At 34.8% G+C, this 57,671-nt stretch carries 55 protein-coding genes, 1 tRNA gene and 1 pseudogene (1 of these 57 cut by a window edge); 55 read left to right on the forward strand and 2 right to left on the reverse strand.

Annotated features, from left to right (window positions below; genetic code table 11):
- The first annotated feature begins 295 nt into the window (after nucleotides 1-295).
- The 20 genes from AC0L5Q_RS02450 to AC0L5Q_RS02545 all read left to right on the forward strand — a co-directional run bounded on the left by AC0L5Q_RS02450 (nucleotide 296) and on the right by AC0L5Q_RS02545 (nucleotide 16,962).
- Nucleotides 296-712 carry a hypothetical protein gene (locus AC0L5Q_RS02450; RefSeq protein WP_473614132.1) on the forward strand — a complete coding sequence of 139 codons (417 nt, stop codon included), beginning with the start codon at nucleotides 296-298 and terminating at the stop codon, nucleotides 710-712.
- A 448-nt stretch (nucleotides 713-1,160) separates the two neighbouring features.
- Nucleotides 1,161-1,505 (forward strand): hypothetical protein, encoded by a 345-nt coding sequence (locus tag AC0L5Q_RS02455; RefSeq protein ID WP_473614133.1) that lies wholly within the window; start codon nucleotides 1,161-1,163, stop codon nucleotides 1,503-1,505.
- A 459-nt stretch (nucleotides 1,506-1,964) separates the two neighbouring features.
- Nucleotides 1,965-2,774: a DUF3592 domain-containing protein gene (locus AC0L5Q_RS02460; protein WP_473614134.1), complete on the forward strand. Its 810-nt coding sequence runs from the start codon at nucleotides 1,965-1,967 to the stop codon at nucleotides 2,772-2,774.
- A gap of 83 nt (nucleotides 2,775-2,857) precedes the next feature.
- Nucleotides 2,858-3,124, forward strand: a complete 267-nt coding sequence (locus tag AC0L5Q_RS02465) for a hypothetical protein (protein WP_473614135.1) — start codon at nucleotides 2,858-2,860, stop codon at nucleotides 3,122-3,124.
- A gap of 487 nt (nucleotides 3,125-3,611) precedes the next feature.
- A complete protein-coding gene (locus tag AC0L5Q_RS02470; protein ID WP_473614136.1) occupies nucleotides 3,612-3,896 on the forward strand; it encodes a BrnT family toxin in 285 nt (94 codons plus the stop codon).
- Nucleotides 3,897-3,898: 2 nt separating this feature from the next.
- Nucleotides 3,899-4,117: a BrnA antitoxin family protein gene (locus AC0L5Q_RS02475; RefSeq protein WP_101342692.1), complete on the forward strand. Its 219-nt coding sequence runs from the start codon at nucleotides 3,899-3,901 to the stop codon at nucleotides 4,115-4,117.
- 141 nt (nucleotides 4,118-4,258) lie between these two features.
- Nucleotides 4,259-4,708, forward strand: coding sequence for a hypothetical protein (locus tag AC0L5Q_RS02480; protein WP_473614137.1), 450 nt, complete (start codon nucleotides 4,259-4,261; stop codon nucleotides 4,706-4,708).
- Nucleotides 4,709-5,170: 462 nt separating this feature from the next.
- Nucleotides 5,171-5,926 (forward strand): hypothetical protein, encoded by a 756-nt coding sequence (locus AC0L5Q_RS02485; RefSeq protein ID WP_473614138.1) that lies wholly within the window; start codon nucleotides 5,171-5,173, stop codon nucleotides 5,924-5,926.
- Between the two features lie 101 nt (nucleotides 5,927-6,027).
- On the forward strand, nucleotides 6,028-6,306 hold the full coding sequence (locus AC0L5Q_RS02490) for a hypothetical protein (protein WP_473614139.1): 279 nt from the start codon (nucleotides 6,028-6,030) through the stop codon (nucleotides 6,304-6,306).
- A 460-nt stretch (nucleotides 6,307-6,766) separates the two neighbouring features.
- Complete coding sequence (locus tag AC0L5Q_RS02495; RefSeq protein WP_473614140.1) at nucleotides 6,767-7,849, forward strand: outer membrane protein assembly factor BamB family protein; 1,083 nt, start codon at nucleotides 6,767-6,769, stop codon at nucleotides 7,847-7,849.
- A 115-nt stretch (nucleotides 7,850-7,964) separates the two neighbouring features.
- Nucleotides 7,965-8,528, forward strand: a complete 564-nt coding sequence (locus AC0L5Q_RS02500) for a GNAT family N-acetyltransferase (RefSeq protein ID WP_473614141.1) — start codon at nucleotides 7,965-7,967, stop codon at nucleotides 8,526-8,528.
- A 445-nt stretch (nucleotides 8,529-8,973) separates the two neighbouring features.
- Nucleotides 8,974-9,717, forward strand: coding sequence for a metallophosphoesterase family protein (locus tag AC0L5Q_RS02505; RefSeq protein WP_473614142.1), 744 nt, complete (start codon nucleotides 8,974-8,976; stop codon nucleotides 9,715-9,717).
- A 110-nt stretch (nucleotides 9,718-9,827) separates the two neighbouring features.
- A complete protein-coding gene (locus tag AC0L5Q_RS02510) occupies nucleotides 9,828-10,355 on the forward strand; it encodes a hypothetical protein (protein WP_473614143.1) in 528 nt (175 codons plus the stop codon).
- Between the two features lie 808 nt (nucleotides 10,356-11,163).
- Nucleotides 11,164-11,415 carry a hypothetical protein gene (locus tag AC0L5Q_RS02515; RefSeq protein WP_473614144.1) on the forward strand — a complete coding sequence of 84 codons (252 nt, stop codon included), beginning with the start codon at nucleotides 11,164-11,166 and terminating at the stop codon, nucleotides 11,413-11,415.
- A gap of 109 nt (nucleotides 11,416-11,524) precedes the next feature.
- Nucleotides 11,525-12,148, forward strand: a complete 624-nt coding sequence (locus tag AC0L5Q_RS02520; RefSeq protein ID WP_473614145.1) for a hypothetical protein — start codon at nucleotides 11,525-11,527, stop codon at nucleotides 12,146-12,148.
- Between the two features lie 154 nt (nucleotides 12,149-12,302).
- Nucleotides 12,303-12,761: a hypothetical protein gene (locus AC0L5Q_RS02525; protein WP_473614146.1), complete on the forward strand. Its 459-nt coding sequence runs from the start codon at nucleotides 12,303-12,305 to the stop codon at nucleotides 12,759-12,761.
- Nucleotides 12,762-13,935: 1,174 nt separating this feature from the next.
- Nucleotides 13,936-14,301, forward strand: a complete 366-nt coding sequence (locus tag AC0L5Q_RS02530; RefSeq protein WP_473614147.1) for a hypothetical protein — start codon at nucleotides 13,936-13,938, stop codon at nucleotides 14,299-14,301.
- Nucleotides 14,302-14,427: 126 nt separating this feature from the next.
- Nucleotides 14,428-14,736: a DUF6980 family protein gene (locus AC0L5Q_RS02535; protein WP_473614148.1), complete on the forward strand. Its 309-nt coding sequence runs from the start codon at nucleotides 14,428-14,430 to the stop codon at nucleotides 14,734-14,736.
- 600 nt (nucleotides 14,737-15,336) lie between these two features.
- Nucleotides 15,337-16,212, forward strand: coding sequence for an SEL1-like repeat protein (locus AC0L5Q_RS02540; RefSeq protein WP_473614149.1), 876 nt, complete (start codon nucleotides 15,337-15,339; stop codon nucleotides 16,210-16,212).
- 126 nt (nucleotides 16,213-16,338) lie between these two features.
- A complete protein-coding gene (locus AC0L5Q_RS02545) occupies nucleotides 16,339-16,962 on the forward strand; it encodes a hypothetical protein (RefSeq protein ID WP_473614150.1) in 624 nt (207 codons plus the stop codon).
- Between the two features lie 277 nt (nucleotides 16,963-17,239).
- Here the strand turns inward: AC0L5Q_RS02545 and AC0L5Q_RS02550 are convergent, their stop codons facing one another.
- Nucleotides 17,240-18,277: an IS110 family RNA-guided transposase gene (locus AC0L5Q_RS02550; protein ID WP_473614151.1), complete on the reverse strand. Its 1,038-nt coding sequence runs from the start codon at nucleotides 18,275-18,277 to the stop codon at nucleotides 17,240-17,242.
- 134 nt (nucleotides 18,278-18,411) lie between these two features.
- Here AC0L5Q_RS02550 and AC0L5Q_RS02555 point away from each other — a divergent pair, with 134 nt between their 5' ends.
- The 11 genes from AC0L5Q_RS02555 to AC0L5Q_RS02605 all read left to right on the forward strand — a co-directional run bounded on the left by AC0L5Q_RS02555 (nucleotide 18,412) and on the right by AC0L5Q_RS02605 (nucleotide 26,015).
- On the forward strand, nucleotides 18,412-18,864 hold the full coding sequence (locus AC0L5Q_RS02555; protein WP_473614152.1) for a UPF0158 family protein: 453 nt from the start codon (nucleotides 18,412-18,414) through the stop codon (nucleotides 18,862-18,864).
- A gap of 175 nt (nucleotides 18,865-19,039) precedes the next feature.
- Entirely contained in the window at nucleotides 19,040-19,297 is a 258-nt protein-coding gene (locus tag AC0L5Q_RS02560) for a type II toxin-antitoxin system Phd/YefM family antitoxin (RefSeq protein WP_473614153.1), read from the forward strand.
- On the forward strand, nucleotides 19,285-19,584 hold the full coding sequence (locus AC0L5Q_RS02565) for a type II toxin-antitoxin system RelE/ParE family toxin (protein ID WP_473614154.1): 300 nt from the start codon (nucleotides 19,285-19,287) through the stop codon (nucleotides 19,582-19,584). The genes AC0L5Q_RS02560 and AC0L5Q_RS02565 overlap by 13 nt, the downstream gene beginning before the upstream one ends.
- A gap of 250 nt (nucleotides 19,585-19,834) precedes the next feature.
- Nucleotides 19,835-20,377 carry a peptidoglycan recognition protein family protein gene (locus AC0L5Q_RS02570; protein ID WP_473618248.1) on the forward strand — a complete coding sequence of 181 codons (543 nt, stop codon included), beginning with the start codon at nucleotides 19,835-19,837 and terminating at the stop codon, nucleotides 20,375-20,377.
- A 526-nt stretch (nucleotides 20,378-20,903) separates the two neighbouring features.
- Nucleotides 20,904-21,644 (forward strand): SDR family oxidoreductase, encoded by a 741-nt coding sequence (locus AC0L5Q_RS02575; RefSeq protein ID WP_473614155.1) that lies wholly within the window; start codon nucleotides 20,904-20,906, stop codon nucleotides 21,642-21,644.
- Nucleotides 21,645-21,752: 108 nt separating this feature from the next.
- Nucleotides 21,753-22,400 carry a class I SAM-dependent methyltransferase gene (locus AC0L5Q_RS02580; protein WP_473614156.1) on the forward strand — a complete coding sequence of 216 codons (648 nt, stop codon included), beginning with the start codon at nucleotides 21,753-21,755 and terminating at the stop codon, nucleotides 22,398-22,400.
- A 337-nt stretch (nucleotides 22,401-22,737) separates the two neighbouring features.
- Nucleotides 22,738-23,244 (forward strand): GNAT family N-acetyltransferase, encoded by a 507-nt coding sequence (locus tag AC0L5Q_RS02585; RefSeq protein ID WP_473614157.1) that lies wholly within the window; start codon nucleotides 22,738-22,740, stop codon nucleotides 23,242-23,244.
- A gap of 440 nt (nucleotides 23,245-23,684) precedes the next feature.
- Nucleotides 23,685-24,665: an alpha/beta hydrolase gene (locus AC0L5Q_RS02590; RefSeq protein ID WP_473614158.1), complete on the forward strand. Its 981-nt coding sequence runs from the start codon at nucleotides 23,685-23,687 to the stop codon at nucleotides 24,663-24,665.
- A 93-nt stretch (nucleotides 24,666-24,758) separates the two neighbouring features.
- Entirely contained in the window at nucleotides 24,759-25,112 is a 354-nt protein-coding gene (locus AC0L5Q_RS02595) for a DOPA 4,5-dioxygenase family protein (RefSeq protein WP_473614159.1), read from the forward strand.
- Between the two features lie 132 nt (nucleotides 25,113-25,244).
- Entirely contained in the window at nucleotides 25,245-25,679 is a 435-nt protein-coding gene (locus AC0L5Q_RS02600; protein ID WP_473614160.1) for a MarR family winged helix-turn-helix transcriptional regulator, read from the forward strand.
- Between the two features lie 245 nt (nucleotides 25,680-25,924).
- Nucleotides 25,925-26,015, forward strand: a tRNA-Ser gene (locus AC0L5Q_RS02605).
- Nucleotides 26,016-26,172: 157 nt separating this feature from the next.
- On the opposite strand, the pseudogene AC0L5Q_RS02610 reads toward AC0L5Q_RS02605, so the two are convergent.
- Nucleotides 26,173-27,352, reverse strand: a pseudogene (locus AC0L5Q_RS02610) (IS3 family transposase).
- A gap of 387 nt (nucleotides 27,353-27,739) precedes the next feature.
- Between AC0L5Q_RS02610 and AC0L5Q_RS02615 the strand changes: the two are divergent.
- The 24 genes from AC0L5Q_RS02615 to AC0L5Q_RS02730 form a co-directional block, all read left to right on the forward strand.
- Nucleotides 27,740-29,710, forward strand: a complete 1,971-nt coding sequence (locus AC0L5Q_RS02615; RefSeq protein ID WP_473614161.1) for a serine/threonine-protein kinase — start codon at nucleotides 27,740-27,742, stop codon at nucleotides 29,708-29,710.
- Between the two features lie 157 nt (nucleotides 29,711-29,867).
- A complete protein-coding gene (gene tagH, locus AC0L5Q_RS02620) occupies nucleotides 29,868-31,112 on the forward strand; it encodes a type VI secretion system-associated FHA domain protein TagH (RefSeq protein WP_473614162.1) in 1,245 nt (414 codons plus the stop codon).
- Between the two features lie 19 nt (nucleotides 31,113-31,131).
- Nucleotides 31,132-31,602: a type VI secretion system lipoprotein TssJ gene (gene tssJ, locus AC0L5Q_RS02625; RefSeq protein ID WP_473614163.1), complete on the forward strand. Its 471-nt coding sequence runs from the start codon at nucleotides 31,132-31,134 to the stop codon at nucleotides 31,600-31,602.
- A gap of 34 nt (nucleotides 31,603-31,636) precedes the next feature.
- On the forward strand, nucleotides 31,637-32,965 hold the full coding sequence (tssK, locus tag AC0L5Q_RS02630; protein ID WP_473614164.1) for a type VI secretion system baseplate subunit TssK: 1,329 nt from the start codon (nucleotides 31,637-31,639) through the stop codon (nucleotides 32,963-32,965).
- 25 nt (nucleotides 32,966-32,990) lie between these two features.
- Complete coding sequence (tssL, locus tag AC0L5Q_RS02635) at nucleotides 32,991-34,298, forward strand: type VI secretion system protein TssL, long form (protein ID WP_473614165.1); 1,308 nt, start codon at nucleotides 32,991-32,993, stop codon at nucleotides 34,296-34,298.
- Between the two features lie 21 nt (nucleotides 34,299-34,319).
- Nucleotides 34,320-37,853 carry a type VI secretion system membrane subunit TssM gene (tssM, locus tag AC0L5Q_RS02640; RefSeq protein WP_473614166.1) on the forward strand — a complete coding sequence of 1,178 codons (3,534 nt, stop codon included), beginning with the start codon at nucleotides 34,320-34,322 and terminating at the stop codon, nucleotides 37,851-37,853.
- Entirely contained in the window at nucleotides 37,835-38,551 is a 717-nt protein-coding gene (tagF, locus tag AC0L5Q_RS02645; protein ID WP_473614167.1) for a type VI secretion system-associated protein TagF, read from the forward strand. Before tssM ends, tagF begins: the two co-directional genes overlap by 19 nt.
- Nucleotides 38,551-39,327, forward strand: coding sequence for a PP2C family protein-serine/threonine phosphatase (locus AC0L5Q_RS02650; RefSeq protein ID WP_473614168.1), 777 nt, complete (start codon nucleotides 38,551-38,553; stop codon nucleotides 39,325-39,327). Before tagF ends, AC0L5Q_RS02650 begins: the two co-directional genes overlap by 1 nt.
- Before the next feature lie 132 nt (nucleotides 39,328-39,459).
- Entirely contained in the window at nucleotides 39,460-40,572 is a 1,113-nt protein-coding gene (gene tssA, locus AC0L5Q_RS02655; RefSeq protein ID WP_473614169.1) for a type VI secretion system protein TssA, read from the forward strand.
- Between the two features lie 45 nt (nucleotides 40,573-40,617).
- Nucleotides 40,618-41,118 (forward strand): type VI secretion system contractile sheath small subunit, encoded by a 501-nt coding sequence (tssB, locus tag AC0L5Q_RS02660; RefSeq protein WP_473614170.1) that lies wholly within the window; start codon nucleotides 40,618-40,620, stop codon nucleotides 41,116-41,118.
- A complete protein-coding gene (tssC, locus tag AC0L5Q_RS02665; protein ID WP_473614171.1) occupies nucleotides 41,118-42,608 on the forward strand; it encodes a type VI secretion system contractile sheath large subunit in 1,491 nt (496 codons plus the stop codon). The genes tssB and tssC (AC0L5Q_RS02665) overlap by 1 nt, the downstream gene beginning before the upstream one ends.
- A gap of 44 nt (nucleotides 42,609-42,652) precedes the next feature.
- Nucleotides 42,653-44,188: a type VI secretion system contractile sheath large subunit gene (gene tssC, locus AC0L5Q_RS02670; RefSeq protein WP_473614172.1), complete on the forward strand. Its 1,536-nt coding sequence runs from the start codon at nucleotides 42,653-42,655 to the stop codon at nucleotides 44,186-44,188.
- Nucleotides 44,189-44,205: 17 nt separating this feature from the next.
- Nucleotides 44,206-44,991, forward strand: a complete 786-nt coding sequence (locus AC0L5Q_RS02675; protein ID WP_473614173.1) for a type VI secretion system accessory protein TagJ — start codon at nucleotides 44,206-44,208, stop codon at nucleotides 44,989-44,991.
- 12 nt (nucleotides 44,992-45,003) lie between these two features.
- Complete coding sequence (gene tssE, locus AC0L5Q_RS02680) at nucleotides 45,004-45,492, forward strand: type VI secretion system baseplate subunit TssE (RefSeq protein ID WP_473614174.1); 489 nt, start codon at nucleotides 45,004-45,006, stop codon at nucleotides 45,490-45,492.
- A complete protein-coding gene (gene tssF / locus AC0L5Q_RS02685) occupies nucleotides 45,489-47,321 on the forward strand; it encodes a type VI secretion system baseplate subunit TssF (protein ID WP_473614175.1) in 1,833 nt (610 codons plus the stop codon). The genes tssE and tssF overlap by 4 nt, the downstream gene beginning before the upstream one ends.
- Nucleotides 47,318-48,301: a type VI secretion system baseplate subunit TssG gene (gene tssG / locus AC0L5Q_RS02690; RefSeq protein WP_473614176.1), complete on the forward strand. Its 984-nt coding sequence runs from the start codon at nucleotides 47,318-47,320 to the stop codon at nucleotides 48,299-48,301. Before tssF ends, tssG begins: the two co-directional genes overlap by 4 nt.
- A gap of 93 nt (nucleotides 48,302-48,394) precedes the next feature.
- Nucleotides 48,395-51,001, forward strand: a complete 2,607-nt coding sequence (gene tssH, locus AC0L5Q_RS02695; RefSeq protein WP_473614177.1) for a type VI secretion system ATPase TssH — start codon at nucleotides 48,395-48,397, stop codon at nucleotides 50,999-51,001.
- Between the two features lie 421 nt (nucleotides 51,002-51,422).
- Entirely contained in the window at nucleotides 51,423-51,902 is a 480-nt protein-coding gene (locus tag AC0L5Q_RS02700) for an Hcp family type VI secretion system effector (protein ID WP_473614178.1), read from the forward strand.
- A 70-nt stretch (nucleotides 51,903-51,972) separates the two neighbouring features.
- On the forward strand, nucleotides 51,973-53,877 hold the full coding sequence (locus AC0L5Q_RS02705; protein ID WP_473614179.1) for a type VI secretion system Vgr family protein: 1,905 nt from the start codon (nucleotides 51,973-51,975) through the stop codon (nucleotides 53,875-53,877).
- Between the two features lies 1 nt (nucleotide 53,878).
- Nucleotides 53,879-54,235 carry a hypothetical protein gene (locus tag AC0L5Q_RS02710; RefSeq protein ID WP_473614180.1) on the forward strand — a complete coding sequence of 119 codons (357 nt, stop codon included), beginning with the start codon at nucleotides 53,879-53,881 and terminating at the stop codon, nucleotides 54,233-54,235.
- Between the two features lie 22 nt (nucleotides 54,236-54,257).
- Nucleotides 54,258-54,548, forward strand: coding sequence for a PAAR domain-containing protein (locus AC0L5Q_RS02715; protein ID WP_473614181.1), 291 nt, complete (start codon nucleotides 54,258-54,260; stop codon nucleotides 54,546-54,548).
- A gap of 8 nt (nucleotides 54,549-54,556) precedes the next feature.
- Nucleotides 54,557-55,711 (forward strand): hypothetical protein, encoded by a 1,155-nt coding sequence (locus AC0L5Q_RS02720; protein ID WP_473614182.1) that lies wholly within the window; start codon nucleotides 54,557-54,559, stop codon nucleotides 55,709-55,711.
- The gene (locus AC0L5Q_RS02725) at nucleotides 55,708-56,715 is read left to right on the forward strand and encodes a hypothetical protein (RefSeq protein WP_473614183.1); all 1,008 of its coding nucleotides are present in this window, start codon (nucleotides 55,708-55,710) and stop codon (nucleotides 56,713-56,715) included. Before AC0L5Q_RS02720 ends, AC0L5Q_RS02725 begins: the two co-directional genes overlap by 4 nt.
- Nucleotides 56,716-56,721: 6 nt before the next feature.
- Nucleotides 56,722-57,671 carry the start of an RHS repeat-associated core domain-containing protein gene (locus AC0L5Q_RS02730; protein ID WP_473614184.1) on the forward strand. It continues 3,802 nt past the right edge of the window, so the window shows 950 of its 4,752 coding nt (coding positions 1-950); the start codon lies at nucleotides 56,722-56,724; the stop codon falls past the right edge of the window.

Genomic DNA, 57,671 nt, shown 5'->3' on the forward strand with positions numbered 1-57,671 from the left:
GTTTCGCTATTGTAGTTTTCCAATAGTAACTAATAAGCTTTGCGTATTTAAAAGACTTTGTTGGCAAAGCTATTATTTCGTACTAGCATTTGTGAGTAGCTCAATTTATAGTTCATTTATTACTACCGTCTTTTACTTCTAACTTTTGTATTTAAGTTTAGGTTTATCAGGCATATAACAAGCAATTCAACGGGACTTTTACAGCTGGCTGTGCTCGTTCCTCGCAAATTTAGCCAGCAATAAAAGCCCATTAATTGGGCGTTGGCTATTTTAGTTTTATAACAAGGAGAAGTGTATGACCGAAGTAAAAAACACGTATCAACCAGTAACCGGTGAAGCATTGGATGCTCTCAATGCATATGTTTCATATACTAAAAATATGTTTGAAGAACAATATGACTTTGAACTTGGATATAACATCGAATCTATAGAGGTATTAGATAACTTTATTAATACTGTTCGTGATCAAGCGGATGATGATTCAAAAGATAAACTGGTAAGTCTTATTGGTACTTTTCTAGGAGAAGCACTCATATCAAACCTAGGTGGTAACTGGGCTTACTATCCTGAAGGGGATATGGGTATAAATTTAAAGGAAGGGGTAATGGCTTCCCCTCATGCTAAGGCAGAAAAGCACTTGTACAATGGTGACGGAGATTCAATTTTATTTTTTTATAAATTTATATCTAAGAAAATATCGGATGAATTATAATAAATAGCTAACAAGCCATTCAAGTAGGACTAAAACAGCAGGCTCTTCGCTTCGCTCGATTATAGCCTACTATTTTTAGCCTCTTAATGGGGCGTTATATGCACTCAAATAGTATGGTTGGTTTAGCTAAAAATGTTTTTATCAAAGGTGCTTTTGTAAACGCTGCTATGAGTTTCGCTATTGTCGTTTTTCACTAGTCACTAATAAGCTTTGTTGTTTTTATTACTGCGTAATGTAACAAAGCTATTATTTCGTTCTAGCATTTGTGGGTAGCTCAATTTATAGTGTGTTTATTACTACCGTCTTTTACTTCCGGCTTTTGTATTTTAGTTCAGGTTTATCAGGCATATAACAAGCAATTCAACGGGACTTTTACAGCTGGCTGTGCTCGTTCCTCGCAATTATAGCCAGCAATAAAAGCCCATTAATTGGGCGTTAGAGTTTCTTCATGTCATACGATAAAATCATCGTCAGTGAAAATGGCGAAGAGTTTCCATATTCAGAATCATTTGATGAGGACTCTTATTATTACGAAGTAAGTATCGTGCTTGATGATCGTGATGGTGAATTATTCATTTCAAAATGGGGTTCTCATATTGCATTTGACGACGACGGAAGTTGGTTGGATTTTAAAATCGCACCTAATGAATTTTTTCCAAATCAAAAAGAGTTAACTCACGAAAATATACTCTCTTACATGGAAACTTTGCTAGATAGAGAGTCTGAGGGTAAATTGTTATCCAAAGGTGACGTGGAAAATCACTACCAAAGATTTTTAAAATCAGAGCAATGAAACTCTAACAAGTCGTTTAAAAGGACAAAAAACAGTTGGCTTTTGCTCCTTCGTCGCTAATATTAGCCAACAATTTTTTGCCTCTTAACGAGGCGTTATATGCAATTCATGAAGTAGGGGGCTTTAGCTAAAAATTTGTTTGTTAACTCTTACTTTTTTATGTGCTATTACGAGTTTCGCTATTGTAGTTTTTCACTAGTCACTAATAAGCTTTGCCTTTTTAAAGAGACTTTTGTGGCAAAGCTATTATTTCGTTCTGGCATTTGTGGGTAGCTCAATTTATAGTGCGTTTATTACTACCGGTTTTTACTAGTTGCTTATGTATTTAAGTTCAGGTTTATCAGGCATATAACAAGCAATTCAACGGGACTTTTACAGCTGGCTGTGCTCGTTCCTCGCAATTTTAGCCAGCAATAAAAGCCCATTAATTGGGCGTTATATTTTTCTTGAGGTCGGCGTATGGAGTTTGATGGCGGAGTTGTAATCTCTGCTTTAATAAATATAGCGATTGCTATTTATTTACTGTTCTTGTTGTTTAGTTATCGATCTTATCTCTGGCATAAGACAGAAGCTGTAATCACTAAATCTGAATTAAAAGGAACTTATGATTCTGATGGAGACATGATGTACGGTCCTGAAATTGAGTATGAGTACTTCTATGATGGGAGGAAATATATTAACGATTATGTCGCTGTGGCGGTTGGGAGTAGTAATATAAAGTCGCAGGCAGAAGATATTTTAGGGGCGTACGGTAAAGGTTGGAAAGTCGACGTGTACGTTAACCCCAGAAAACCTTCTAAATCAATTTTAGCTCCAGGAATAAGAGTTCATCATTTATATTTGTTAGGCTTCTTAATTTTTGGATTTTATTTTTGGGTACCGGCGGGCTGGAATTTTTGGAGTTATGTATCATCTCAAAACTCAAATCTTTATGCAGAAGTAATGATCCCTATTGAATTAGATGCGCCTAAAATAGAAAAACTTAAAGTTGCAAACTCGATTAGAGCTAATTTATTAGGTAGTGATATAAAGGCAAAAATTCAGAAGGAATATAATTATATAACACCTATGGCAATGGATGAGGGGTTTCAGCTCACAGTTAAAGAGGATTTTTTTTCAAACAGTAAAAGTTCAAAGGCTGTACAGTTAGTATGTAGCTTCGAACATCCTAGTTCAAAAAACTATCCAAAAACAGTTACTAAAGCATGTCACATGCTAGTAGAGAAAGAGCTGAAAAAATATAACAAGTCACTCAAGCAGGACAAATAACAGTTGGTTTTTGCTCCTTCGTCGCTTATTTTAACCAACTATTATTTGCCTCTTAGTGAGGCGTTAGCCGTACAGGAGTTATCGTGAGAATCGTAGTACAAGGCCCAACGTTTTGGGAGCCAGTTGACGAAAATAAATTCTTTGAATGGATATACTCATTACCAGATTATCATAGCGTATCAGGCCAAGGTTTAGATTTGTTTATTGAGCTAAATGAACCTGTGAAACAGGACACAATTAATCAATTGTTTATTCTATTTAAACGCTGGGAATTAGATTTTAACTCTTTAATACCATTTAAAGCGGTTAATAAAAGTCATATTTCTTGGATAAATGATTTTTTAGAGTGAAGTACGGCTAACAAGTCATTTCAGCAGGACAAAAAACAGCTGGTTTTTGCTCGTGCCTCGCTAATTTTAACCAGCTATTTTATTGCCTCTGAATGAGGCGTTATATGCACTCAAATTGTATTGTTGGTTTAGCTAAAAATATTGTTATCAAACGTACTTTTGTAAACGTTGCTACGGGTTTCGCTATTATAGTTTTCCAATAGTCACTAATAAGCTTTGTTGTTTTTATTACTTCGTAATGTAACAAAGCTATTATTTCGTACTGGCATTTGTGGGTAGCTCAATTTATAGTGCGTTTATTACTACCATCTTTTACTAGTCGCTTGTGTATTTATGTTTAGGTTTGTCAGGCATATAACAAGCAATTCAACGGGACTTTTACAGCTGGCTGTGCTCGTTCCTCGCAATGTTAGCCAGCAATAAAAGCCCATTAATTGGGCGTTAGAACTACTTTGACATTCCCCTCCTACGTACATACAATGTACATATGATAAAATTCGAATGGAATGCAGCTAAAGCTGTAACAAATATCAAAAAACACGGTGTTTCTTTCGAAGAAGCTAAATCCGTATTTTTTGATGATTTTGCCGTACAATTCTTTGATCAAGAGAACTCCGATACGGAAGACCGATTTTTGATGCTTGGAATGAGCAATGAAACTAATTTATTACTTGTTTGTCACTGTGAACGTGACGATGGGAATACTATTAGAGTTATCTCTGCTCGAAAAGCAACGAAGAACGAAAGTAAAAATTACCAGCGAGGGCATTAATAATGAAAGATGAATATGATTTATCCGCAATGAAATCGCGTAAAAATCCTTACGCAAGTAAATTAAAAAAACCTGTAACTATGCGTCTTGGAGAAGATGTTATATCTTACTTTAAAGGCATGGCTGAGGAATCAGGTGTTCCTTACCAAAGCCTAATAAATTTATATCTTCGAGACTGTGTTGCGACACATAAAAAAATAGATATTAACTGGCATGCGTAGTCGTAGCTCTAACAAGTTGCTTAAACGGACACGTACAGTTTGCTCGCGCTTCGCGCATTATAGCAAATTGTACTTAGCCGCTTAGCAAGGCGTTAGTGAGCAAAAAAGTATTGAGAGTAAATTTAGCCTTTAGATTAAAATATGAATGAATTAGCTTCACTTATAAGAGAGATTAGAATTTTTTCTGCATGTTATGTGCGTTTCTCTACACAAATCACTGGAAGGTTTTCTTTTGGTGATATACCTGATGTTACGTTACATTCAAATGGTAATCGTATTTACTCAAATAAAAATGACTTATTATTTAGACGTAACACTGTTAAATTAAAATTAAAAATACTCAGACTTAAAAATTATCAATTTGAATTGTTAGGTGGGAACCAACTAGTTTTAGCTAAACAAAAACTATTTTCTGACACATGGACAATTCAATCTAGGAATAAAGATATAGGTACTTATGAGTTCAAGGTAAGTCTTTTCCCGTGGGAAGAAGTACATAAAATCTACTCAGACACCAATGATCAAAATATACAAGAAATACTATTGTTTGTGTTGTGCTATATGTATGAAATATCAAGAGACTGCACATAGGTGAAGTTGCTCACTAACAAGTTGCTTAAACGGACACAAACAGCTGGCTGTGCTTCGTTCCTCGCTATTATAGCCAGCCATTTTTAGCCGCTTAGCAAAGCGTTATATGCAATTCATGTAGTTGGGTGTTTTAGTTAAAATTGTTTTTACCAAAAGTACTTTTGTAAACGCTGCTACGGGTTTCGCTATTGTAGTTTTTCAATAGTCACTAATAAGCTTTGTTGTTTTTATTACTGCGTAATGTAACAAAGCTATTATTTCGTTCTGGTATTTGTGGGTAGCTCAATTTATAGTGCGTTTATTACTACCGTCTTTTACTTCTAACTTTTGTATTTAAGTTCAGTTTTATCAGGCATATAACAAGCAATTCAACGGGACTTTTACAGCTGGCTGTGCTCGTTCCTCGCAAATTATAGCCAGCAATAAAAGCCCATTAATTGGGCGTTATACGGTTCGAAAATTATGCATCATGCGTCGATAAAATCATCTTACAATGACTTATTAAAAGACTTAGCTGATATCAATTTAATTCAACAAGTTGCGAATGCTGCGTTTAAAAGAGAATTCGATATTCTTAATGAATTTGAAAAAAATAAATCACCTGATTCCGTTGTAGGTAATTATGCTTTTGGGTTTGACAATCCATTTTCAGGTAAAGTTGAAAAATATGAGTTTCGTAAAACCAGTATTTCTGACTTAAAAAGTTTAACTATGCAACAAAAAAACAATCAGTATTGTTGGTTGTTGGCGAATGCATTCGAAAAATTCGAAAGTTATGTAAATTATTCATATGAGGTGTTAACAACTAAAACAGCACCACGGAAATTAAATAAAGTATTAGCTTATTTTAGTGAAAATTATCCTCAGTTAAATGAAAGTGAAAAAAGAAATAAATTTAAGATTCACCTTAAAATCGCTGTTATATTAGTAGAGAAGCTAAGACATTCAATTGTTCATATGCAAGGCTGTATATTAGAACCTAATGCCTTTATTAATAAGGTTATCGAAGAGTCTGGCATCAATAATGATCGCCTTGAACACGAAGATTTTATTCAACAATTTATATTTAATGGAAAGGTCTATATCGTTGAACAACCGATAATTGATAACGATTTATTACCTCGTTACCATGACATATATCGGTATTTAGTTAGCTATCTACTAGCATATGCTTTTCTAATTAAAGAACACGCGGAATGTAATGTAAAAACCGTATAACAAGCAATTCAACGGGACTTTTACAGCTGGCTGTGCTCGTTCCTCGCAATTTTAGCCAGCAATAAAAGCCCATTAATTGGGCGTTATATGTATAGGGAAGTATGAATAACTTCAGAGTTTTTTTATCAACATCATTTTTTATAATGAGTTCATATTTTGTATTTGATCTTATATTTTATGGTTTTGATTGGTTGCTACTAATTGCTTCAATATTAGGCTATGTCTTAGCTCATTATATGTGGCCGCCTAAATTTGACGATGAAAGTCATTGGTACGATTTATTAGAGTATGTAGTTGATTTACCTTTTCGTATTCTAGTAACAAGCATCAGAGGGATAGGAAGTATTTTTAAAAACTCTGATTCAAGCTTTGATTTATAATACACATAACAAGAAAATCAACAGGACTAAAAACAGCTGGTTTTGCTCCTGCGTCGCTATTTTACCAGCTATTTTTAGCCCGTTATTTGGGCGTTATATGCACTCAAATAGTATGGTTTGTTTAGCTAAAAATGTTTTTATCAAAAATACTTTTGTACACGTTGCTTCGGTTTCGCTATTAAGGTTTTCCAATAGTCACTAATAAGCTTTGTTGTTTTTATTACTACGTAATGTAACAAAGCTATTATTTCGTACTGGCATTTGTGGGTAGCTCAATTTATAGTGCGTTTATTACTACCATCTTTTACTAGTCGCTTGTGTATTTATGTTTAGGTTTGTCAGGCATATAACAAGCAATTCAACGGGACTTTTACAGCTGGCTGTGCTCGTTCCTCGCAATTTTAGCCAGCAATAAAAGCCGATTAATTGGGCGTTATGCTGAATCAGGATATTCTCGCACTTGGATATATTACTTAAAGATATTATTAAGAACACTCCTATTGAAATGGATCTTCAACCTTCATTTCTCCTCAATTCAGGAAAGAGTTTATATTTTGCAATAAACCTTCAAGAACCTAGAACAAATGGTGGGAGAGGGATGTCTTGTTATATTTGCTCATTCGATTTAACACAACACTCCATATCGTGGGTTGTTGAGCTTAAAACTGAAGAACATTTCAATTCAATATTTACTTCGCCAGTCAGAATTAATAATACTTTGTATGCCAGCTCTTCGAATGAAATCCTTGCTATCAATAGCTCCAATGGCGAGATTTTATGGTCTAAAAAACCTAAATTTAAATACTCTTCAGGTGGAAGGTTATCGAGCGTATCAGAACGGCTTTTTTTAAGTAATGGAGGTGAGTTAATTGAGCTTGAAACATCATCAGGTAAAGTTAAACAAAGTATAAAACCGCGGGTTAAATGGTTTGATTCACCAGTTATATCTCATAAACGTAAGCTTTATGTGTCGACCAGTAATTCTAAAATATTGGAATTGGATTATGAAAGCTTAACTGTTCTTGGAGAGTTTAAATACAGTGGAGGCTGGGCTGTCGGAGCGACACCGCTGTTCCATAATGATAGGCTTGTTTGTGCTGGTTATGGGGGCAATATAACTATATTTGATATTGAATCTAGATTAGCCATTAAAAAGTTTAAAAAAAAGGCAGGACGAAAACCTAATCAACTACTAATTAATAATTACTTTATTATATTTGAATCCCTAGAAAATAATATTTTAACTTGTTTCGATCTATTAAAAGATAAGAAATGTTGGAAGCTTGAGTTAAAGGGAATCCAAAAAATTTGGAAAAAAGATGACGATACAATTTTTATCCTATATGAAAATGACTCTGGCTACATCGTTGATGTATTAAATATCCGTACAGGTAAATTAGAAACTACTATAGATAATTCACCTAAAGTCGATGAAACTCACTATGAGTTTGGGCTATGGGATGGTTCTGGTGGACTTTATACAGAGTCTAGGGAGCTATTTTTAAATTATAAACCTGGGATGATTAGTGTTCATTCAGCATAACAAGTCACTCAAGCAGGACAAATAACAGTTGGTTTTTGCTCCTTCGTCGCTTATTTTAACCAACTATTATTTGCCTCTTAGTGAGGCGTTAGGCAACAACAGGATAGTTCGCAGTATGGTCAGAATAATTGAGCCAAAAACAGAGCGACTTCAACTGCGCCAGTGGACTTCTAATGACTTAGAGCCATTTTTCGCAATGTCGTCAGATCCTCAAGTAATGAAGTTTTTCCCAAAGACTTTGAATCGAAATGAAAGCGATGCCATCGCCAAAAAATGTGAATCACTAATCGCACAAAACGGATGGGGTGTTTGGGCTGTAGAGCATATTGGCTCAAAAGAGTTCATAGGCATTGTGGGGCTATTTTCGTCTTCTTCAAAATTACCTTTCTCGCCATGTGTAGAAATTCTTTGGCGACTTGCGAGACCGCAATGGGGGCGAGGATACGCCACAGAAGCAGCGTTGGCAGCTCTTAAAGTTGGCTTTGAAGAGCTTGAGTTACAAGAAATTGTTTCTTTTGCTGTTCAGAATAACTATTCTTCGTTAGCAGTAATGGAGAGAATCAACATGTTAAACACTGGTGTTACATTCGAACATCCTGATGTCCCAGATGATAGTCGCTTTAAAGAGCACTGTTTGTTTAAAATTTTACGAGATAGTTGGGCGAAAAATGTTGCCTAACAAGTAATTGCAAAGGACTAAAAAAGCTGGCTATTGCTCGTGCCTCGCTATTTTAGCCAACAATTTTTAGCCTCTGAATGAGGCGTTATATGCACTCAAATAGTATGGTGGGTTTAGCTAAAAATATTGTGATCAAACGTATTTTTTAAGCGCTGCTACGGGTTTCGCTATTATAGTTTTCAATAGTCACTAATAAGCTTTGTTGTTTTTATTACTGCGTAATGTAACAAAGCTATTATTTCGTTCTGGCATTTGTGGGTAGCTCAATTTATAGTGCATTTATTACTACCGTCTTTTACTTTAAACTTCAGTCATTAAGTTTAAATTTATCAGGCATATAACAAGCAATTCAACGGGACTTTTACAGCTGGCTGTGCTCGTCCCTCGCAAATTTTAGCCAGCAATAAAAGCCCATTAATTGGGCGTTATATCCTAAGAGTATCTAATGAAGATTGCCGTATTATCAGACATTCATAGTAACGTTTTCGCCCTTGATGCTGTCATTAAGGATGTAAAAAGGCATTCCGTAGATTTAAAAGCAAATCTTGGTGATATTCTTTATGGCCCAGTTGCCCCTAAGGCTACTTTTGAACTTTTGATGGAACATGATTTTATTACAATTTCAGGTAATCAAGATCGTCAAATTTACGAATCTACGGAAGAAGAAATAGAATCAAACCCAACCATGCAATTTATTTTGGATGATTTAGGTTCTAAACCATTAGAGTGGATGAAATCACTACCTTTTGATAAGCAAGTTAATGAAGATGTATATTTTTGTCATGGCACACCAAAAAATGACTTGGTTTATTTATTGGAAGATGTGAGTAAAGGTTATGCTTTACTACGTTCAGATAACGTAATATTAGATTTACTTGCGGGTCAAAAATCTAAGCTAATATGCTGTGGTCACACACATACGCCTAGAGCTGTAAACTTGAGTAGTGGTCAACTTATTGTTAATCCTGGAAGTGTTGGTCTACAAGCATATACAGATGAAGAGCCTGTAGTACACTCTATGGAAAACTTTACGCATCACGCATCATATTCAATAGTTGAAAAGGTTGATTCTAAGTGGATCGTTCAAAACATCAAAGTTCCTTATGATTATCATCGTGCTGTAAATGAAAGTAAAAAAAGAAACCGTAGTGATTGGGTTCACTTTTTATCAACGGGAAGACGGATATAACAAGTTGCTTAAACGGACAAAAAACAGTTGGCTTTTGCTCGTTCCTCGCTATTTTAGCCAACAATTTTTAGCCGCTTAGCAAAGCGTTAGGCAACTATGGAGGGTTCAGTGTGCGTTTTACAACTCTATATGGAGAATTAATTACTGCAATTTTACGAATATTGACAGGACGATTGTTTTCCGAAGAACAAATAAAATCTATTACCTCTCATGCAACAGGCAAGTACCTTACAGAGTTTTTTCCTGATATAGGCGAAGAAGCTGAAGCAAGGGAAAGAGTTGATGAAGCAAAAGAACATATACTTGCTGCCAGCAGTATTATATCTAAAATGCAAAAAGACCTTGATTCTAAAACGGAAAATTTAGACGCGTTACTTGAAGAGATAGAACATAAAAAGTCACTGGCAGAAAGGTATCGTGAACTTGCAAATACAAACCAAGCTAAATTTAGCGCCATACGAGAAGAAATGGAAGATGCACTAAGGCAACAATTGGTGGAGCAATCAGAACAAGGTAAAGGAGTTCGTAGGTTTATATCATTTTTAATAGGTTTAGTAACTTTAATTGCAGGTGCAGCACTTGGAGCGTATTTTAAAGACATAGTTGCTTGGTTTAATACTCTGCAATTATTTGCCTAACAAGTTGCTTAAACGGACAAAAAACAGTTGGCTTTTGCTCGTTCCTCGCTTATTTTAGCCAACAATTTTTCGCCGCTTAGCAAGGCGTTATATGCACTCAAATAGTATGGTTGGTTTAGCTAAAAATATTGTTATCAATCTTACTTTTGTAAACGCTGCTACGAGTTTCGCTATTGTAGTTATTCAATAGTCACTAATAAGCTTTGTTGTTTTTATTACTACGTAATGTAACAAAGCTATTATTTCGTTCTGGCATTTGTGGGTAGCTCAATTTATAGTGCAGTTATTACTACCGTCTTTTACTTTAAACTTCAGTAATTAAGTTAAAGTTAATCAGGCATATAACAAGCAATTCAACGGGACTTTTACAGCTGGCTGCGCTCGTTCCTCGCAAATTATAGCCAGCGATAAAAGCCCATTAATTGGGCGTTATATGCAATTCATGTAGTATTGTTGGTTTAGCTAAAAATGTTGTTATCAAAGGTGCTTTTGTAAGCGCTGCTACGGGTTTCGCTATTGTAGTTTTTCAATAGCCACTAATAAGCTTTGCCTATTTAAAAGACTTTGTTGGCAAAGCTATTATTTCGTTCTGGCATTTGTGGGTAGCTCAATTTATAGTGCATTTATGACTACCGTCTTTTACTTCTGGCTTTTGTATTTAAGTTCAGGTTTATCAGGCATATAACAAGAAATTTAACGGGACTTTTACAGCTGGCTGTGCTCGTTCCTCGCAAATTATAGCCAGCAATAAAAGCCCATTAATTGGGCGTTATGTACAAATTGTGTAAATCTAACTATGGAGAGTAATATGGATATAAATTTAACAACGGGTTCGGTAGCTTTTTTATTTGGGATATTGAGTGCTAAATGGGCAATGGAATTAGGTTATTCACAATTCACCCAGATAATTATTTTCTGTTTAGGTTTAATAGCTGGACCGCTAGTATTATTTTTCTTATACATTCGTCTTTTATATCAGCGTAAAGAAAATAATCAATCAGGTACTAAGTTTTTTGGCCATCAAGAAAAAGAAGTTAATCAAAGCAGTAATTGTACATAACAAGTTGCTTAACAGGACAAAATACAGTTTGCTGTTGCTCGTGCCTCGCACATTTTAGCAAACTTTATTTTGCCCATTAGCAAAGCGTTAGCATTACATGGATGGTCTTGTGAAAATTTTAAATGTTTTATTATTCAGCATAGTTTCTTCTTTTGTTCATTCTCAAGAGCACTTATATCCAGAAACATCTATTTATGCACGAATGCAGGTAACACATAATTATCATTTATTTGTCACAAAAGCATTTGAAGCCGCATATGCTAACGATGTAATTTTAAAAGTAATTACGATTCCATCTTTTGATTCAGAGTCAGCCTTATTTATTAAAAAAATAGAAAATCAATATTCTCTAATACTTTTAGAAGCAGAAATACATTATTGGCAAATTTACAGTAACAATGTTCCTGTTAACCCGATAGAAAAGTGTAACATTTCAATCCCAAATCAATTAGCAATCCAATTAGAAAAAATTTGGGTATCCGAGTTATTAAAAACTAAGTATTCGTCGAATAACCGTTTAGGTATGGATGGTACTACTTATCACTTTTCTACCCCTAGAAAACATGATAATTCAATATTCTTGGCACCGATGGCAGGTAAAACATGGAGTCCTGATCAGGGCACGCGTATGGGCGAGTTAGTCAATTTAATACATGAGCTTAAACAAACGTGTATTGCCAATGGAAATACAAATAAAGTTAAACAAGTTGTCGATAAACTTGTGGTAAAGTAATGCTAACAAGCTGTTCAAGCGGGACAAATAACAGTTGGCTGGTTCCGCTCCGCTTCACATTTTAGCCAACTACAATTTGCCCCTTAACAGGGCGTTAGGCATCATGATTAAGTTCTGCTCATTTCTAATAATATTTTTATACTCGGCGCATAGCTTGGCATTAAGTATTGTTTGCTTACCTGTAAATACTGTAGAAGAAAAACTCCAGCGGTTAGATGAGCTATTTTCCAATGCCGATGTCGTTCTACTTCTTGGTAAACCTAAAGTCACTGATAGTTTTGCTACTAAGCACAAAGTATTAAAGGTTTGGAAAGGTGTGACTGGTGAATATGTCTACGTGAAAGGTGGTGTAAAATCGGGGGTGTTATTTGCAAAACGCTACGAAAAAAATGGGGCTTTAGTGTCAGGAAATTCATATTGTCATCATAATAAACTTTCAAATATTGATTTAATAAAACAAAATTATGGGAATGGGGATTTGCCAAACATTGAATATAGAGAGCAACAATATGGATGGAGCTACTTAAGCTGGCCTTTGATGTTTAGTTTTGTTTTCTTAATTATATTATGTATGCTTACTCAGGCTTTTGTAAATCACAAGCAAAAGGGCTAAGTGTATAAATGCCTAACAAGGCATTGCAGCAGGACTAAAAACAGCTGGCCGTTGCTCGTGCCTCGCTATTTTGGCCAACAATTTTTAGCCTCTGAATGAGGCGTTATATGCACTCAAATTGTATTGTTGGTTTAGCTAAAAATGTTGTTATCAAAAATACTTTTGTACACGTTGCTTCGGGTTTCGCTATTATAGTTTTTCACTAGTCACTAATAAGCTTTGCCTTTTTAAAGAGACTTTTGTGGCAAAGCTATTATTTCGCTCTGGCATTTGTGGGTAGCTCAATTTATAGTGCGTTTATTACTACCGTCTTTTACTTCTGGCTTTTGTATTTTAGTTCAGGTTTATCAGGCATATAACAAGCAATTCAACGGGACTTTTACAGCTGACTGTGCTCGTTCCTCGCAATGTTAGCCAGCAATAAAAGCCCATTAATTGGGCGTTATATACACTCAAATTGTATTGTTTGTTTAGCTAAAAATATTGTTATCAACCTTACTTTTGTAAACGCTGCTACGAGTTTCGCTATTATCGTTATTCAATAGTCACTAATAAGCTTTGCCTATTTAAAAGACTTTTGTGGCAAAGCTATTATTTCGTTCTGGCATTTGTGGGTAGCTCAATTTATAGTGCAGTTATGACTACCGTCTTTTACTTCTAACTTTTGTATTTAAGTTCTGATTTATCAGGCATATAACAAGCAATTCAACGGGACTTTTACAGCTGGCTGTGCTCGTTCCTCGCAAATTTTAGCCAGCAATAAAAGCCCATTAATTGGGCGTTATATGCAATTCTGAAGTAGGGTGCTTTAGCTAATAATTTAGTTGCTAACTTTTACTTTTGTAAGTGCTGCTACGAGTATCGCTATTGTAGTTTTCCAATAGTCACTAATAAGCTTTGTTGTTTTTATTACTACGTAATGTAACAAAGCTATTATTTCGTACTGGCATTTGTGGGTAGCTCAATTTATAGTGCGTTTATTACTACCGTCTTTTACTTCTAACTTTTGTATTTAAGTTCAGGTTTATCAGGCATATAACAAGCAATTCAACGGGACTTTTACAGCTGGCTGTGCTTGTTCCTCGCAATTATAGCCAGCAATAAAAGCCCATTAATTGGGCGTTAGGCGTTTATCGTTTGGTTCATTTTAATTTAATTAATAAAAGGAAGTCGTATGAATAAGGATGTAATTGTAAAATTTATTGAAAATGTTAAGTTGTTAATTCAAGAGAATGGAGAAAAAGAAGATGCTTTTTTAACAATTGAGATTGTGGAAAGTATTAATGATTTCATTAATAAAGACGACTTCTTTAATTCAAATATTATTGGAAAGTATTTAACGGAATACATATCTTCAATCATGAAAGTTAAAAGCCTAAAGTACGATGATGAAACCTTCGATGCAATATACTTTCTTTGGTCAGTTATAGATGCGTACTCTGATGAAGAGACTAGAGGTTTAGTAACATCATCGATTACAGATACTGATTCATTTTCTAACTTTAAAGTTTATATTCAAGGGATGAGGCATAATTCGTAAGCATATTTACATTATATTAATCACGCCTAACAAGCAATTTAACGGGACTTTTACAGCTGGCTGTGCTCGTCCCTCGCTATTTTAGCCAGCAATAAAAGCCCATTAATTGGGCGTTATAGGTACTACATGGTTCAGCACTGTTGTCAGAATATGGATGATTCATTAAAGTTTGAATGCACTGATCATGCTAATGAATTTGAGTGCCCTGATACTTTAATTACATATAACGCAAAATTTGACGAATATGGACTTATTATTCATGACGGTGGCAGTAGCTCTAAAGCCATTTATTTTTGTTCGTGGTGTGGTTCAAAGTTACCTGATTCAAAGCGAGACTTGTGGTTTAATACTTTAGAAAATTTAGGTTTTGACGAGCCGTCAGAGCAAAATATCCCAAAAGAATTTAAATCAGGCGCTTGGTACAAATACCTATAACAAGGCATTGCAGCAGGACTAAAAACAGCTGGCTATTGCTCGTGCCTCGCTTATTTTAGCCATCAATTTTTAGCCTCTGAATGAGGCGTTATATGCAATTAATGTAGTAGGGTGCTTTAGCTAATAATTTGGTTATTAACTTTTACTTTTGTAAGTTCTGCTACGGGTTTCGCTATTGTAGTTATTCAATAGTCACTAATAAGCTTTGTTGTTTTTATTACTTCGTAATGTAACAAAGCTATTATTTCGTTCTAGTATTTGTGGGTAGCTCAATTTATAGTGCGTTTATGACTACCGTCTTTTACTTTGAACTTCAGTAATTAAGTTCAATTTTATCAGGCATATAACAAGCAATTCAACGGGACTTTTACAGCTGGCTGTGCTCGTCCCTCGCAAATTATAGCCAGCAATAAAATGGGCGTTAGTTGCCCTTATAGCTCGAGTTAAATTAATCTTATGTATAAATATTTTACTATTCTTTCATTTGCTTTATTCACGGTTAATGCTTTTGCTGAAAGTGACTGTTTAAATAAATTGAAAGGGACTAACGTCAAAAGTATTGTTGATACTTGTTTTACCTTTGAAAAAGGTAAAAGGAATATGGCAATAATATTTGGAACAAATTTTAGTCATGAATTTGGTAGTATAAACAATCCTTCAATTGAAGCTATTTATTTAAAAAACATAGCAGATAAAGGAAACCCTCAAGCACAATTTGTATGGGGAAAATTTATATTAGGCCTTGCATACGATAAAATATCTGATTTAGACATTAAAAAGGAATCTCAAGATTGGGTAAACAAATCAGCGGCAAATGGTTACCCTTTAGCAATGTTCTCTATCGTTAACTCTTATGTAAATTCAATCACATTGAAAAGTGAAACTGAGAAGCAATATGCAATAGCTTTAGCAGAGTCATTAATTGATAACGGATTTCCAGAGGTAAAAGAGTTATTAAATAAAATTAAAGGCAGTATTAGTAAAGATGATTTCACCCTCACTCTTAATAAACTATATGAAGATCACGAAAAGTTGAAAGCGCAGCAAATCTTAGATTTAGCTAGTATTTATGTCAAAGGAAAGTATTCTTATTCTCGGTATAAATCTTTAAATTTAGGAAGAAAAAATTCCAAAGTAAGTAAAAATATTGAAAAAAGTATTTTATTATTAAAGTACTCAATTGAAGTATATAAGAGTCCTAAAGCAGGTTATCAATTAGGTAAAATTTTAGAAAAAACAAACTCTAGTGAGGCTGTAGAGTACTATTTATGGGCAGCAGAAAATGAACACTCAGAAGCTGCGGGTTGGATAGGCGAGTTTTATGCTTGTACAGGTGAAAAAGAAACCGGAATAAGCTGGTTACACAAAGCACAAGTATTAGGTTATGAGTATGCCGAAGACTCTTTAGGCGAAATAGAAGATCTAGGTGAACCAACAAATTGCCTTCCATTATGGAATAGCTGGGCTAAAGAATAGTTGAGGTTACTTGGCAGCTAACAAGCAATTCAACGGGACTTTTACAGCTGGCTGTGCTCGTCCCTCGCAAATTATAGCCAGCAATAAAAGCCCATTAATTGGGCGTTAGACTTTTAGGAGAAGTAATTGAGTAATTCAACATGGAATAATATAAGTAACGTTGCTGGATGGATTGGTGCTGTTGTTGCTTGTGTTGGTTTGTACTTCCAATTTTTTAATAAAAACCACGAAATGAGCTTATCTGTAACATCATTCGAAGTTGCTAAAGACGAGGTTATTTTAGGAGTGATTTATAAAAACTCTGGTGATTATCAAGAAGCCATTTTGAATGGCAACGTTACAATGGATAATTCAAATTCAAAAGGCGAGTTAGGTGGTGTAGGGTTTGGTTTTAATTTAGCAGACTGCTTTACCCCTATAGTTTTAGAGCCAAACGAAATCTCTCATAAGTATTATAAAATACCATTAAAAAGGTTAATTCTTGATAAGGATTATATTGTTGGAAATACCATCAGTAGTGTAGTTGGTGCTAGGTTCTATTTCTTGTTACCGGATAATCGAGTTGGTAGTGAAGGGTTTAATTTAGGTGAAGTTATACATAGAGTTAAAGAAGGTAATATTAAAAAATTTGAGGTTACAGAGAATAGTCATACATTTAACTTTGAATCCAAAGGTAATTTTGGATTAGGCAGCACGGGTTCTCATCCAGATCCTGAATATGATGTTAACCACTGTGACAAAAAAGTCTAACAAGTTACTCAAACGGACGCTAAACAGTTTGCTAGCGCTCGTTCCTCGCAATTTTAGCCAACTTATGTGGACTACCTCCTGTCAACAACAAAACTTAAAACAAAGAAATTAATGCATACTTATGTACGAGCTCTAAATGAGAAGCTATCTCAGGCTCTTTGATATTTACGCGAACTGGTTGTCAAATCTATAAAGCGAGCACTAGGCTCTTAGTTGGCTACTGACTAAACCAGTTGATTTTTATCTTCGTTAGTGCATTTTGTCGTTTGAACTCGTATTAAGCTGCGAGTAATTCAGCTTTGTATTCTGTACCTTGTGTTAACATCGCAAACGCTGTTCTTACTGTTTTATTTGCTAACGCTACTGCAGCACACTTTTTACCTCTACGTTCAACTAAGCCTTGGATCCAGGCATCTTTTTTTGTTTTAGCTTTTCGCTTCATTGCGTGCTGAACTGCTGCAGTTGCGCCACAGATTAGTTGACTTCTTAGCCGACTATTTTTGCAAAACTTCCCTATAGAGCCTAACTTAACTAAGCCGCCTGATGAATGCTGTATCGGCGTTAAGCCAATACAGGCCGAGGCGTCTTTTCCTTTACTGAAATACCCAATATCTAAACAGCCCAACGCAATATAAAGGTTAATTGCATTCATTGGACCAACACCTTCTAGCTTAGTGAGCTTTTTACATTCTGGGTGGGCAGAAACCGAACGTTCCATACAGTTATCATAATGCTTAATATCTTCAAACAGCCCTCTCAAGTGCTCTTTTGCTAAGAAAATAGCCCTGCGAAACTCTGTTGACAAGCAATTGCAGGCATCTTCTAACACACTTTCTATTGCTGAAATTATTCCTCCTCTACGGCTTGAAATTTTGATGTTTAATTCAAAAAGCAAAGCAATGAGTTGTTTTTGAGAGGCGTCGCGTTGTTTAACCGATAATTCTCTTAAGCGTTTAATGGACTGTAGTTGTTGTTGCTCAACCGTTTTTCCGCCAATATAAGTCACATCTGGCATGAAGGTGGTCTGAACAATAGCGAGGGCGTCGTTTTTATCTGTTTTTTGACTTTGTCTGACGACTGATACCAGTTTCGCTGAAACTAACCTGGCATCATGACCTGCTTCAATGGCTTTTTGTTTCCAGTAGTTAGACGTACTACAAGCTTCAAATATTATCGTAACGGGTTTATTGTTGATAAGCCAATAAAGGAATTCTTCCGGTGTCATTTCGATATTCGACTGCACTTTATTGTTTCTATAAATACAAACTTGAATAACTTTTTTTGCTAAATCAACGCCAACTCTAGTACGATACATATTAGGACTCTTTATAATATTTTGGTGTGGTAACTACAATATTACCTCACTCGTTAAGGGTGAGGGAGTCCAATTATCTATCATTTTGCCTCTTAGTGAGGCGTTATATGCCATCGAATCGGCGAGTATTCTGCATGAAAGTAAAAATTGACGATATTATTGACGCTGTAGATTTTGATAGTGATATGAGTGAATCATATTTAAACACAAAGACGGAACAAGTCTGTATGTTTACTGATGAGGAGCTCCGAGCAGCAGAAATAGACTTATCTGATTCTGCTGAGTGGTATCGTGAAGCTGTCGCTAGTGCCAAACATTATTTAGAAAATCAGGATGACTATTTGTCTTTGCCTGAAAAATACGATTTTAATGAGTACCGTATCATAGAGAAATTTATCGCTCGAGTGGTTATTCCTAAGCAGTCAGAAATGTTATCCCGTTCGATACATGGTAAAGGTGCATTCAGACGTTTTAAAACTGAGCTAGAAAAGCTTGGGTTGGTAGATGAATGGCATAAATATCGAGGTCAAAAGTTGCGAGAATTTGTTGAGTTTTGGTGCAAAGAAAATAAAATTGATTTTGAGTAGGTAAATTCTAACAAATCATTAAAGCAGGACAGGAAACAGCTGATTTTTGCTCGTGCCTCGCTAATTTTAGCCAGCAATAAAAGCCCATTAATTGGGCGTTAGCCGTATAGTTGTAACCTTGAAGTAATGTGATACTATTGTGATACATTATTTAAATGTTTATATAAGGTTTATTATGAGAGTTGAACTTGTAACAACACTTAAACGGCAAGCTACTAAAATTCTAGCTGAGCTACATACATCAAAAGAACCTGTACTAATAACTGAACATGGTCAACCATCTGCTTACTTAGTTGATGTGGAAGATTATGAGTTTATGCAACAGCGAATGGCTATCCTTGAAGGTGTTGCGCGCGGTGAGCAAGCAATTAAAAATGGTGAAACGTTCTCAAATCAAGAAGCAAAAGAGAAAATGAGTAAATGGCTGAAGTAATATGGACATCACCAGCCCTAGATGATTTAAACGAGATCGCTGAATACATTGCTTTAAGTAATCTTTCTGCTGCAAAGAAATTGACTCAGAAAATATTTGATAAAATCTCTAGATTAGAAAATCATCCGGAATCAGGTAAAAGACCACAGGAATTGGTGAACTTAAATTATCGTGAAGTCAATGTGAATCCTTGTCGTATTTTTTATAAAGTGGATAGAGACAAAGTTTATATTTTACATGTTATGCGGCAAGAACGAGATCTGCGTAGGTTTCTTTTACGGAGTTAAATACGGCTAACAAGTCATTGCAAAGGACCGCTAACAGTTTGCTCGGTTCCGCTTCGCTTCACATTTTAGCAAACAATTTTTAGCCTCTTATTGGGGCGTTAGTTTGTTTTCAAGCTAACGGGTAAATTTTGATATTTTATAAACACAATTTAAAAAGAACTTTAATGACAACAGTTACAAATGGGATAAGCGTATAACAGCCAAACGATACAACTCTATTGAGCATGGGAATATTAACAACGTAACATCTATAGTACTTCATAGAACTGCAGGTTCGAGTGCTACTTCATCTCTGAATGGTTATGTTGCGGGGCAAAAAACTGGAGCTCATTTTTTAATTGCTAATGATGGAACAATATCCCAAACAGCAAGTTTAGAAAAACTCTGTTGGCATGTTGGTATCTTATATTCTCGGTGTGTCGACGAAAAATCATGTGATCCTAAAGAATTAAAAACTGTTAATAGTTTGCTTCATCAAAAAGGATTTTCATTTTCAAAAAGAGTAAAAAATGCATCTAGACATGAGTTAGGAAAAGCTTATCCTCTTCGTTATCCTTCAAATAATGATTCATTAGGAATTGAGGTCGTAGGTCGCTTTAACAAAGCTACAAATATCTTTGAGCGACCAACAAATGAACAGTTTAAATCATTGAAGTTGTTAGTGGATATATTATTAAAGGAGTTCTCTTTAACCTTAAATAAAGATGTTTACGCACATGGTGTAATTGCTAGGAAAAAGAAAGCAGAAGGAATCCAGTTGCTTCAATATTTAAAAGTTGGGGTTGCTCCATGATAAAAAATATCATTTGTTTAGGCACTGCTTTTTTTATTACATCTTGTGCCTTTAATCATGAAAAAAAATTCAAATATTGACAACAAAAAAAGTTGTCGATATCACCAAACAGGGATCTAAGGTTTGTGATAACTTTATACTGACAGAAAGTGAAATTACTTTATATTTTCAAACTGCGGAGCAAGTCAGTAATGAAGAAGCTCACGGAGAGTCAATTATTATGCCTTGTAAATATTCAGGGGAATTGACAATGAATAAGGAGACCTATTCATATGAGGTATTTGCTGGGGGGGCTGGGTATATTTACGATGATAAAGGGTGGGTTCTAAAAAACTTCATTTGCAAAAATAATAATTGTTGTAGTAGCTTTTCAAACCTGTGCTGAAGCGTTTAGGTTGTAACAACAAACTAACAAGAAAATCAACAAGGACAAAAAACAGTTGGCTTTTGCTCCTTCGTCGCTAATTATAGCCAACAATTTTTTGCCCGTTAATTGGGGATTGGTATTTAACTGAGGTAATTTATTATGGGAATACTTTCTAACAAGATTGCTATCGTAACTGGTTCGTCACGAGGTATAGGTGAAGAAATAGCTAAGACACTTGCAAAAGCTGGTGCTAGTGTGGTGATTAATTACTCTGCAAGCAGAGATTCAGCTGAACGCGTGGTATCTGATATTACGGCATCGGGAGGTATAGCTATTGCTATAAAAGCTGATGTCAGCAAAGCTGAACAAGTTGCGTCGCTGTTCGACGCTGTTATTGGCCAATTCGGTAAAGTAGATATTCTTGTCAATAACGCAGGGACTATTCTGTACAAAACCATTGAAAATACAACGGATAATGATTTTGATCATATCTTATCTGTTAATATTAAAGGCACATTTAACACGCTCCGTGAAGCAGCTTCGCGTCTTGAAAATAACGGTCGAATCATTAATTTTTCAAGTTCAACAACAAGATTAATGCTTCCAACTTATGGCGCATACTGTGCGACAAAGGGAGCCGTAGAACAACTGACGAGAGTTTTTTCAAAAGAGGTGGGTTCAAGGGGAATTACAGTTAATGCAGTTTCTCCAGGGCCAACGAACACTGAACTTTTTACAGAAGGTAAGAGCCAAGAGGTTATAGATCGACTTGCAGGCATGGCTGCACTTGGCCGTATCGGTGAACCAATTGATATTGCGCGTATTGTACTTTTCCTTGTTAGTGATGAGGCATCTTGGGTTACGGGTCAGAATATCGGTGCAAACGGAGGATTCGCCTAAAAAATTGCTGCACACGGACACATACTGCTACGCTCCACTTTGCACAAAATGCTCTCCGCAGTTTGTGCCGTGAGCCAAGCGTTGGCTTCTCCCACAAAGGTATAGATAATGAGTAAACTGGAAAAGTTTTGGGATGGAGCATCTAAAAACTACGACAAGACTGAAGAACGATTTGAGTACATTCATAGTAAATCTAGAGAAAATGCCCAAAAATTCCTCAAAGGTAGCGATACCGTTCTCGATTACGGGTGTGGGACAGGAACTGCAACATGCCAATTTTCCTGTCAGGTCAAAAAGGTTTACGCTATTGATATATCATCGAAAATGATTGAAATAGCAAGGGGGAAAGCAGCGGTTGCGAAAGTTGAGAACGTAAACTTCGAGCAAGCTGATATTTTTGATAGCGAATTTGATAAAGGATCATATGATGTCATTCTAGCTTTTAATATGTTACATACCGTTTCTAGCCCACAGGATGTAGTACTGAGAATAAATGAATTGCTAAAGCCTGAAGGTTTGTTCATTTCTGTAACACCTTGCTTGCGTCAAAAGATGTCATTTTTAGTTAATCTTCAAATCCAGCTAGTGCGAGTCTTGTGTAAACTTGGACTCATTCCCATTCCTATAAGAAGAGTCATAAGCTCTGAGGTAGAAAACTTATTAGAGGCAGGCGGGTTTCAAGTGGTTGAATCTGAAGAGATATACAAAGACGCATCTAGCTATTTTGTTGTGGCTAAGAAGTTACAAAAAAAATAACAAGACTAAGTGGTGCACTTGGATGTGAATCGAGCTTGAATTAAGGGGGTTTATAGTATGAAATTGATTGTATCCACTCCACAATCACTGAAGTTCTAGATAATTTAGTATTTGCTAGTATGTGTTAGAAATATAAGGTATTTCAGAAGAACTAAAAATAGCAAGTTGTTGATTGAGTCTTATCTTAGTCAACCATTTTTAGTTTATTAATTAGGTGTCGATAAATCATTAAAGTAAGATAAAAAATGTTAATGGACCTTTATATAGTAGCGATTATCAATAATTATTTGGTTTGTTATATAGGTTGATGTAGTTGCGAGTTAATAGACGAATTTTAATGAAAGTAAAATATGAAACAGCTAGATTAATTATCAGATCGTTGAATATAGATGATGCTGATTTTATTCTTAGGTTGTTAAATGAAGAGTCTTTTATTCGCAACATAGCTGATAAGAATGTACGAACCAATGCTGACGCGATCAATTATCTTATTCATGGTCCTATGTTGAGTTATGAGGTAAATGGATTTGGTTTAAATTTAGTCGTGTTAAAATCTTCAGGAACTCCCATTGGGATGTGTGGTTTACTTAAGAGAGAAGAGCTGGAATATCCTGATTTAGGTTACGCACTTTTACCTGAGTTTTGTGGAAGAGGTTATGCAAGAGAAGCGGCTAGCTCTATTCTACAAGAAGAGGCTGTTTCATGTTGTTTAAATACTCTTTTGGCTATTACGTTTCCCGATAATTTAAGTTCGAATAAATTATTGAAAAAAATTGGCTTTACCTTAAAGGGAACTATGGAGCTTTACGGGTTACAAAATAATTTATATGAGTATAGAGCTTGAGTAAGATAACCATTTCATGAGTTACAGAATTTTTATTTCAATATTTAGCAATTTTTAGACTTTGATCGTTTAAGTAATGCAGCAACCCAAATGGATACAATTGACTGTATTTCGTTTTTTATTTTATATCAGACATTTCCTCTATTTAATTCATTATGTGTTTATATTAACCAAGCGTTTAAGATAAATATTTAGTGGTGCACCTCTTTATTTTTCTTGCCTTATTTTGTCTTTTTTTTAAGCGATATATTCATTTAACTTAATATTAATTATGTTATGTTATTTAAACTAGCTTTTATTTTAAGCGGCTTATTAAAATATGTATGATTCTGTTTTTTTGAAGTTAACCTACGTAACCTAGGCTAGTCGTGGGGAGTCATTATGTCTATGTACAATAAGTTTTGAGCGAGTTTAACTATTAATAAATAGAGGAGAAGTTTATGTTATTCGCCACAAACCGTACCCCTAAACAATCAGACAAGACTAAAAAGGGACGCAAAATCAGTTTTTCAATGCAGAATACCAGTGTTCGACAAGATATGTATTTTTGTCGAAGAAATGGTGTTGATGATTATACTGAAATTGGTAGCAAAGCATTTTTTCAAGCATTAAAATATTTAGGTAACAACACTCAAATTTTATTTTATATTCATGGTTTTAATAACATTGGTGAGTCAGATATATTTCCAAATGCTGCAGTTTTACAAGGGATGTTTGACGAATTAATGCCAGATCTTGTTCATGTTGTTCCTCTTATTTGGCCATGTGATGATGACTCTGTTGTGGCATTTATGGATGACTATTGGGACGACCAACGTGCTTCAAGATCGAGTGGCGATGCTTTTTCACGTATGTTTGGTATGTTTGATAACTGGCGTAAAGAAGAAGCTAAAAAAGTTGACCCTTGTACTCGCAGAATGAACGTATTAGCGCACTCTATGGGGAACCGTGTTTTAAGAAACGCAATAAGTAACTGGGTAACTTATGATATGGCAGGTAATATGCCACAGTTATTCCGTAATGTTTTTATGGTGGCTGCAGATGTTGTTAATCACACCTTAGAATATAAAGAAAAGGGCTGTTATATTCCTGATTCAGCAAGAAATGTAGTGGTGTATTATGCTAATGATGATCTGGCTATGCCGGCAAGTAAACTGGCAAACTTAAAGAATATGACTGCATCACGCCGGTTAGGTATGACGGGGCCAGAATCTATGTTGGAAGGGCGTTTAGCGCGTAATGTTTACGAAGTTGACTGTGATAATTTTAATAATAGCTGGGGTGATAAAAAAGGACATACTTATTTTTTAAGAAATAAAAGTGGAACCATTAGCCCCGTTATACATCATATGATTGCTGCAATTGACGGTGGTAGAGTTCAACCAGCAGATCGTCATCATGTACTTATAAAACCTGAATAGCCTGATTTATATCAATTTGCATTAAACAGGCTATTTTTATTTAATTGCCTGCTCTATCCATTTTTTGGGTTAGTATAAGAAAAGAGAAACTTAATGAATTTAATTAAACGCCCTGTAAACTCACATAATGCTTACCATGCACATATTTACTTTGAGCAAGAAACATTATCTTTCGCTACTGATTTATGTGAAAAAGCAGGTGAGTATTTTAATTTGAAAGTTGGCCGTATTCATCAGCAACCTGTTGGACCTCATCCTAAATGGAGTTGCCAAATATCATTTAGTAAAAAACATTTTGATGAATTTGTTGCTTGGCTTGAATTTAATCGTAAAGACTTAACCGTTTTTATCCATCCCTTGTCGGGTAACGATTTAGATGATCATACCCTCTATGCTTATTGGTTAGGGGATAGTGTTAAGCTAAATACATCAATGTTTGAAGGTTAAAAAACAAGCTTGTTACGTATTTGTTTTTTTTAAATGTTTATTTTCTTACTCACTTGATAATAAAATAGGTTGATAAAGTCTACTATGTTACGGTAAGGTTGTAATTGTCACGTCACTATAAAGGGTTACTCAATGAGTAATAAATACATTTCAGATGTAGTTTTCGATATTATTCATTCATACAGAAACGCAATGCGAACGGCTCTTAATGCTAATGAGTTAGGATTAAATTACATGCATATAAAGTGTTTAACTTTTATTAATAGTAATGAGGTTTGCACCGCAAATGATATTGTTACTTTTTTTGCTAGAGATAAAGCACAAATAGCGCGTTTAATAAAAGAAATGATTGATAAACAATGGTTAACCAAAACAGTAAACACTGAAGATAAAAGAAGTCAGCTCTTGTCTTTAACTAAAAAAGGTAAACAGATAGTCGCTTTTATTGTAGAAACACAGGCTAATGTACATAAACAAATGCAGAAAAATATTAGTTTAGAAGAATTAGAGAGTTTTCTAAAAATAGCTAATACTATGGCTAAAAACCTTACTGTGTTTAAACAATAATTAAGGTTAATTGTGTGCTCTTAAAGTGTTGAGGTTTAGGTGCCAAGTTTTAACTTGGCTTTATAAGAAATTAAATCAGTTATAGTTGAGTATAAAACCTTATTTGTATGGTTTTTATTCGTTGCTTTGGCGTTTTTTATACAACACGAATAAAAATACGCTTTTGATTTAAAAAACACTTTACAAAGCTAGCAAGTGCCTTTAATATTCGCTTCGCTTTAACGCTACCGCGTTATTTGCATTCAGGTGAGATGGCTGAGTGGTCGAAAGCACCGGTCTTGAAAACCGGCAAGGGTTTGTAGCCCTTCTAGAGTTCAAATCTCTATCTCACCGCCACATTCTAAAAAGCCGCTACTTGTAGCGGCTTTTTGCTATTTGGCGTTTAGTAAATCAAAAGGGGTTTGTAGCGCTAAACCTTTTTAGAGTTCAAATCTTTATCTCTCCGACACATTCTAAGAAACTGCTAGTTGTAGCGGCTTTTTGCTTGAAGTGGTCAAGTCATATTGGCCACGTATTTGTAGTTTAGCCAGTATCTTTTCTCTGACTCATTTGGACTTAAGCCAGCATTGTATCTATGTGGCCTAGTCTGATTGTAATAACCAATGATGTAATTGATTATTGCTTTTTTAGCTTCAGTAAAACTCTTAAAGCCTGTCGTTGGTATCCATTCTGTCTTTAAACTTCTAAAGAACCGCTCCATTGGGCTATTATCCCAACAATTTCCACGACGACTCATACTTTGTGTTATCTGGTATCGCCAAATTAATTGCCTGAATTTCATGCTGGAGTAATGCGAACCTTGATCTGAATGAAATATAACATTTTCTGGTTTGCCACGACTTTCATAGGCCATCGTTAACGCTTTCATGGTCAATAGGCTATCAGGTGAATAGGATAACGCCCATTTCGACCAAACAAGTCGAGGACAACTGCCAAGTATGCCCAGCGTGAGCCTGTCCAAATATAGGTGACATCACCACACCAGTAGCTATTGGGTTCGATCACATCAAATTGACGATTTAAAATATTCGGTATTTCAACATGCTCTTTATTCGCTTTTTTATAATTGTGCTGAGGTATTTGACAACTAACTAATTCAAGTTCAGTCATTAAATTACCCGCTCGATAACGGCTTAATGGGTAGCCTGCTGTTGTTAGCATATCTGCTAAGCTACGCGCACCAGCAGAACCGCCGCTCAACGCATGAAATCGCTTTATTTCAGCCCTAAGCTTTATTTGCTCAACGCTTAAGCTATTATCGCGAACAGCCCAGTATTTATAACTGCTACGATGCACACCAAACACGTCACATAGCAGGCTAATTCGGTATTTTCTTTTATGGCTCTGATTGAGTTTTTCGATTAATTCGAATTGTTCAGTGAGTCCGACATCAACAGAGCTGTAGCCTTTTTTAGAATTTCCTTTTCTAATTCAATACGTTCTATTCGTTTCTTTAATTCTCGAATCTCAATCTGCTCAGGTGTCATCGGGGTCGCTTTCGGTGATTTACCCTGGCGCTCTTCACGAAGCTGCTTGACCCACTTGCCGATGGTTGAATAACCAACATTCATCGCCTTAGCTGCTTCTTCGTGGGTATAGCCGTTATCAACAACAAGCTGTGCTGTTTCTAATCTAAATTCTGGACTGAAATTGGGTTTTCTTGGTTTAGTCATTGTGTCACCTAACGTTTAATGAGGTGCATGATAACACCTCTAAGTAGGTGGCCAAATTAACTATGCCACTTCAGCTATTTGGCGTTTAGTAAATCAAAAGGGGGTTGTAGCGCTAAACCTTTTTAGAGTTCAAATCTCTATCTCAGCGCTACATTCTAAAAAAACGATAATTAGTTAGTGATTTTTTATATTATTATATTCAACAGGAAGATATTGCCGCTCTGTAAAATACTAAATTGACTAGATACGTTATACTAGCTGAGTTTCAAAAAATCCTAAAATTTATATTGAACTCCGATGATTTACATAGCACAATATCCGCCATATTTTCGATGGTTTATAGAATAGACTCTATAAACTTAAACTTAGTAAAAGATAATACTTTATATGGATATAAACCAATCAGACTCATCGATTGCCGATGATAAAACTCTCGTCGCAGGGTTTAACTCAAAACAAAAATCAAATGAAATCAATCTAATAGGTAAATGCCTTAAAGACAGATACGTTATAGAGTCTCAGCTTGGTAGTGGCGGTATGAGTGATATATATCGTGCTAAAGACTTAAACCTTGAGTCTGCTGGAATTGATGAGCCTTATGTTGCTATTAAAGTTTTACTGCAGCAATTTTCTTCAATTTCAGAAGCTAAACAAGTACTAGTTAAAGAAGCTTATAAAACCCAGCAACTATCTCATCCAAATATTATTAGGGTTTATGATGTCGACTCTCATGATAATTTTCATTTCATTGTGATGGAGTGGCTAGATGGGGAAACACTAGAACAAGTTATTAAGCGCTCTAAGCCACTAGGTATTCCTTTTAAAGGAGCCTATAAGCTTATTGAGCAAATTGGTAATGCGTTAACTTATGCACATCATATGGGTATTATTCATACTGATTTAAAACCTTCTAATATTATGTTAACCAGAAAAGGGGACATCAAAGTTTTTGATTTTGGTGTGGCTCGAGCACTGCAATTAAATGTTGATAAATATGCTCTTCAAAATCATGAACAATCTTCTCCTTTAAGTGGCTATACACCTGCATATGCTAGCTATGAACAAATTCAAGGCCAATCACCTTGTGCGTCTGATGATGTTTATGCCTTTTCTTGTATAGTTTACGAATTGTTATCATGTAAGCATCCGTATCAAAGAATAACCGCAGATAAAGTTGATCTAAAACAGACTCCTTTAAATAAACCATCAAATTTAAATTGGTATTTATGGCCTGCACTAAAAAAAGGTTTAGCGCTCAAACAAGAACAACGTTGTGAAAATATTCAAGTTATATTAAATAAATTTTCTCAAAAATTATGGCCTAAATTAGCTATAGGTACTGCGGCTAGCTTAATTTTTATTGCTGGTGTGCAAACATATTTAGCTAAAAATACAACCATTGATCATTTAACTGCTGAGATACAGTTAAGCGATAAAAAAAATCAAGAACTACAAAATTTAGAAAAGCTATCTACGGTTGAGCTTTTAAGAACGTTAGATACCGTTGCCGAAAAGCATCAGTTGCTAAAGCATGGGCTACTAAGAGAACATCGTCAAAAGATACTTGATATTGTTGAAAAACGTATTGTTAATGTACCAAAAGGCCCTAATGGTATTTATAAAAACTATGATGAAATCGAACTTATAATTGACGATGCTTTGAATATATTCCCAGACTCTTTCCGTCTCCAACAATTATATAATCAAAGCCAAATGAGTCGCCAAGCAACAACAGATGCCTTGTCTGATCGTTTAAACTTGTTATTAACACAAGGGCGATATAGTGAGGAGGGTGATAATAATATAGAAAAAATCATCAATGATTTATTTTTTGTAGATTCTAATTATAAATTTCAACCGCAAGATGAAGCTTTCAAGTTATTCCAAAGTAATTTTGACTCGGCAATTAACATACATGATGCGAGTAAAATTAGTGAATTAATCAAAATAGGTGAGTTAGCTTTCAATCATTACGCCAATGCTAAATCATTGTTGATGTTAGGAAAGGAGATGGAGGCTTCAGTTAATTTACTTTCAGATTATAGGGAGAAAATTATTGCTGGAGAAAAAGCCCCATATCCATATGATGCAGCAGAAGTTTTTTATAGATCAACTTTTGAACAACTTACTAGCGAGTTGTTGTCTGTGAATGATTCTAAAGAATTAGAAAAACTTGATGAAAACGTAATGAGAGTTGCTACACAAGTACCTCAAAATTTTGATCCATTAGTGATTGTTACAAAGAAAATGGCGGCATCTTATTTAAATTTTGCTAACGAATCTATGGAGAAAAAACGCTTTAAAACAGCACAAAAGCTGATTAAGAGAGGTAATGAATTATATGCTATGGTCAATTAATACGATAATAGCCTAAAAGAAATCAGATGGTTATAGATATTTGCTTTCAAGTTAAGTAAATGACTTTAATTGATGTTTTTCAAAGGTTTTAAGTTTTTTGTTAATATGTAGGCTAATTGAGCCGATCACTGTTTTTTGTAAAGGTTGTTTAAAGTAAATGGAATTAATTTTTGAAATAGTAAGCTATCACCGTCTTTCACCAGATCAAATCTCTAAAAAATCAATCACAGATTCTATAACATTTGGACGCTCTGAAAATAACGACTGGTATTTACCCGATCCCGAAAAAGTTGTTTCAGGTATTCATGGAAGAGTTGAGCGAAAATCGAATGATTTTTTTATTTATGATGTATCTACCAATGGTTTGTATATTAATCGTTCGGTTGAAGCATTAGGGCAAGATAAACCACATAAACTGGTTGATGGTGATTTATTAACTTTTGGTGATTACGAAGTTTCTGTATCAATTATTCAAAATCAAAAACCAACCCTTGATGTAACTTCTTTTGAAGAACAACAAGCATCTCCTGAAGTTCAAGGTATTAATAGTGTAAAGCTGGCTGAAAGTGTATCTTCAACAACGCCAAACAATAAAGACTTTATGCCGCTGATCAATAATGATTTAAATGATCATTTTGATATACCACAAGCAATACCTGAAGAGTGGGACGTAGATTTTCTTAATGATAATAATGCAGTCGATTCATTTATAAATGATGATCAGGAAAATATTATTCCACCAAAAGAAATTATTCCAGAAAACCAAGTTATTCCCAACATGCATGAAGTGCAGCAAGCAGCAGATGTTCAGATAAAAACAAAATCAATAGGGAAAAATGCATTTATTGAAGGCTTAGGTATTTCAGCTGATATTTTACCTGAACCTGTTTCTGAGCAATTAATGTATGAAATGGGGCAATGTATGCAGTTAATGCTATCGGGTTTAATGGAGTCATTAAGAAACCGTTCTAATTTAAAAAATGAATTTAGAATTAACCAAACAACGTTTCAGCAACAAGAAAATAATCCATTAAAGTTTTCTGCAACAATAGATGATGCCTTTCAAAACCTCTTTATACGTAAAAGCTCGAGTTTCTTACCTGCAAATAAAGCAATAATAGAAGCATTTAATGATACTAAAAAACATGATATAGCGTTAACTGCAGGAACGTTAGGTGCAATTGAAGGAATATTAAGCCAACTTGAACCAACCGAAATTGAGAGTAGAGATTTTAAAGAATCTCTGCTTGATCAAGTACTACCAGGGCAAAAACAATTAAGATACTGGAAAATGTACAAAAGTTTACACAAGGACATGAGTAACGAAATTTCTAATCAGGGAAGTTCAGCTTTATCAGATGAGTTCGTTAGGGCATATGATAAAAAAATTAAATCTTTATAGTATTAATTAGGTTAACCAAATGATTTTAAAAAAAACATATTTAACAATATTTTTAATGGCGTGTTTAGCACTTATTACAGGTTGCGCAACTATCAATGCAATAGTACCTCCGTCTACAGATATAACGTTTAATACTTCGGTAGACATAAATCCTGATAATAACGGTCGAGCTTCTCCGGTTGTTGTTAAAGTATTTGAGCTTTCTTCACGTACTATTTTTGATACGCAAGATTTTTTTACTTTGTATGAATCACCTGAAGATATTCTCGGTCCTGACTTACTAAAAAAAGATGAGTTAGAATTACAACCAGAACAAATAAAAGAATACAAAATGGTACTTAACAAAAATACGCGTTACGTTGGTTTTGTTGTTGCCTATCGCAACATAGATAGTTCTAGATGGCGTGCAGTGGTAGAAGTTAAGCCTACGGGATATGGTAACGTAACAATGAATATTGAAAAGTTAGCTATTTACCCAAGTCATAAATAGTCAATTAATAAATCTAACAATAATTAGGGAAGTTATGAGTGATTTTAGCCCAGTAGCTTGGACTGAGGGGATGTTTTTACGTCCTCAGCACATGCAGCAACAAGAAAGATATTTGCAATTTCAGCATTCAAACATTAAAAATCGAATAGAACCGCTTGCTTGGGGGGTGTTCAATTTTGAAATTGATCACCGTTTACTTTCTTTAGGGCAATTTCGACTTGATAATATAGAGTGTGTTTTTCAAGATAATACGTTAGCAATATTACCTGAACAAAATCCATTACCTGATGCCATCACTTTACCAACATCAACAATAAACCAGTTGATTTATCTCGTTGTGCCAATTAATAAAAGTACAGGTTTAAATATTTCAGATCTTAGTGATAATCAAATCACACGATTTTTTTATAATGATCATAATATTATAGATACGAGTGTTGGCTCTGATGCGATGGAAGTTCTTCAGGTAGGAAAACTTCATTGCAAATTTAAATTACAACAAGAAGATCGTTCAGGTTACGTTTCTATTGCTATTGCTAAAGTCATTGAGGTATCAGATGAAGGTGTTGTTAAACTTGACAATAAATTTATCCCACCTTGTGTTTCAATTGAAAATATTAAGGGCTTATTAAATATCACCAAAGAAACCCAAGGTATGATCCAACAAAGAGCTGAGGCTATTGCTGCAAGGTTGACGCAGGCACAAGGAGCATCTAGTTCAATTTCTGATTTTTTAATGTTACAGCTTTTAAATAAGTATCAGCCTATTTTTGAACATTTAGGCAGTGTTGTCGGAGTTCATCCGGAGAAGTTGTATTTAAACTTATTAAGCTTAGCGGGTGAATTAGCGACGTTTAGCTCACAACATAAAAGACCTCCAAAGTTTCCCAAATATCAGCATGACAATTTAACTGAAATTTTTAGTAAAACAATGATCATTGTTAATCAAAGTCTCAGTAATGTGCTTGAACAAACAGCGGTAGAATTACCATTAGAAAAAAGTAAATATGGTATTCACTTTACCCCTATAAATGATAAGAGTTCTTTAGATAGTGCTGATTTTATTATTGCGGTTAAGGCATCACTTCCTTCGGATGAAATAAGAAAACGACTTCCTGCTCAAATTAAAATTGGTTCGGTTGAAAGTATTCGAGAGCTTGTAAATAGTCAGCTACCTGGTATTGGCATTATTGAGTTACCTGTTGCTCCAAGGCAAGTGCCTTATCACTCTGGATATCATTATTTTCAATTAGATAAAACGAATCATAATTGGTTTAAACTCAAAAATAGTGGTGGCATTGCATTACACTTATCAGGTAATTACCCCGAACTAAAAATAGAGCTTTGGGTAGTTAACGGCTGATAAATTAACAATTAGGGATGATAAAATGAGTGATAAAACAATTGTAAAACCACGTCCAGGGCGAGGGGCTGGTTTACAAAGTAATAACAAAAATAATGCTCAAAAGAGCGACGACGCTACAAGCTTACAAACATTAGCTCATGAAAGTAAAATGGATTATCGTAGCCATAATACAATTTTAGCGATGTCTGGAAATCCTATAGTTGATAGTGCAGGTACATTATTGTCTATATGCATAAAACTCAGAGGGTCTAAGCAAAATGATGATGCAGAGTCTTTAAAAGTACAGTGTGTAGATCTGATTAAGCACTATGAACAATTACTACGAGTCGCTAATATTCCTCCAGAAGATATTCAATCTGCCCGTTATTGTTTGTGTAGTTTTATTGATGAAATTGTTTTAAATACACCTTGGGGCGAACGCAGCGCTTGGGCTTCAAATAGTTTGCTCTCAACTTTTCATAATGAAACTTTTGGCGGCGAGTATTTCTTTACTTTACTTGAAAGTTCTTTGCAATACCCCTCAGAAAAACATCGATTATTAGAGCTAATGTACTTATGTATGACCCTTGGTTTTGTAGGAAAAATGAAGTTAGAAGAGCAAGGTGAACAAAAATTAGAAGATTTAAGAGATAAAACGTACCACTGTGTTCAAGGGTTTAAAGGTGAGTTAAACCGAGATTTATCTCCTGGATGGAGAGATAAAGTGGCGCAAGGGGTAAGTTTTCAACAGCCTTTCCCATTATGGGTGATCGGAGCTTTGTTTGGTGTAGTCATGTTGTTTATTTACATGGCTTTTAGTTACAGTATTAACAATTATTCTTCAAATGTTTATAAAGAGTTAGTTTCTTTGGTTCCTTGGCAGCCGAATGACAATAACATGACAGGTAGTGTCAATCGTGACGAAGCTTTAATGTTACAACAATTACTTCAAACAGAAATTAATCGTGACTTACTCGAAGTTGAACAACTTCCAGATCGAGTAAGGATCAGCATAGGTGCAGGAGTGTTATTTGCAAGTGGAAGTACACAGCCTCGCTCTGATTTTGAAGCTATTCTAGCTAAAATAGCTCGAACTCTTGAAGGAACTAAAGGAAAGATACTCATTACCGGCCATACCGATGATGAGCCCATATTTACTACCAAATATCCATCTAATTGGCATTTATCATTAGCGAGAGCTACCTCTATAGGAAATTTTCTTGCTAATAACGCTTCTTTAAGTGGTCGTTTATGGCCTGAAGGTAAAGGAGAGTCTGAGCCTAGATATAAAAATGATAGTGAAAAAAATCGCTCATTAAATCGTAGAATTGAAATAGATTTGTTGTTCTAGTTGTATACAAAGGAATTGTAAATGTCGTTTAAAAAAATTATAACAAAATTGAAATCTAAATTAGTCATTACTATTTTAGGCTTTATTTGTTTAGCTTTACTCATATGGTTTGGTGGACCTTTGCTAGCTATTGCTGGTTATGAACCATTAATTACAGTATCAGCAAGAATTATTTTTTTATTGCTAATTGTTATCGTGTGGGGAGCAATAAAATTTACACATAAAGTAAAAGATAAAAAACAAAATGAAGCCATGGTAAATAATTTAATTCATGGTGAAGAAGACATGAAGGAAAACACTTCAGATGAAGCTGTTAAAAGTGAAATAGGTGTATTGCACAAAAAAATGGTGCAAGCGCTTGATATATTAAAAAACACTAAGTTTTCTGAAAATAAAAATATTTATGAATTGCCTTGGTACATCATGATTGGTCCTCCAGGATCAGGTAAAACAACCGCTATTCATCATTCTGGTTTAGAGTACCCATTAAAAGAAAAAATGGGTATAGACATGATTGAGGGGGTTGGCGGTACTCGCCATTGTGATTGGTGGTTCACGAATAAGGCCGTTTTAATAGATACAGCTGGTCGATATACCACTCAAGACAGCCATACCCAGCGTGATTCTAGAGCTTGGCAAGGCTTTTTAGGGTTATTGAAAAAGTTTAGACCTCTTCGTCCAATTAATGGGGTGATCATTACTATGGGTATGGCAGAGCTTCTTAATCAAACTAAAACTGAGCGTAATTTACATGCAAGAGCTATAAAACAACGCCTTCAAGAGCTACAAAATCAACTTAATATGACGTTCCCTGTTTACGTATTATTTTCAAAATCTGATTTGATTGCTGGTTTTAATGAATTTTTTGATGATTTTACCAAAGAAGATTGTGAGCAAATATGGGGGGTAACTTTCCCCTTAGAAGCCTCTGAAGATGAAGCCAGTATTGTAAGTACTTTCAATAAAGAGTTTCATAATTTACTTACAAACCTTAACTCCCGAATTAATGTGCGCTTAAAAAACGAGAGAGACTTCGAACGACGTTCATCAATATATGAATTTCCAAAGCAATTAAGGTTACTGCAAAGTGCTGCTGATGATTTTTTAAAAGAAATATTTGCACCTAATGCTTATGAAGAAGCACCATTATTACGAGGCGTTTATTTAACAAGTGCCACTCAAGAGGGGACTCCTATCGATCGCCTTTCTTCTCAATTAGCTACAGGCGTTAAAGTTGAACAAAAAGCATCACATGTTAAACATCAAAGAAGTTATTTTATTAAACGCTTACTTGAAGACGTTATTTTTCCAGAGAAAAATTTAGCGTCTATTAATCGTCAGCATGATAAACAAAATCTACTTTTAAGACGAGCAACTATAGCAGTAGCTTCTGTAGTTACTGTGTTTTTTACTTATGCTTGGTGGTCAAGCTATCAATGGAATAGTGAGTTAGTTGACCGAACTAAAACGTCAATCGAAAACTATCAAGAAGTCACCTCTGGTGGGTTAAATGAACAATCCGAAATTATTACTTTAACTAAAGGGTTAACCACACTAAGAAACCTCCCTGTAGGGTATGCTAATGAAGATATTGTTGATGCTCATACTTTGGGCTTATATCAAGGAGATAAATTTAAGCAGCCTGCCAGTGAGGCATACAAAAGAGCTTTAGAAGCTTATCTTGTTCCATATTTAATTAAAGCTCTTAGTCAGGAAATGCAAGAGAATGCTTCCCATTTGAGTTATTTATATGAAACGCTTAAAACTTATTTAATGTTATTTCAGGCCGAATACTACAAAGAAGACGATATAAAAATATGGTTTTCGGCATACTTTGATCGAAACGTACCTGGAATTATTAATGCCGATATACGCGCACAATTAAATCAGCATTTATCAACTATGTTAGAAATAGGCACTAGAGGGCATGATTATAATGAAGAGCTAGTAACACAAGCTCGACAAAATTTAACTATGTTACCTTTAGTTGAAAGAGCATATCAAAGATTAAAAAGTGATTTTAGTGAAAGTAGTATTCCAGATTTTAAATTGATTGATATTTTGAGTTTAGATAGCTTACAAGCTTTTACTTTTCAAAGCGGCAGAACATTTAACGAAGGTATTCCTAGCTTGTACACTTTCAATGGTTTCCATGGAATTTTTAATATTGAAAAAAATAGAATAATAAAACGACTTATTGAAGACAGTTGGGTTTATGGTGATGATTTAAATACACTTGACGATAAAACAAAAGCTCAAATTACAACACAATTAGAACAAAAGTATATTAGAGATTATATTTTTTATTGGGAAGATCTCTTAAGTGATCTTACGATTAAACCCTTTAGTACTTTAGATGGCGCAACAGATATAACTCATGCATTAACAAGTCCTGACGCACCTATAAAGAGTATAATCCTAGCAGTCCAAAAAAATGTTCAGCTAACTAAGGTTCCATTATCTAAAAATGGTAAAGCGGCCAAAGAAATAGCTACAAGTGCATCTGATGTTCTATTTCAATCTAAGAAATCTCGAATTAGCCGTTTATTACCAAACGAACCTCTTGATGTGGATATTGACCTACCAGGTAAAGATGTTGAGTTGGCTTTTAGTGACTTACTAACGATTGATTTAAAATTACTTGAGGATATACAGGGTACAGTACGTTCGATAAATCGAAATTTAGACAAAGTGTCCTTAACAACTCAAACATCTAATTATATGAATCAAGGTTTAGAAAGCCAATTTTTATCATTAGGTAATAAATTACGTGAACAATTAACCAATGTACCTTTTCCTGTATTTAACTGGTTAGACAATATTGCGATACAAACTAAAGGTTTTGCTAGAACAAATCAAAATCAACGACTTAATGGTATTTGGGAATCTAATGTACTCGCTGAATATCGACGTGCTATTAGGGGTCGTTATCCATTTAGACGAAATTCTTCACAAGATGTACGAATTAAGGATTTTACACGTTTCTTTGGATATGGCGGGACTTTAGATAAGTTTTGGAAAACGTATCTAAGTGCTTACGTAGATACAAGTAAAAAGCCTTGGCATTTTTCAAAAGATATTGGTATTAACAACCAAATATTAAAAATGTATCAAGAGGCAGAGTTAATTAGAGAAGCTTTCTTTGAGTCAGATAAAAAAACACCAGTCATTGATTTCAGTCTTGAGCCTAATTATTTAGATAGAACCGTTAGTCAATTTATGCTTGAGATTGATGGACAACAACTTAACTACCGCCATGGACCAACCAGAAAAGAACAATTTACTTGGCCAGGTACAAGTGCAAATAGTGAAACGCGTATTGCTTTCACACCACCTAATGGTGGTCGATCTATTAATAAAAAATATACAGGTGAATGGTCATTATTTAAATTCTTTGATGAATTGAGTAAACAAAGACCAAAAACTAAGCAAGATGGTATTTTGAAAATAGCGTTAAGTGGTTATAAGGCTGATATTAAATTTGTCGCTAACAGTGTTAATAACCCTTTTTGGATGGTTAATTTGGAGCGTTTTTCATGTCCGACGACGCTATAGAATTAATTGGTTTTTGTGGGAAAATCCCCACAAAAGGTGATTTTGTACAAAGTAACTTTAATCGTGATTTTTTAAAACATTGGAATGAATGGTTACAAGCTGTTGTAGCAGTAAGTAAAGAACAACTTGAAACACAATGGCTAGATTGTTATTTAACGAGTCCTATTTGGCACTTTTCGCTCTCTTCTGGTGTTTGCTGTGAATCTGCTGTTATGGGAACTCTTATTCCGAGTGTAGATCAAGTGGGCAGACACTTTCCTTTTACACTGGCTATTGAACATACTGATCTTGCTATACAAGCTTGGTTTGAAAATGATTGGTCACAAAACACTGAAAATATGATCTTAGAAGTGTTAGAAGATAATTTTGAACTTGATGTTTGGTTTGATAAATTAGCTGGTCAAATACCGAGTTTAGAGATAACAAAAAGAACATTTATAAATAATGAAACTAGTGACAAAGTAAAAAAAGCTTGGGTTATTCAAGGATCTGTATCACCTGAAATAATTGATTTACTTCACCTACAATATTCACAGAATTACGGTGCTTATAGTCTATGGTGGACTTTAGGTTCAGAACTGGTTGAACCTTGTTTTATTGTAACTGATGGCTTACCACAAGTTAGTCAATTTGCTGCTATGTTGAACGGTCAATGGCAACAACATAGTTGGAATACTAGCGAGATTATTAAGGATTAATGATGTTTCAGTCGAGCGCACAAACACATAGAGGCACCGTCAGAAAAATAAATGAAGATGCTTTTTTAGAGTTACCATCACAAGGGATATGGGTTGTAGCTGATGGTATGGGAGGCCATGCAGCGGGTGATGTTGCAAGTCAACTCGTTATTGATACTATTCATAAAAAAGTTGAATTTTTATCCCACTCTGAAATAAATACTGACGTACTGGTTGATGCACTTAAAGACAGTAATACAATGTTACAACAAATGAGCAAAACCCAATTTTCGGGTAAAGTAGCGGGTAGTACTGTTGTTGTATTATGGATTAAAGACGACAAGTATCATTTGTTGTGGGTTGGAGATAGCAGAGGTTATTTACTAAGACAGAACCTCCTAAAACAAATTACAAAAGATCATAGCCAAGTAAACGATATGGTTGATGAAGGTGTTCTCGCTGCTGAAGATGCAGAAAAACATCCACTAGCAAACGTTATAACACGCGCTGTAGGTGTCGATATTGAACTTGATGTTGATATTAAAATAGATTATTTAGCAGAAGGAGATGTATTTCTTCTTTGTAGCGATGGACTAAACAAAGAAGTTAGTGATAAAGAAATTGAGCAAGCATTACAGCCCGGTAATATCATAGATGCTGGAATGGCATTGATGCATGCATCATTAGTTCGAAATGCACGTGATAATGTAACCTGTATTTTGGTTAAAAATAAGACAAGTAATGATGCTGTAGTACAGAATCATGACTTAGATTCAACAATCCCTTTGTTCACTTAAATTAAAAAAATTATTGCTATCAATAAAGGTATCGTTTAGTATTTCCCACGATATCGTTTGATATCTACGCAGGATTACTTTACAGCATATTTTTTATGCTTGTAGCTGTAAATTTTCAAGGAAGAAATAAGATTGAATTTTCTAAAATTCGAGATTAAAGATCTCATACAACCTATTTCAGATAGCGCGCCAACCGGTGAAGACCCTAGGCATGATGTCACTCCAAATTCCAATTATTATTTATTAAAAGAAATCCGTAATTCTGCTCGCGCTAAAGAACGTAAAGCCCTAATCGATGAAGAAGATTTACAGGCTATCGCTTCTGATTGGCGACCTATTCTAGAACAAGTCCCCCAAATTTTAAAAAATGATTGTAAAGACTTAGAGCTTGTTGCTTGGTTAATTGAAGCGTTATGTCGATTACATGGTTTTAAAGGTTTAACTTATGGCTTTAGTTTAGCTAGTGAGTTAATAGAGCAATATTGGGATGAACTTTATCCAACACCTGAACCAGATGATTTAGCAGAAAGATTAGCTCCTCTCATCGGATTAAATGGTATTGAGAGCGAAGGTTCATTAATTCAACCAATAAAATCAATAGCAATAACTGATGGAAAATCAGAAGGGCCTTTTTCAACGTGGCAATATGAACAAGCTGTAGACGTTGAGAGGTTAGATAAAGAAAAACAAATAAAAAAATTTGAATCGGGCTCTATCGCATTAGAAGATGTAGAGGTTTCAATTAAAGAGTCATCAGATAGTTTTTTTATTGAACTTAATAATGATATCAATAGCGCTATAGATGCATTCTCAATGCTTTCTGAATCTATGGATAAAGCTATGTTGGGTGATCCTCAGCCAACCAGCTACATAAGCCAATGTTTAAAAGTCTGTTCAAATTCACTCCAGCATATAGCTGCTGATATCTTAAAAAAATCTAACGCGAGTCAAATAAATAGCGACTCAGAGTCTACCGATGAGTTTACTAACCCTGATGAAAGTCATGGGCATTTTGAGTCAGGAATTAGTCAACAGATGAATTCAAGATCTCAAGCAATTGAACAGTTAGATAAAGTCGCAGAATTTTTTAGAAAAACCGAACCTCATTCTCCAATGTCTTATGCTATTGAACAAGTTGTTCGTTGGAGTGGTTTAAGCTTACCTGAATTACTCCAAGAGCTTATAACAGATGGAGATGCGAGGAATGGCTATTTCAAATTGTCAGGAATTAAAACTGAAGAATAAAAGCAGTGTTGTACTGCTCAAAACTAGTTATTGAAAGGAGATCGCATGGGTATACATGATAAGTTAAAAAGAGTCAGAAAACCTCGAGTTCACATCACATATGATGTTGAGACAGAGGGAGCTGTAGTAAAAAAAGAGTTACCCTTTGTAATAGGGATAACTGGTGATTTTTCTGGTCACAATAAAGCCAATCTTAAACCATTAAAAGACCGACGTTTTGTGCAAATTGACAGAGATAACTTTGACGATGTTCTAAATAGAATGAATCCTAAGTTAGATATTGCGGTTGAAAATACATTATCAAATGACGATACAGAGTTAAAAGTTGGATTAAACTTTAATTCGTTAAGTGATTTTGAGCCGGCTGCAATTGTTAATCAAGTTGAGCCGCTTAAAAAGTTAATGGAAACTAGAAATAAACTTCGCGATTTAATGACAAAAGTTGATCGCTCTGAAGATTTAGAAAATATTCTAGAAGATGTGTTAAGTAATACGGCTAGTTTAGATAAATTAGCAGGTGAACTAGACATTAAAGGAGCTGAATAATGAGCACGGAAAGTGAATTATTAGATCAACCTGCCGCGGAAGAAACAAGTCTTTCAATTTTAGATCAAGCGATAGGTGCAACAAAGCAAACTGAATCTTCAAGAGCTGAAGAATTAATTCGTTCATTAACTGAAGAAGCGTTAAAAGGCACGGTTCAATGGAACAAGAATTTAACAGTAACGTTTAATCAAGCTATTAAAGTTTTAGATGAAACTATTTCTGGCCAGCTTGCAGCTATCATGCACAATGATGAGTTTCAAAAGTTAGAAGGTAGTTGGAGAGGACTACATCATACAGTTCAAAACTCTGAAACTAATGCAACCTTAAAAATCAGAATGATGAACTTAAGTAAGAAAGAGCTTCATAAAGATTTAAGTAAAGCAGTTGAGTTTGATCAAAGCCAAATCTTTAAGAAAATTTACGAAGCTGAATTTGGTACACCAGGTGGTGAACCTTATGGTTGTGTTGTTGGGGATTATGAATTTTCAAATCATCCCGCTGATGTTGAAACGTTATCATTAATGTCGAATGTTGCTGCTGCTGGCTTTTGTCCATTCATTTCAGCTTCTGGTTCTTCATTATTTGGTTTTGATGATTGGACTGAACTTAGTAAGCCTAGAGATTTAGAAAAAGTATTTGAATCTTTAGAATACACTAAATGGCGCTCATTTAGAGAAAGTGATGATTCTAGATTTGTAACATTAACTATGCCTCGTGTTTTAGCGCGACTTCCATATGGTCAAGCAACAACTCCAGTTGAAGAGTTCAGCTATGAAGAACTTGAACTTGATGAAACAGGTACACGTTCAAAAACCACTTCACACGACAACTATTGTTGGATGAATGCTTCTTATATTATGGCGACAAATATGGGGCAAGCTTTCAGTAAATACGGTTTCTGTACTGCAATACGTGGTGCTGAAGGCGGTGGTAAAGTTGAAGGACTTCCAGCACATGTATTTACAAGCGATGATGGTGATCCAGATCTTATGTGCCCAACTGAGATTGGTATCACTGATCGAAGAGAAGCAGAGTTAAGCAAATTAGGTTTCTTACCTCTTTGTCACTATAAAAATACAGACTATGCCGTATTCTTTGGTTCTCAAACTTGTCAAAAAGCACCAATATTCTCTTCGCATGACGCTACTGCGAATGCAGCAATCTCTGCTCGTTTGCCTTATTTAATGGCGACCTCTCGTTTTGCTCATTACTTGAAAGTTATGGCTAGAGATAAAATAGGCAGCTTTATGGAAGCTGAAGATGTAGAAGCCTGGTTAAATCGTTGGATATTGTCTTTTGTAAATGCATCAGAAGGCGGTGGTCAAGAAATCAGAGCTAAATATCCTTTAGCAGATGCCAAAGTTGAAGTAAAAGAAATCCCAGGTCAGCCGGGTAGTTATAATGCAGTAGCATGGTTACGCCCATGGTTACAAATGGAAGAGTTAACAGCGTCTTTACGTTTAGTCGCTAAAATACCAAGCATTGGTTAACAGTAAAGATTACTGTTTAAAACCTATAGGGATGTTGTAATAAAATGACGCAGGAAACAATTTCATTTGTTCAAAGTGAAATATTTATGGAAGATATACAAGATCATTCAAGTGTATCTTCCATTCCTCGGAAGTTTAAAAATAAACACTTAATGGAGCGATTCCTTCGAGAATCTAACTCTATTAAGTCTTTATTGATCTGGTTAGAAAATGCAAATCATACCGTGGATTGTTTTGAAAGAGATAGTGTTCTAACTATCTTACGTAATGCAATTAATGAAATAGATAAACAATTAAAAAATCAAATAAACGTAATTATCCACCATACGGAGTTTCAAACACTTGAAGCAAGTTGGCGTGGGATGTTTTATTTAATAGAACAAAAAGAAAAAAACGATAAAAATCAGAAAGTAAAAATAAAAGTACTTGATTGCTGTTGGACTACATTATCTAAAGATATATCAAAGGCGATTGAGTTTGATCAAAGTGAGTTTTTTAAACTTATTTATAATAATGAATATGATATGTCGGGAGGAGAACCTTTTGGCGTACTTATTGGTGATTACTATATATCGCATCTTAATAAAGTCGGTAATCCCACCAACGATATAGACACTTTAAAAGGTATATCTCAAGCATCAGCATCAGCGTTTGCTCCTTTTATAACCTCTGTAGAGCCTTCTTTTTTCGGTGCTGATGAGTTTTCAGATCTCGCCTCTTCATTCGATTTTTCTCAAACGTTTAAACAAGCAGAATACATTCGATGGAATTCGCTTAGAGCGATGGAAGATTCAAGGTTCATAGGGTTAACCTTACCCAATATATTAATGAGATCTCCTTATAAAAATGACGGTAGCCGAAGCGAAAGTTTCAAATTTGTTGAGCAAATAAAAAATCCTAAAAAAGATCATTTATGGGGGAATGCTGCTTTTGCATTTGGTGGCGTTCTTCTTCGTTCATTTACTGAGTCAGGTTGGTTCGGTCAAATTCGTGGAATGCAACCAGGCAAGAAAACAAAAGGTTTAGTGTGTGATCTTCCCGTTTGTGAATATGAGACTGACTTATACCGAGGACGCAGTAAACCCTCTATTAATTTTTTAGTTGGGGATAAATCAGAAAAAGAATTGTCTGATAATGGTTTTATATCACTTTCAGCCGTACCAGGAAGCGAACACTTGGTTTTTTACAGTAATGCTTCAGCTCAAAAACCTCAGGAATATGATTCATTATCATCCTCAGTAAATGCAAAGCTATCCTCTATGTTGCAGTATATTTTATGTGTTTCTAGATTTGCTCATTACATCAAAGTATTAGGTAGAGAAAAAGTAGGATCATTTCACTCCGCAGAAAAGTGTGAAAGAGAGTTACAACAGTGGTTACATCAATACACAGCAGCATCAGATTCTGCTTCTGATGAAGTGAGAAGTAAATATCCACTGCAGAGTGCACAAGTGCAAGTAAAAGAAATGAGAGGTAAGCCAGGCCATTACTACTCAAGTATTCAATTACAACCGTATTTTCAGTTAGATCAAATGATCTCAAGTATTAAATTAGTAACAGAGCTAACACCCAGAAGTTAGCCAATAAAGGACGAATAATGAATAAAATTAAGGAAATGCTACAAGAAGGGCGATTAGCCGATGCTATTTCTTATCTTGAGGAACTATTAAGAGAAGACCCCCTTAATGTCGATTACAAAAGTACATTTATCGAATTATTATGTATTAATGGCGAGTTAGAGCGAGCAGATAAACAACTGAATAATATAGTCCAAAAGCATCCAGATTTTTTAATTGGAGCTTCAAACTTAAGACAGTTAATTCGTGCAGAACAAGCTCGACAAGACTTTATCGTCGGTAAAGCGATTCCTAATATATTTTCTGAATCTGACGCTCATATTGAGTCGTTCATGAAACTAAGACTAGAAATCACTCAAGGTGAAGAAAGAACTATTAGTGAAAGCGCCATAAGCCTTGAATCTGCTAGACCACAAGTAAAACTAGCGATTAATAACAAAGACACAACCGAAGTTAGAGACTTAGACGACAGTTTAGGTGGTTTTATTGAAATATTTGGAACCGATGGTAAGTTTTACGTAGCTCAGTTAAATGAAATTGAATATATGTACTTTCAACCCGTCACTTCATTATTAGAGCAAGTTTGGCGTAAAGTTGAACTTAGTATAAAAGATGGTCCTAGTGGTGAAGCTCATGTTCCTATGGTTTATGGAACAAGTAAAACTGATGCAGAAAAGCTAGGACGAGAAACTGATTGGCATGAAACGGCGCCAGATGTAATGACGGGTGTTGGACAGAAAATGTGGTTTGTTAATGAAGAAGCCTTACCTATGACAAGTATTCAAAAGCTTGAAACGGTAGCTTAAGCCGAATTAACTATGAATAGTAAACATCAGGCCATACAAGCATCAATATTGGATCGTTTAATAGACGATTCACCTGATGATTATGATGTGAAAGAATTACACAAAGGTCAAAGCTTAAAACAGTTAAGAGCCAGTGTGCGAAGAGATCTTGAAAATCTTCTCAATGCTAAGGTTCAATGGTTAACTTGGCCCGAAAATTATCAAGAATTAGATCATTCATTGTTGAATTATGGTCTTCATGATTTTTCAAGTATGAGGGTTTCTAGTCTTGAGGGTCGTCAATTACTTTGTGAAAAAGTTGCCCAAGTAATTAAAAGATTTGAACCCAGATTTATAGAAGTTGATGTTGAAATTGTAGATAAAGAACAACCTTTAGATCGAATAATGCGGTTACGAATAAATGCACTTTTATACGCAGACCCAGAACCAGAATATATTTCGTTTGATTCTGAAGTTGAGCCAGTGCACCTAGGAATGAAGGTTAATGAGGTTATTTCATGAATAATGATTTATTAAAATACTATAACCGTGAACTAGCTTTTATTCGTCATATGGGAGCTGAATTTTCAACAAATTATCCTAAACTAGCAGGACGACTTAGACTTAGTGATGAACAAGTTGAAGATCCTCATGTTTCGCGTTTAATTGAAGCTTTTTCACTACTTACTGCGCAAATTAGACAAAAACTTGATGATAGTTTTCCTGAGCTTACAGAAGCTTTATTAGGGCAACTTTATCCAGACTATCAAGCACCTATACCTTCAATGACTGTTATTAAAATGGTCACCGAAAATGTATCAACAACAGGTGTATTATTACCTAAAAAAACTAAAGTTGAAACTCAAGTTGAAGGCATGAAAACGTGCCATTTTAGAACATGTTACGATACAAAACTTTGGCCTCTTGATGTTATTGATGCTCGGTTTCAAAATGCTCCTTTTAATGCACCTGAACCCATATGGAATAGTAAGCCTAAATCCATCATTAAACTCAGCTTAAAGGGTGAGTTTGAAGATGTATCTATGTCAACTCTAGGATTAGATAAACTTCGTTTTTTCTTAAATGGACAGCAACATCAAACATTCCATTTATATGAATTACTATTTGAACAGGTTATTGGATTTTCGATAGTAAAAAAAGACGATTTTTCTACAGTTAAGTATTTCGAGAAAAGGCATATTAAAACCGTTGGTTTTGAAGATGATCAGCAAGTTGTTCCTTATAGTCAACGTACATTATCTGGTTACCGTTTACTTCTTGAAAACTTTATATTTCCTGAAAAATTTCTATTTTTTGATTTAGATGAACTTGATACAAAATGGCAAGGTATAGATGATCAGTTTGAAATATTCTTTTACCTAAAAGAAGGCTCTGAAGATCTTGAAAAACAAGTTAATGCGAATAATTTCCTTTTAGGCTGTACTCCTATTATTAACCTGTTTGAACAAGAGTTAGAGCCAGTTAGAGTCGAACCATCGCAATACGAATTTAAACTCAGTCCTCGATATTTAGATGCAGATGTCGCAGAAATAATTAGCATTAGTGACGTTACGGCTTTCGACCCCAAAGATAATGAAATATTAGTGACTCCGTTTTATGGCGAAACACATCCTAATTACTTAGATCAAAACCGCTTGTTTTGGAATATTAGAAGAGAAGCGTCAAGTTGGGCAGGAGGTTATGCTGAATTTGGTACTGAAATGTATCTATCTTTAGTGGATCACCAGTTTAAAGGTTTTACTGCCGATGATGATCATGGCTCATGGTTATTAAGTGTCAACGCCTTATGTAGTAATCGTAACTTACCTGCGCATTTACCTTTTGGTACAAATGAACCTAAGATGTTTATTCCAGACCGTGCCGACATTATCAAAAAGGTTAAGTGTTTATTAGCACCAACTCAACCTGTGCGTGCAGATTTAGGTGATTCGTCAAGATGGCAATTAGTTAGCCATTTATCACTTGACAGTTTTACAGGGAATAATGCGGTAAAAACATTGAAAGAAATGTTGAAACTGTATGATTTTAAAAACTCACCTGAAAATAAAACACTCATAGAAAGCATAAACGCAATAAAAGTAACGCCTGCTACGGCAAGAGTAAATCAAAATGGAATGATAGGTTTTAGCTGTGGTAATGATATTGAACTTACTTTTAGTAGTGAACATTATTCAGGTAGCGATGTATTCTTCTTCTGTACGATATTAGATCGAGTTTTTGCGCAATTTGCGGCAATTAATAGCTTTACACGTTTAAGTGTTCGTTTTAAAGATCAAAATAGTATTTATCATACTTGGCCAAGTAGGGCTGGCAAGGTGCCATTGATATGAGTATTCAGTCTTTATTAGACAATCCGTCTGAACATGATTTTTATCAAGCTGTTTTTGCACTACAAAAGCAACTAGCTCAGGGTAAAGCTCAGTTTAGAAAAGTTGGACATGATAGTTTACCTAAAAATGAATTGGTCAGATTTAAAGCTGAACAACATCTTGGTTTTCCTGGTCAACCTATAAAAGAAGTCAGCCAGAATGATACATCAAAAGATGCTATTTCAGTTGATATGTTAGTTTCTTTTATGGGACTCACCGGCTCAAGCGGTGTGCTACCGCAACACTATTCGGAGCTCGTGTTAGAAAGATTAAAATTAAAAGATACAGGCATGAAAGATTTTTATGATTTATTTAATCATCGACTAATTTCATTATTTTATCGAGCATGGGAAAAATATAGATTTTCTGTTAACTATCAAAATAATCAATCATATGCACCAGATTCTTTTTCTTTTGCTATTAGCAAATTATCTGGAAATCAGAATAATAATCTTTTATATGCGGGTATTTTTAATAAAAAAATTAGAAGTGTCGATGGGTTGATCAGTATTTTAAGTCACTTTACCCAAAGTGAAGTTTCAGTAAAACAATTTAAAGGTAAATGGCAAAAATTATCAGTTACAGAACAAACTCGTTTAGCTGCAAGAAAATTACCCGAAGGGCAGTTTGCAAGACTAGGTGTTGATGCAAGTATAGGAAGTAGGGTTTGGGATATAAATTCTGGTATTGAGATTTATATTAAACCTCAATCAGAAAACGCACTCAGTCATTATGCTAAAAGGTTAGAAATAGTAAAAGAAGTCAAGTCTTTGGTTAGTTCCTACTTAGGTCTTGGAATAAAATTCAAGTTATTTTTGGCAATTAAGCAAGGCGCTATGCCTATCGTTCAACTATCTAAAGGTGGAGTTCCTTTAGGAATGGGGGGAGGGTTAGTGTCAAGAAAAGAAAAATTTACTAACTCATATTCATTACCCTTATAAAAAACTCAAAGTAAATAACATTTATAAACAACAAATTATAGTTAGAAAAAAGAATAAATTGTAATAATTAAACTTAAATTAAAGGATTAAAAAATGTCAGCAATGACCTTAAATAAACTGGTAGAAAAATTAACGCCTGAATGTCGCCAAGCCTTAGAGAAAGGCGCGGCTATCTGTCATAGTCGTAGTCAGTTTACTGTAGAGATTGAGCACTGGATACTGGCATTAATTGAAAAAGAACTAGGAGATATGCTCCTAATTATGGCGAGCTTTTCAATTGATAAAGAAAAATTAATTGCCGAGTTACATCAAGGCTTAGAAAAGTTAAAAACCGGTCATAGTGCGGCCCCTAGTCTATCACCACATATCGTTACTTTATTACGTCAAACTTGGCTTAATACAAGTATTGAATTTAACGATACACAAATACGCTCGGCTTATATTCTATATACTTTATTGAATGATGAATCGCTTAGTGCTTTAGTTTCTCGCTCGGCAAAACAATTACTTAAAGTTGATGCAGCCCAATTACTCCATGCATGGCCTCAACTAGCCAGCCAGTCAAAAGAACAAATTACTGCCCAAACCAATACTCCACAAAATGTAACAAATACAAAAATGAGTAAAACACCTAGTTTAGACCAATTTACTCAAGATTTAACCGCACAAGCGGAACAAGGGAAAATAGATCCAATATTGGGCCGTGATAATGAAATTCGCCAAATGATTGATATTCTAACTAGGCGTAGACAAAATAATCCTATTTTAACTGGTGAGGCCGGAGTTGGAAAAACAGCTGTTGTTGAAGGTTTAGCACTTAAAATATCTCAGCAAGATGTGCCTCTAGCGTTGAAAAACGTACGAATTCATGTGTTAGATCTAGCTTTATTGCAAGCAGGTGCCGGTATGAAGGGTGAGTTTGAAAATAGACTTAAATCTCTTATTGCTGAAGTAAAAAATGCAGCACAACCTGTTATTTTATTTATTGATGAAGCACACACAATGATAGGTAGTGGCGGACAAGCGGGTCAAAATGATGCGGCTAACTTATTAAAACCAGCACTTGCTCGAGGAGAGTTACGTACTATTGCTGCTACAACATGGGCAGAATACAAGAAGTTTTTCGAAAAAGACGCGGCGCTCAGTCGTCGCTTTCAAGTTGTAAAAATAGAAGAACCCACAGAAGAACAAGCCGTAGTTATGATGCGTGGATTGTTACCTGTAATGGAAAGCCATCATAAAATCGTTATTTCTGATCAAGCACTTTGTTCAGCAGTTAGTTTATCTCATCGCTACATAACAGGCAGACAGCTACCAGACAAAGCGGTTAGTTTACTTGATACAGCTTGTGCAAGAGTTGCAATGAGTCAAGCTTCAACTCCTGGTAGTGTCGAAAACTTACAGCGTAAAGAACAGCAAATTGAGACTCAAATCAATTTGTTAAAACGTGAAGAGAAAACAGGCGCTAACCATAAGAAACAAATAAAAACACTAAAAGATGAGTTATTAAGGGTTCAACAAGAATTAGCACCATTAGCAGAACAATGGCAGAAAGAAATAGAGTTGGTTAAAAAGGTATCTAGCTTGGTTTCTGATTTGCAAGGTGATGATGTTGATGATCTTAAAAGTAAATTACAACAATTAAAAGATCTAAAATCTGAGTTAGAAAAAAACAAACAACCAATGGTTCACTGGCAAGTAGACGAACAGCTTGTTGCCGAAGTTATTTCTGATTGGACGGGGATCCCCGTTGGTAAAATGCAGAATGACGAAATTAAAATGGTTTTAAATTTAAAAGAAACCATGGAAAAACGTATTGTTGGGCAGTCTCATGCTTTAGACATAATAGCTAAAACAGTACAAACTTCTCGAGCGCAGCTCGGTGATGAAAAAAGACCTATTGGTGTATTTTTACTTGCAGGTCCTAGTGGCGTTGGTAAAACAGAAACAGCACTGACGCTTGCTGAACAGGTTTATGGTAGTGAAGAAAACGTTACTACTATTAATATGTCTGAGTTTAAAGAAGAACATAAAGTTTCATTACTATTAGGATCACCTCCTGGTTATGTTGGGTATGGTGAAGGTGGTGTTCTCACTGAAGCTGTTCGTCGTAAACCTTATAGCGTTATTTTATTAGATGAAATGGAAAAGGCTCATCCCGGAGTTCAAGATATTTTTTATCAAGTTTTTGATAAAGGTACTATTAAAGATGGTGAAGGGCGAGATATAGATTTTAAGAATACTATTATTATTATGACATCAAATGTTGGTACTGATACAACGATGGAGCTATTTGAAGATGAGCAAACAGCCCCTTCAATCTCAGGGTTACGCAAAGCATTACAAGATGATTTATTAACTTGTTTTAAACCAGCATTTTTAGGACGAATTAATGTTGTTCCATATATACCTCTAAGTAAAGAAACCCTTAATAACATTACTAAATTGCAATTAGCTAGGGTAAGCGTGCGTCTTGAAAATCACTATCAAGCTTCATTTAATTATAGTGAAGACGTTATACATAAAATCGTTTCTTTATGTAGTGATGCGGGATCAGGCGCTCGAAATATTCATAATATTTTACAAAACAGCATGCTACCTGATTTATCAGTAAAAATATTAAATAAAATGGCACTAGATAAAAAGCCAAATAAAGTTTCTGTTAATGTTAAAAATGAAGAATTTAATTATACGGTTTAGTTTTTCAGCGTCTTTTTATTAAGTAGAAAGGGCGCTTAACTATTTTAAAATCCGTTTATATTTTGTGTAAAACCTGAATGTTTTTTTCTAAAAGCATTCAGTTTATTTGAGTATTTATCAGTAAATAAGTACAGGTTTTTTAGTGCCTAAATTTACGGTGTGAATCAACATAAAGCACTGAATTAAAAGGCAAAAATAAATAAAAATAATCTTGTTATTACTGTTTATTTAGTTTACTATTTTGGCGTAAAAATGATGGTTATGTAGTATTTCTTAAATTAATTTTGTGATGAATTGATTTAAAAAATAAAACGGAAATTTCTTACTACGTAAGAACTCTTAAGTTTAAGGAAATAGTTTTTTTAAACTTAATTAAGCCTATCCACTAATGGATAAAACACTAGCAAAAGGAGCATTAATAATGCAAGCAAATACGTATTTGGACTATGAAGGAATTAAAGGCGAAACTACAGCAGAAGGATACAAGGATAAAATCACTGTATTATCTGTTGACTGGAATGTAAGCCGTGAACTTAGCTCTTTTACAGGTACTGCTCAAGATCGTGAAGCAAGTGCTACACGTCTTGGTGATGTAACTATCTCTAAACTTCAAGATAATGCGTCACCTGACCTATTTAAAGAAGCAACTATTGGTAAAGGTAAAAAAGCAATTTTCTACATCACTAAACAAGGTGATAAAATTGAAGAAATTATGAAAATTGAATTAACTGATGCCATGATTGCTAGCTATAGTGTTTCAATTCAGGGCGATCGTCCTGTTGAGCATATCACTATTAGCTATACAGAAATGATGATGACAGTTACTCCAACTGATGATAAAAACAACATTACTGCTCCACTTGTATACGGTTACAGTGGTGTTAAAGGTCAACAAATGTAATTTGTTTGTGATCTAGGACCTTAAGGGATTAGTCCCTTAAGGTTTTTTTATATATTCATCGAGGCATGGAATGCAAAAGGCGACTCAAAAAAACAATATTATTAGTATTGCGACTCCATTAGGTAAAGATACTTTATATTTAACACATCTTAGTGGTACTGAAGCTATTTCTCAGCTTTATTCTTTCACTGTTTCTATGTTTACCGTGGGTACTAAAATATCTTTAGATGCTTTAGTTGGAAAAAAAGTGTGTGTCTCATTAAGAAATGCAGAAAGTGGTGGTGCAATACGTTATTTTCATGGTGTTGTTAGTCATTTAGAGTCTGCAGGCATGAGAACAGCAGCATCAGATGAAGTAGAAAATTATATAGATTATCAGGCTGTAATTGTACCTACAGCTGCTTTCATGAAAAAAAGAAGTAACTGTCGAATATTCCAAAACTTATCTATTATCGATATTGTTGCAGACTTGTTCGGACAGCATGGCGTAGCATTTCAAGATAAAACAACAAAAACTTATCCCAAATATGAGTACTGCGTGCAGTACCAAGAATCTGATTTAGATTTTGTTGCAAGATTATTGCAACAAGAAGGTATTTTTTACTTTTTTGAACATAGTAGTTCAGCACATACACTTGTACTTGCCGATGATATTACTGCATATAAAAAATGTGCAGAGGCTAAAGTAAGATGTTTTTCTGGTCATTTAACTAAATCACATATTGCTCACTGGCAGGGTGGTTTATCAATGGTTAGTGGTGGCTACCAGCAAAAAGGTTATGACTTTGAGCAACCTACTTTATATCCTACAGGTAGTAAAACAGCAGCAAGTTTACCATCGCAAGGTAGTTTAGAAGTTTTTGATTATTTAGGTGAATCTGAATTTAATAAACGTGCCCAACCTTTTGCTATCAATCAGCTAGAAGCTATTCAAAAAGATATGCATAAATCTACAGGGCAAGGTGATTGTAGAAGTTTTTCTATTGGTAAGTTTTTCACTTTTGAAGATCATGAAGATAGTAGCTATAAAGGCAAAAGTTATGTTCTTACAGCAATTAGAACTTCAGCTAGCCAACCTAATCAATCAGGTGCAAATCAAAGTACAAGTAATGCTGTTTATAAAAATGACTTTGAATGTGTACCTAAAGACACGCCATACAGACCATCTGTAAAAATTAATAAACCTCTGATTAGCGGTGTACAAACAGCGGTTGTAACTGGTGATCCAGGTGATGAGCAACATATAGATAAATATGGGCGAGTAAAAGTACAGTTTCATTGGGATCGTGAAGGCGAATTTAATGGAAAAAGCTCTTGTTGGATTAGAGTTGCGCAAAATTGGGCAGGCAATAAATGGGGAGCTTTCTTTTTCCCTCGTGTAGGTCAAGAGGTTTTGGTTGAGTTTATCAATGGTGACCCTGACCAACCTATTATCAGTGGTGCAGTTTATAACGCAGATTTAATGCCTCCATATGCGCTTCCAGCTAAAAAAACACAAAGTGGCATTAAAACTCACAGTACTAAAAATGGCGGTGCTGATAACTTCAATGAAGTTCGTTTTGAAGATGATAAAGGTAAAGAATTATTATTCTTTCAAGCAGAAAAAGACCACGAATTAAATGTAAAAAATGATCAAAAAGATACTATCGGGAATGACCGATTAACAGAGATAGTTAACGATAATGCCCTTAAAATTGGTAACGACAATTTAACTGAGATCACTAACAATAATACGCTTAAAGTGGGCAATGACCGCAGTAGTAAAATTGATAATAACGATAAGTTAAAGGTTGGAAAAACTCTTAACATAGAAGCCGGTAATGAAATAATAATCAAAACGGGCGGCGCTTCAATAAAAATGAGTAGCGATGGTTCCATTAGTATTGAAGGTACTAATATAAAAATTAAAGGCACAGATGTTAAGGTTAATGGTACTAGCATTGCTTTAAAAGCTGCGCAAATTAAGCTTAATTAATATGTTTAATTATCATTATCCAAATGTAGGACGTTTAGATCGATTATGTAAAGGTCATTACGTGTTATGTCAATTTGGCTATCCTCATCTAATTTGTAAACCAGAGGATAAGCCAGATGACCCTTTACTTGCCCCATCACTAGCGCAATTTATTAGTTGTACTAGTTACGGAGAGCAGTTTTTACAAAATTTGCATCAATGGAAAAATGTGAACGATATTGTCAATAAAATATTTTGCTATTACGTAAATGATGACTACCAACAAGCAAATCAAAATGTAGCCGAAATTACTCATACATTAGCTCTTGCGTTAGAACAAGGGAAATTGATTGTAATTCCATTAGACAACGAAGAATAGAATAAACAATTAAGGATAATCAATGGGAATGCCCGCAGCAACTGTAACACACATGCATTTATGCCCTAAAGTAAACCCTGGTCCTGTTCCTCATGTAGGAGGTCCTATAATAATGGGCTCTCCAAATGTACTTATCGGTAGTTTACCTGCTGCAAGAAAAGGTGACAAACTTGTATGTGTGGGGCCACCCGATACGATTAATGCCGGTTCTAGCTCGGTTAAAATAAACGGTAAGCCAGCCGCTCGTTTCGGTGATGGAACTGCGCATGGTGGAAAAATAATTGTAGGTAATCCAACGGTATTAATTGGTTAATTACTTATATGTTAGAAAAAACTAATGCTGATTATCTAGAATATGAAAATACAACAGATAGTTGCCTTGAACATTTTAAAGTTCTCTTAACGCAACGTAGAAAAATGCTATCTACGTTTTATAGTTTTAAAACAAATGTAGATGAAAATACTAAGCAACTTCTGTTGTGTATGTCTTTACTGAGTAAAAAAAATCATACTGAAAACTGTTTGTTTACGGCGACAAGTGCCAGAGAACTTATTAATTTTATACAAAGCGATCATGGTTATAATCGTGATGATTTGGTGTGTGCGTTACAATTAAAATTATACCTAAATAAAGAACTTTATAAGCCTTTTTTCATCTCATTAATGTTGTGCCAAGATAAATGTGCACAGGATATTACCCCAGAATTGGCTTTGTTTTTATCGTTCAATTTACTTAAAAACATTGTAATTTCATTTTGTCCAAGTAAAAACGAAACACTTTATAATAAATGCTTATTAAGTTTGTTTTACCATCAACAACTAACCGTTTACCTTAGCACTCCACACTTTCCATCTAATAAATTGTCTCCATTAAATAGATTGTATGTGAATGTTTTAGCAAAGGAAAATGCTAATTGTTTCGATGTTGCAACTCAATTTGTCCAATTAAACTATACAGAAAGTCATCTTTTTGAAATTTTCATTATTTCGCTAGATGAAGCTGAAGTTACTCAAGTCATTAATAGAATGAATGCTGATGTTGATTTGACACCCTTAGTTATTAAAAGTATGTCGTATAGTGGATACCGTAAATTTATTCCTTATCTTTGCCACTTTTTACAGAAGCCAGAATATACCTTACTGGCCTTTAATGGTTTGAAACTCATGTTAGGCGATAACCTTGACCAACTTATCCCTTTGGAAATACAGCTTGAGAGTGATGAAAATCAACGAATAAAAAATTTGCCATATTATTCAGCAAAAATTATTAGTGCTTGGAAGAATAAAAACAATATTTTTCAACCTAGTCAGATGATAAACGGCATGAAAACCGATCTAGATACCATTCAAAATGTATTACAACATGGCAGCCAACAACATAGATATTTTTCAAATATTCATAATGTAATAAAAGAGGCTAAAAAACGGGTAAATCATTTTAATGCTTTATTTGATAGTGATAAGTTACTTTCATGATAGTGTCACTCGCAAATACTCAATTATTTATTGGTGCTAATGAGGATACAGAGCAGGCCCTTAATCTGTCTTTGTTACCAAGCGAAACCAAATTTTATAACCTTGCAAACGGTCAAAAGGTTATCGCGTCTTTTTGTTCTTTAAAAGAAACCCATAATAAGACAGAACGTTGTATTGAATTAATTAAACAAGTACTAACAAAACTACCCCAAAAAGAGCAAGACGAACTATCTGAAACCATTGTTTTTTTATTATTACCTGTGTTTGAGCAAACACAAAATGATGAGAAATCAGCAGGGTTTAATTGTTTTGTACAGGCGCTTAGTAAAGAATTCCCTCAATTATTTAATCATGAACTCAGTCAATGTTTTCCTTTTGGTAGTGCTGCATTTCTAATAGCATTAAAATCAGTAATAGCAGTTTTTAGTAACAAAAAAGCAAGTAAAATAGTATTGCTTGCCGTTGATAGTTTGTATGATAAAATGGGCGAGTTAGCTAGTGCTGATAAATTAAAATCAACCCAACAAACTGGTTGTATGGTGCCTTCTGAAGGTGCTGCTTTTTGTCAAATAATGCCTAGTGCTGAGGGGTTAAGTGTAGATCACAGCCTACAAGGTATTGTGCCAGAAAAACAAATTAAACAAGGCATAAATAATTTATTCGCTCAAGCTTCATCAAGTTTAGTAAAACAATCGAATAAAACAGAACAAAGTAATAAAAACGTAAAAATAACATCTTTATATTTACCGGGTAATGGTGACGAATCACAACAACCTTGGTTAGATGCCTATTTTTATTTAGCCGATAATGTTTCAATTGATACAAAAATTTATCAAAATACATTATTTACTGGTGAATTAGGCTGTGTTACAGGTCTTTATAACTTTTTACATATATATAATGGTTACCAAAACGAATGGTTAACCGGTATTAGCGGACATCTTGAAGTGTCGGAAGCACTTTATCAGGGATTTTCGCTATACTCATGGACAGGGACGGCTTAGTCAAATATGGATGTTAATCAATTCCAATTTCGTGGTAACAATCGTCACGTAATTATTCTCCCAAGAAGCAGCGCAGCTCCAGCTGGTTTTTTGCTTGCTCCAACTGAAAACAACTCACATGGTGCAGAGCTTGTTAAAGAAATATCACCTCATTTAGCTAAAGACGTTAATGCTTTAGGTTATGCCTTTGGTTTATTGTCTATGGTTGGTATTTCGGTAAGCCAAGCAGCAAGACCCGTAGCAAGTAAATTAGTTGAAGCGATAAATCAAAATAGGCTGAGTGTTTATACTGAAAAAGATAAAACCTCACTTTATTATTCAACTGAAACCGCAAGTCCTTCAGCGTCAAGTGCAACAGCAACGAGTAAAGCTAAAAAACCTAGTGTTACTCAAAGTAATCAAGGTAAAAAAACAGCTAATACAAGTGAAACTGGCTCAGCAAGTAACAATACTCCGAGTGAAGTGCCTATAGCGCAACAAGAGTGTCGTTCAGATCCTATTTCAATGTTAAGTGGGGAAGAAATACTTCCTTTAGTAGATTTTGAATTGAATGGTTTAATGCCTTTAGTTTGGCGACGTTTATATCGTTCTAGCAAGATCAAACAAAACACAGGCTTAGGGTTTGGTTGGCGACATAACTTTAGTATGCAACTGGTAGAAAAATATCAGGCTCCGCCTAAAGTTGGCCCTAAAAAACTAGGGAAATATTGGCTAGAACTAATTGATGAAGAAGGGCGAGTTCATATATTTGAGCAAGTAAAACCGGGACAAACAAGCTATCAAGTTTCATCGGGGTTAGCGCTAGTTCATCAAGTAGATGGATCACAAACTTTAATCAAAGGTGATGATAGTCATTGGACTTTTACCATTCCCCAAAAGCCAGTAACTCATCAAGCCGCTTCTAATAAAAAGAACAAAGAACAGCCAGAAAAACACTGGTTACTTGAAAGTATTAG

Source organism: Pseudocolwellia sp. G5-9, from assembly GCF_055808995.1.

Excerpts from the sequence above, each read along its gene's own strand:
- AC0L5Q_RS02500 (WP_473614141.1), top strand. The coding sequence starts at position 7,965 with ATGGTCAGAATAATTGAGCCAAAAACAGAGCGACTTCAACTGCGCCAG.
- tagH (WP_473614162.1), top strand. The coding sequence starts at position 29,868 with ATGGAATTAATTTTTGAAATAGTAAGCTATCACCGTCTTTCACCAGAT.
- AC0L5Q_RS02460 (WP_473614134.1), top strand. The coding sequence starts at position 1,965 with ATGGAGTTTGATGGCGGAGTTGTAATCTCTGCTTTAATAAATATAGCG.
- tssM (WP_473614166.1), top strand. The coding sequence starts at position 34,320 with ATGTCGTTTAAAAAAATTATAACAAAATTGAAATCTAAATTAGTCATT.
- tssH (WP_473614177.1), top strand. The coding sequence starts at position 48,395 with ATGTCAGCAATGACCTTAAATAAACTGGTAGAAAAATTAACGCCTGAA.
- AC0L5Q_RS02705 (WP_473614179.1), top strand. The coding sequence starts at position 51,973 with ATGCAAAAGGCGACTCAAAAAAACAATATTATTAGTATTGCGACTCCA.
- tssE (WP_473614174.1), top strand. The coding sequence starts at position 45,004 with ATGAATAGTAAACATCAGGCCATACAAGCATCAATATTGGATCGTTTA.
- AC0L5Q_RS02490 (WP_473614139.1), top strand. The coding sequence starts at position 6,028 with ATGAATAACTTCAGAGTTTTTTTATCAACATCATTTTTTATAATGAGT.
- AC0L5Q_RS02470 (WP_473614136.1), top strand. The coding sequence starts at position 3,612 with ATGATAAAATTCGAATGGAATGCAGCTAAAGCTGTAACAAATATCAAA.
- AC0L5Q_RS02455 (WP_473614133.1), top strand. The coding sequence starts at position 1,161 with ATGTCATACGATAAAATCATCGTCAGTGAAAATGGCGAAGAGTTTCCA.
- AC0L5Q_RS02600 (WP_473614160.1), top strand. The coding sequence starts at position 25,245 with ATGAGTAATAAATACATTTCAGATGTAGTTTTCGATATTATTCATTCA.
- AC0L5Q_RS02450 (WP_473614132.1), top strand. The coding sequence starts at position 296 with ATGACCGAAGTAAAAAACACGTATCAACCAGTAACCGGTGAAGCATTG.
- AC0L5Q_RS02540 (WP_473614149.1), top strand. The coding sequence starts at position 15,337 with ATGGCAATAATATTTGGAACAAATTTTAGTCATGAATTTGGTAGTATA.
- AC0L5Q_RS02560 (WP_473614153.1), top strand. The coding sequence starts at position 19,040 with ATGAGAGTTGAACTTGTAACAACACTTAAACGGCAAGCTACTAAAATT.
- tssC (WP_473614172.1), top strand. The coding sequence starts at position 42,653 with ATGACGCAGGAAACAATTTCATTTGTTCAAAGTGAAATATTTATGGAA.
- tagF (WP_473614167.1), top strand. The coding sequence starts at position 37,835 with ATGTCCGACGACGCTATAGAATTAATTGGTTTTTGTGGGAAAATCCCC.
- AC0L5Q_RS02575 (WP_473614155.1), top strand. The coding sequence starts at position 20,904 with ATGGGAATACTTTCTAACAAGATTGCTATCGTAACTGGTTCGTCACGA.
- AC0L5Q_RS02515 (WP_473614144.1), top strand. The coding sequence starts at position 11,164 with ATGGATATAAATTTAACAACGGGTTCGGTAGCTTTTTTATTTGGGATA.
- AC0L5Q_RS02550 (WP_473614151.1), bottom strand. The coding sequence starts at position 18,277 with ATGTATCGTACTAGAGTTGGCGTTGATTTAGCAAAAAAAGTTATTCAA.
- AC0L5Q_RS02595 (WP_473614159.1), top strand. The coding sequence starts at position 24,759 with ATGAATTTAATTAAACGCCCTGTAAACTCACATAATGCTTACCATGCA.
- AC0L5Q_RS02710 (WP_473614180.1), top strand. The coding sequence starts at position 53,879 with ATGTTTAATTATCATTATCCAAATGTAGGACGTTTAGATCGATTATGT.
- AC0L5Q_RS02580 (WP_473614156.1), top strand. The coding sequence starts at position 21,753 with ATGAGTAAACTGGAAAAGTTTTGGGATGGAGCATCTAAAAACTACGAC.
- tssF (WP_473614175.1), top strand. The coding sequence starts at position 45,489 with ATGAATAATGATTTATTAAAATACTATAACCGTGAACTAGCTTTTATT.
- tssB (WP_473614170.1), top strand. The coding sequence starts at position 40,618 with ATGGGTATACATGATAAGTTAAAAAGAGTCAGAAAACCTCGAGTTCAC.
- tssK (WP_473614164.1), top strand. The coding sequence starts at position 31,637 with ATGAGTGATTTTAGCCCAGTAGCTTGGACTGAGGGGATGTTTTTACGT.
- AC0L5Q_RS02535 (WP_473614148.1), top strand. The coding sequence starts at position 14,428 with ATGGTTCAGCACTGTTGTCAGAATATGGATGATTCATTAAAGTTTGAA.
- AC0L5Q_RS02725 (WP_473614183.1), top strand. The coding sequence starts at position 55,708 with ATGATAGTGTCACTCGCAAATACTCAATTATTTATTGGTGCTAATGAG.
- AC0L5Q_RS02590 (WP_473614158.1), top strand. The coding sequence starts at position 23,685 with ATGTTATTCGCCACAAACCGTACCCCTAAACAATCAGACAAGACTAAA.
- AC0L5Q_RS02700 (WP_473614178.1), top strand. The coding sequence starts at position 51,423 with ATGCAAGCAAATACGTATTTGGACTATGAAGGAATTAAAGGCGAAACT.
- AC0L5Q_RS02585 (WP_473614157.1), top strand. The coding sequence starts at position 22,738 with ATGAAAGTAAAATATGAAACAGCTAGATTAATTATCAGATCGTTGAAT.
- AC0L5Q_RS02480 (WP_473614137.1), top strand. The coding sequence starts at position 4,259 with ATGAATGAATTAGCTTCACTTATAAGAGAGATTAGAATTTTTTCTGCA.
- tssL (WP_473614165.1), top strand. The coding sequence starts at position 32,991 with ATGAGTGATAAAACAATTGTAAAACCACGTCCAGGGCGAGGGGCTGGT.
- AC0L5Q_RS02720 (WP_473614182.1), top strand. The coding sequence starts at position 54,557 with ATGTTAGAAAAAACTAATGCTGATTATCTAGAATATGAAAATACAACA.
- tssJ (WP_473614163.1), top strand. The coding sequence starts at position 31,132 with ATGATTTTAAAAAAAACATATTTAACAATATTTTTAATGGCGTGTTTA.
- AC0L5Q_RS02675 (WP_473614173.1), top strand. The coding sequence starts at position 44,206 with ATGAATAAAATTAAGGAAATGCTACAAGAAGGGCGATTAGCCGATGCT.
- AC0L5Q_RS02555 (WP_473614152.1), top strand. The coding sequence starts at position 18,412 with ATGAAAGTAAAAATTGACGATATTATTGACGCTGTAGATTTTGATAGT.
- AC0L5Q_RS02530 (WP_473614147.1), top strand. The coding sequence starts at position 13,936 with ATGAATAAGGATGTAATTGTAAAATTTATTGAAAATGTTAAGTTGTTA.
- AC0L5Q_RS02475 (WP_101342692.1), top strand. The coding sequence starts at position 3,899 with ATGAAAGATGAATATGATTTATCCGCAATGAAATCGCGTAAAAATCCT.
- tssG (WP_473614176.1), top strand. The coding sequence starts at position 47,318 with ATGAGTATTCAGTCTTTATTAGACAATCCGTCTGAACATGATTTTTAT.
- AC0L5Q_RS02715 (WP_473614181.1), top strand. The coding sequence starts at position 54,258 with ATGGGAATGCCCGCAGCAACTGTAACACACATGCATTTATGCCCTAAA.
- AC0L5Q_RS02485 (WP_473614138.1), top strand. The coding sequence starts at position 5,171 with ATGCATCATGCGTCGATAAAATCATCTTACAATGACTTATTAAAAGAC.
- AC0L5Q_RS02650 (WP_473614168.1), top strand. The coding sequence starts at position 38,551 with ATGATGTTTCAGTCGAGCGCACAAACACATAGAGGCACCGTCAGAAAA.
- AC0L5Q_RS02565 (WP_473614154.1), top strand. The coding sequence starts at position 19,285 with ATGGCTGAAGTAATATGGACATCACCAGCCCTAGATGATTTAAACGAG.
- AC0L5Q_RS02505 (WP_473614142.1), top strand. The coding sequence starts at position 8,974 with ATGAAGATTGCCGTATTATCAGACATTCATAGTAACGTTTTCGCCCTT.
- AC0L5Q_RS02615 (WP_473614161.1), top strand. The coding sequence starts at position 27,740 with ATGGATATAAACCAATCAGACTCATCGATTGCCGATGATAAAACTCTC.
- tssC (WP_473614171.1), top strand. The coding sequence starts at position 41,118 with ATGAGCACGGAAAGTGAATTATTAGATCAACCTGCCGCGGAAGAAACA.